The organism is Streptomyces sp. HPF1205 (genome assembly GCF_020400825.1).
Classification (GTDB): domain Bacteria; phylum Actinomycetota; class Actinomycetes; order Streptomycetales; family Streptomycetaceae; genus Actinacidiphila.
In genome coordinates, this window is sequence record NZ_JAINVH010000044.1 from 1 (window position 1) to 57,671 (window position 57,671).

44 protein-coding genes (1 of these 44 running past the window's edge) are annotated in these 57,671 nt (G+C 73.4%); 18 read left to right on the forward strand and 26 right to left on the reverse strand.

Translation table 11 applies throughout. The features are described 5' to 3' along the window. A partial coding sequence (locus tag K7G61_RS32315; RefSeq protein WP_225850677.1) for a lipase maturation factor family protein occupies positions 1 to 918 on the reverse strand: 918 nt, incomplete at its 3' end. A 136-nt stretch (positions 919 to 1,054) separates the two neighbouring features. Here K7G61_RS32315 and K7G61_RS36705 point away from each other — a divergent pair. The 4 genes from K7G61_RS36705 (at position 1,055) to K7G61_RS32330 (ending at position 5,802) form a co-directional block, all read left to right on the forward strand. Further along, positions 1,055 to 1,183 carry a hypothetical protein gene (locus tag K7G61_RS36705; protein ID WP_263985131.1) on the forward strand — a complete coding sequence of 43 codons (129 nt, stop codon included), beginning with the start codon at positions 1,055 to 1,057 and terminating at the stop codon, positions 1,181 to 1,183. A gap of 206 nt (positions 1,184 to 1,389) precedes the next feature. Next, entirely contained in the window at positions 1,390 to 3,465 is a 2,076-nt protein-coding gene (locus tag K7G61_RS32320; RefSeq protein ID WP_225850678.1) for a hypothetical protein, read from the forward strand. Positions 3,466 to 3,571: 106 nt separating this feature from the next. Beyond that, a complete protein-coding gene (locus K7G61_RS32325; RefSeq protein WP_225850679.1) occupies positions 3,572 to 5,083 on the forward strand; it encodes an ABC transporter substrate-binding protein in 1,512 nt (503 codons plus the stop codon). 140 nt (positions 5,084 to 5,223) lie between these two features. Then, complete coding sequence (locus K7G61_RS32330; protein ID WP_225850680.1) at positions 5,224 to 5,802, forward strand: RNA polymerase sigma factor; 579 nt, start codon at positions 5,224 to 5,226, stop codon at positions 5,800 to 5,802. Between the two features lie 25 nt (positions 5,803 to 5,827). On the opposite strand, the gene K7G61_RS32335 is transcribed toward K7G61_RS32330, so the two are convergent. Both K7G61_RS32335 and K7G61_RS32340 read right to left on the reverse strand, forming a co-directional pair. Beyond that, positions 5,828 to 6,793 (reverse strand): acetylxylan esterase, encoded by a 966-nt coding sequence (locus K7G61_RS32335; protein WP_225850682.1) that lies wholly within the window; start codon positions 6,791 to 6,793, stop codon positions 5,828 to 5,830. A 106-nt stretch (positions 6,794 to 6,899) separates the two neighbouring features. Continuing rightward, the gene (locus K7G61_RS32340) at positions 6,900 to 8,987 is read right to left on the reverse strand and encodes a transglycosylase domain-containing protein (protein WP_225850684.1); all 2,088 of its coding nucleotides are present in this window, start codon (positions 8,985 to 8,987) and stop codon (positions 6,900 to 6,902) included. 329 nt (positions 8,988 to 9,316) lie between these two features. Between K7G61_RS32340 and K7G61_RS32345 the strand changes: the two genes are divergently transcribed. From K7G61_RS32345 to K7G61_RS32355, 3 genes are all read left to right on the forward strand, one after another. Next, positions 9,317 to 10,708, forward strand: a complete 1,392-nt coding sequence (locus K7G61_RS32345; protein ID WP_225850685.1) for a hypothetical protein — start codon at positions 9,317 to 9,319, stop codon at positions 10,706 to 10,708. Between the two features lie 134 nt (positions 10,709 to 10,842). Then, on the forward strand, positions 10,843 to 11,571 hold the full coding sequence (locus tag K7G61_RS32350) for a GntR family transcriptional regulator (RefSeq protein ID WP_225850686.1): 729 nt from the start codon (positions 10,843 to 10,845) through the stop codon (positions 11,569 to 11,571). Further along, entirely contained in the window at positions 11,568 to 12,509 is a 942-nt protein-coding gene (locus K7G61_RS32355) for a PmoA family protein (protein WP_225850687.1), read from the forward strand. The genes K7G61_RS32350 and K7G61_RS32355 overlap by 4 nt, the downstream gene beginning before the upstream one ends. A 48-nt stretch (positions 12,510 to 12,557) precedes the next feature. Here K7G61_RS32355 and K7G61_RS32360 read toward each other — a convergent pair whose 3' ends face one another. From K7G61_RS32360 to K7G61_RS32385, 6 genes are all read right to left on the reverse strand, one after another. Next, on the reverse strand, positions 12,558 to 13,772 hold the full coding sequence (locus K7G61_RS32360) for a Gfo/Idh/MocA family protein (RefSeq protein ID WP_225850688.1): 1,215 nt from the start codon (positions 13,770 to 13,772) through the stop codon (positions 12,558 to 12,560). After that, positions 13,769 to 14,671: a carbohydrate ABC transporter permease gene (locus K7G61_RS32365; protein ID WP_225850689.1), complete on the reverse strand. Its 903-nt coding sequence runs from the start codon at positions 14,669 to 14,671 to the stop codon at positions 13,769 to 13,771. The genes K7G61_RS32360 and K7G61_RS32365 overlap by 4 nt, the downstream gene beginning before the upstream one ends. Further along, positions 14,668 to 15,615, reverse strand: a complete 948-nt coding sequence (locus K7G61_RS32370) for a carbohydrate ABC transporter permease (RefSeq protein ID WP_225850690.1) — start codon at positions 15,613 to 15,615, stop codon at positions 14,668 to 14,670. The genes K7G61_RS32365 and K7G61_RS32370 overlap by 4 nt, the downstream gene beginning before the upstream one ends. A gap of 139 nt (positions 15,616 to 15,754) precedes the next feature. Further along, the gene (araD, locus tag K7G61_RS32375; RefSeq protein WP_225850691.1) at positions 15,755 to 17,482 is read right to left on the reverse strand and encodes an L-arabinonate dehydratase; all 1,728 of its coding nucleotides are present in this window, start codon (positions 17,480 to 17,482) and stop codon (positions 15,755 to 15,757) included. Beyond that, positions 17,479 to 18,402 carry a dihydrodipicolinate synthase family protein gene (locus K7G61_RS32380; protein ID WP_225850692.1) on the reverse strand — a complete coding sequence of 308 codons (924 nt, stop codon included), beginning with the start codon at positions 18,400 to 18,402 and terminating at the stop codon, positions 17,479 to 17,481. The genes araD and K7G61_RS32380 overlap by 4 nt, the downstream gene beginning before the upstream one ends. Next, positions 18,399 to 19,055, reverse strand: a complete 657-nt coding sequence (locus tag K7G61_RS32385) for a GntR family transcriptional regulator (protein WP_225850693.1) — start codon at positions 19,053 to 19,055, stop codon at positions 18,399 to 18,401. The genes K7G61_RS32380 and K7G61_RS32385 overlap by 4 nt, the downstream gene beginning before the upstream one ends. Before the next feature lie 446 nt (positions 19,056 to 19,501). Here K7G61_RS32385 and K7G61_RS32390 point away from each other — a divergent pair, with 446 nt between their 5' ends. After that, positions 19,502 to 20,866 carry a sugar ABC transporter substrate-binding protein gene (locus K7G61_RS32390; RefSeq protein ID WP_225850694.1) on the forward strand — a complete coding sequence of 455 codons (1,365 nt, stop codon included), beginning with the start codon at positions 19,502 to 19,504 and terminating at the stop codon, positions 20,864 to 20,866. Positions 20,867 to 21,051: 185 nt separating this feature from the next. Here the strand turns inward: K7G61_RS32390 and K7G61_RS32395 are convergent, their stop codons facing one another. Next, entirely contained in the window at positions 21,052 to 21,570 is a 519-nt protein-coding gene (locus tag K7G61_RS32395) for a hypothetical protein (RefSeq protein WP_225850696.1), read from the reverse strand. Between the two features lie 220 nt (positions 21,571 to 21,790). Between K7G61_RS32395 and K7G61_RS32400 the strand changes: the two genes are divergently transcribed. Beyond that, positions 21,791 to 26,479, forward strand: coding sequence for a cation-translocating P-type ATPase (locus K7G61_RS32400; RefSeq protein WP_225850698.1), 4,689 nt, complete (start codon positions 21,791 to 21,793; stop codon positions 26,477 to 26,479). Positions 26,480 to 26,548: 69 nt separating this feature from the next. Here the strand turns inward: K7G61_RS32400 and K7G61_RS32405 are convergent, their stop codons facing one another. Next, a complete protein-coding gene (locus K7G61_RS32405; protein ID WP_225850700.1) occupies positions 26,549 to 28,477 on the reverse strand; it encodes a cellulase family glycosylhydrolase in 1,929 nt (642 codons plus the stop codon). Positions 28,478 to 29,353: 876 nt separating this feature from the next. Between K7G61_RS32405 and K7G61_RS32410 the strand changes: the two genes are divergently transcribed. Genes K7G61_RS32410 through K7G61_RS32430 form a run of 5 tightly spaced genes read left to right on the forward strand, consistent with a single transcriptional unit; the run spans position 29,354 to position 35,285 of the window. Beyond that, entirely contained in the window at positions 29,354 to 31,027 is a 1,674-nt protein-coding gene (locus tag K7G61_RS32410; RefSeq protein WP_225850702.1) for an ABC transporter substrate-binding protein, read from the forward strand. Positions 31,028 to 31,079: 52 nt separating this feature from the next. After that, positions 31,080 to 32,063 carry an ABC transporter permease gene (locus K7G61_RS32415; protein WP_225850704.1) on the forward strand — a complete coding sequence of 328 codons (984 nt, stop codon included), beginning with the start codon at positions 31,080 to 31,082 and terminating at the stop codon, positions 32,061 to 32,063. After that, the gene (locus tag K7G61_RS32420; protein WP_225850705.1) at positions 32,060 to 33,037 is read left to right on the forward strand and encodes an ABC transporter permease; all 978 of its coding nucleotides are present in this window, start codon (positions 32,060 to 32,062) and stop codon (positions 33,035 to 33,037) included. The genes K7G61_RS32415 and K7G61_RS32420 overlap by 4 nt, the downstream gene beginning before the upstream one ends. Further along, positions 33,034 to 34,212 carry an ABC transporter ATP-binding protein gene (locus K7G61_RS32425; protein WP_225850707.1) on the forward strand — a complete coding sequence of 393 codons (1,179 nt, stop codon included), beginning with the start codon at positions 33,034 to 33,036 and terminating at the stop codon, positions 34,210 to 34,212. Before K7G61_RS32420 ends, K7G61_RS32425 begins: the two co-directional genes overlap by 4 nt. Next, positions 34,209 to 35,285, forward strand: coding sequence for an ABC transporter ATP-binding protein (locus K7G61_RS32430; protein ID WP_225850709.1), 1,077 nt, complete (start codon positions 34,209 to 34,211; stop codon positions 35,283 to 35,285). The genes K7G61_RS32425 and K7G61_RS32430 overlap by 4 nt, the downstream gene beginning before the upstream one ends. Before the next feature lie 133 nt (positions 35,286 to 35,418). Here the strand turns inward: K7G61_RS32430 and K7G61_RS32435 are convergent, their stop codons facing one another. The 8 genes from K7G61_RS32435 to K7G61_RS32470 form a co-directional block, all read right to left on the reverse strand. Beyond that, positions 35,419 to 36,852, reverse strand: coding sequence for a chitinase (locus tag K7G61_RS32435; protein WP_225850711.1), 1,434 nt, complete (start codon positions 36,850 to 36,852; stop codon positions 35,419 to 35,421). 184 nt (positions 36,853 to 37,036) lie between these two features. Beyond that, positions 37,037 to 38,179: an SGNH/GDSL hydrolase family protein gene (locus K7G61_RS32440; protein WP_225850713.1), complete on the reverse strand. Its 1,143-nt coding sequence runs from the start codon at positions 38,177 to 38,179 to the stop codon at positions 37,037 to 37,039. Positions 38,180 to 38,216: 37 nt separating this feature from the next. Beyond that, on the reverse strand, positions 38,217 to 39,644 hold the full coding sequence (locus tag K7G61_RS32445; protein WP_225850714.1) for a glycoside hydrolase family 28 protein: 1,428 nt from the start codon (positions 39,642 to 39,644) through the stop codon (positions 38,217 to 38,219). Positions 39,645 to 39,658: 14 nt separating this feature from the next. Further along, positions 39,659 to 40,516, reverse strand: coding sequence for an ABC transporter permease (locus K7G61_RS32450; RefSeq protein ID WP_225850716.1), 858 nt, complete (start codon positions 40,514 to 40,516; stop codon positions 39,659 to 39,661). Next, positions 40,513 to 41,436 carry an ABC transporter permease gene (locus tag K7G61_RS32455; protein WP_225850718.1) on the reverse strand — a complete coding sequence of 308 codons (924 nt, stop codon included), beginning with the start codon at positions 41,434 to 41,436 and terminating at the stop codon, positions 40,513 to 40,515. The genes K7G61_RS32450 and K7G61_RS32455 overlap by 4 nt, the downstream gene beginning before the upstream one ends. Further along, positions 41,436 to 42,635, reverse strand: a complete 1,200-nt coding sequence (locus K7G61_RS32460; protein WP_225850720.1) for an ABC transporter ATP-binding protein — start codon at positions 42,633 to 42,635, stop codon at positions 41,436 to 41,438. The genes K7G61_RS32455 and K7G61_RS32460 overlap by 1 nt, the downstream gene beginning before the upstream one ends. A gap of 14 nt (positions 42,636 to 42,649) precedes the next feature. Beyond that, entirely contained in the window at positions 42,650 to 43,948 is a 1,299-nt protein-coding gene (locus K7G61_RS32465; RefSeq protein WP_263985132.1) for an extracellular solute-binding protein, read from the reverse strand. Positions 43,949 to 44,069: 121 nt separating this feature from the next. Further along, a complete protein-coding gene (locus tag K7G61_RS32470; protein WP_225850722.1) occupies positions 44,070 to 45,011 on the reverse strand; it encodes a dihydrodipicolinate synthase family protein in 942 nt (313 codons plus the stop codon). Positions 45,012 to 45,432: 421 nt separating this feature from the next. Between K7G61_RS32470 and K7G61_RS32475 the strand changes: the two genes are divergently transcribed. Then, positions 45,433 to 47,868, forward strand: coding sequence for a pectinesterase family protein (locus K7G61_RS32475; RefSeq protein ID WP_225850723.1), 2,436 nt, complete (start codon positions 45,433 to 45,435; stop codon positions 47,866 to 47,868). A 99-nt stretch (positions 47,869 to 47,967) separates the two neighbouring features. Here the strand turns inward: K7G61_RS32475 and K7G61_RS36710 are convergent, their stop codons facing one another. From K7G61_RS36710 to K7G61_RS32500, 4 genes are all read right to left on the reverse strand, one after another. Further along, positions 47,968 to 50,250: an ABC transporter permease gene (locus tag K7G61_RS36710; RefSeq protein ID WP_263985133.1), complete on the reverse strand. Its 2,283-nt coding sequence runs from the start codon at positions 50,248 to 50,250 to the stop codon at positions 47,968 to 47,970. Beyond that, positions 50,247 to 50,969: an ABC transporter ATP-binding protein gene (locus K7G61_RS32490; protein ID WP_225850725.1), complete on the reverse strand. Its 723-nt coding sequence runs from the start codon at positions 50,967 to 50,969 to the stop codon at positions 50,247 to 50,249. Before K7G61_RS32490 ends, K7G61_RS36710 begins: the two co-directional genes overlap by 4 nt. Then, a complete protein-coding gene (locus tag K7G61_RS32495) occupies positions 50,966 to 51,490 on the reverse strand; it encodes a PadR family transcriptional regulator (RefSeq protein ID WP_225850726.1) in 525 nt (174 codons plus the stop codon). The genes K7G61_RS32490 and K7G61_RS32495 overlap by 4 nt, the downstream gene beginning before the upstream one ends. Positions 51,491 to 51,571: 81 nt before the next feature. Next, positions 51,572 to 53,260, reverse strand: coding sequence for a hypothetical protein (locus K7G61_RS32500; protein ID WP_225850727.1), 1,689 nt, complete (start codon positions 53,258 to 53,260; stop codon positions 51,572 to 51,574). Positions 53,261 to 53,469: 209 nt separating this feature from the next. Between K7G61_RS32500 and K7G61_RS32505 the strand changes: the two genes are divergently transcribed. After that, positions 53,470 to 53,802 (forward strand): cupin domain-containing protein, encoded by a 333-nt coding sequence (locus K7G61_RS32505; RefSeq protein ID WP_225850728.1) that lies wholly within the window; start codon positions 53,470 to 53,472, stop codon positions 53,800 to 53,802. Between the two features lie 167 nt (positions 53,803 to 53,969). Here the strand turns inward: K7G61_RS32505 and K7G61_RS32510 are convergent, their stop codons facing one another. After that, positions 53,970 to 54,407 carry a universal stress protein gene (locus K7G61_RS32510; protein WP_225850729.1) on the reverse strand — a complete coding sequence of 146 codons (438 nt, stop codon included), beginning with the start codon at positions 54,405 to 54,407 and terminating at the stop codon, positions 53,970 to 53,972. Positions 54,408 to 54,754: 347 nt separating this feature from the next. Beyond that, complete coding sequence (locus K7G61_RS32515) at positions 54,755 to 55,117, reverse strand: winged helix-turn-helix transcriptional regulator (RefSeq protein WP_374204317.1); 363 nt, start codon at positions 55,115 to 55,117, stop codon at positions 54,755 to 54,757. Between the two features lie 125 nt (positions 55,118 to 55,242). On the opposite strand from K7G61_RS32515, the gene K7G61_RS32520 reads away from it, so the two are divergent. Both K7G61_RS32520 and K7G61_RS32525 read left to right on the forward strand, forming a co-directional pair. Further along, positions 55,243 to 56,274: a zinc-binding alcohol dehydrogenase family protein gene (locus tag K7G61_RS32520; protein ID WP_225850730.1), complete on the forward strand. Its 1,032-nt coding sequence runs from the start codon at positions 55,243 to 55,245 to the stop codon at positions 56,272 to 56,274. 229 nt (positions 56,275 to 56,503) lie between these two features. After that, complete coding sequence (locus K7G61_RS32525) at positions 56,504 to 57,448, forward strand: DUF5996 family protein (RefSeq protein ID WP_225850731.1); 945 nt, start codon at positions 56,504 to 56,506, stop codon at positions 57,446 to 57,448. Positions 57,449 to 57,530: 82 nt separating this feature from the next. On the opposite strand, the gene K7G61_RS32530 is transcribed toward K7G61_RS32525, so the two are convergent. Beyond that, positions 57,531 to 57,671, reverse strand: partial view of an RNA polymerase sigma-70 factor gene (locus tag K7G61_RS32530; protein WP_225850732.1) — the 3' portion only. 756 nt of this gene lie beyond the right edge of the window; 141 of the gene's 897 nt are visible here — the last part of the coding sequence; the start codon falls outside the window, past its right edge — the gene reads right to left on this strand; it ends in the stop codon at positions 57,531 to 57,533.

Below are 57,671 nucleotides of genomic sequence, written 5' to 3' on the forward strand. Positions count from 1 at the left end.
ACTGACCCACCCGCCACCCCCGGAGGTGAGGCGGGGACAGCGCCCGCCGGTCCGCGAGACGGCGCCGAGGCGCGCGGGCCCGGAGACGTCCAGCAGGCCGGTGCCGGCCGGCCCGCCCACCACGGACAGTGCCGGCACGACGGTCAGCCAGTTCAGCCAGGCGAAGTTGCCCGAGGCCACCAGCCACAACTGGGTGAGGACCATGAAGGCGGCGGCCACGCCCGCGGCGGGCCCCGGGACGAACAGCGCGAGGGGCGCGACGAGCTGCGCCACATGGTTCGCGGCGGTCTCCACCCGGTGCGCCGGCTTCGGCAGGTGGTGGAAGAACCAGCTCAGCGGGCCCGGCATGGGCTGCGTCTCGTGGTGGTGGTACAGGCAGGTCAGGTCCCGCCAGCACCGGTCGCCGCGCATCTTGATCAGCCCCGCGCCGAACTCCAGCCGGAACAGCAGCCAGCGCAGCAGCCACAGCACCGGGACCGGCGGGCCGACGGAGCCGTTGCCCAGGAAGACCGCGAGGAACCCGGCCTCCAGCAGCAGCGACTCCCACCCGAAGGAGAACCACGTCTGGCCGACGTTGACGATCGACAGGTACAGCGCCCACAGCGCCGCCCACATCGTCATCGCCGCCCACAGCGGGACCCGGTCGGCGGCACCGGCCGCCACGGCGGCCGACAGCAGCGCACCCGCCCACGCGACCGCGGCGAAGCAGCGGTCGCAGTAGTGCAGGTGGAAGACGCTGGGCGCGTCCCGGAACCGTACGGACGCCAGGTAGCGCGGCACCGGCATCAGGCCCCGCTCCCCCAGCAGCGGGCGGAACTGAAGGGCGGCGCACAGGAACGCCAGCAGGTAGATCCCGGCCAGGCCGCGCTGGAACAGCAGCCTGCCCAGCCAGTAGTCGGCATCCGTGAACCATTCCACGACGCTCTCCCCGCGGGCGGCCCTGTCGGCCCCAGGCTATCGGCTCGTCGCGGCCGGTCCCCGCAGCTCGCGCGGCGGGGCGTTTGCGCGCCGGCTGAGCGGGAACCCGCTGGGAGCCGATGGACGGAGGTGCGCCATGACCGAGCCGACCCCTTCCCAGGCCGAGGGCGAACGCGACGACGAGCCGGAGCACGCCGACATTCCGCACACGGTCCCGTCGCAGGCCGAGGGCGAGCGCGAGGAGGACTCCGAGGACGACGACTGAGACGACCCAGGCGCGTGGATCCCGCGCGGGCCCGCGGTCGGCGCAGGGGTCGGCCCTGCCCGCGGGACGCGGGCCTGCCCGTGGTGCGGCCCCGCGTCCCGCCGTGACCGCGGCCACCGGCTATCTGCCCCGACCCCCGTGCGCCCGCCACCCGTTCGTGGCACCATGTGGGCCCGCGTACACGGCGCTGAGGGGGGATCAGCAGCATGCCCGGCGCACCGGCCCGGCCACTGGGCATCGAGTCCATCGAGGATCTGGTACGGGACTGCTGGATACGTCCCGGAGGCGGCCACCGCGGCCGGCGGGGCCGGGACCTGCCGGTGGTGGTGCTGCTCGGGCGGCACGGCAGCGGCAAGACGAGCGTGCTGGAGTACCTCGCGTACCGTGCCTCGACCGCGCCGGTGGCGGGCCACGACTTCGCCTCCTACGCCCTGCGCCCCCACGAGGTGGCGGCCCGGCTGGCCTTCCGGCTGTCGATGAGGACCACGCACCAGCCGCGCCTGGCCTTCCCCCGCCTGGCGCACGGGCTGGTGGCCGCCGATCCCGAGTTACGGCTGGACACCAGCCGTCCCGGCCAGGCCCGCCGGCAGCTCGCCAAAGCGACGAAGGAGGCACGCCGGCACGACGTGGGGCGGCCGCTGGAGGCCCTGTCGGAGGGCGTGGGGCTGCTCAACGACTTCAACATCGTCCCGATCCCCGGCGTCGGCCTGCTGGCCACACTGCTGCTGCGCGGCCTGGGCCCGCGCGTGCTGGGCGCGGCCTCGCAGGCCGGCCTCGACTGGTACGCGCAGGTGGGCGGGCACGACCCGCTCGACACCCTGGCCGAGCTGAACCAGCGCGCCAGGAGCGAGGACCCGGCGGACATGGAATGGGTGGACCGGCTGCTGTGCGAGGCGTTCCTGTCCGACCTGCGCGCCGCGTACGACAGCAGGACCGGCGGTGCCCGCGACCGCAATTGCCTGGTGGTCCTGGACAACATCGACCACGGCGGCGGCACCCGTTTCCTGCGGCTGGTGCTGAGCGTCCGCGAGGCGCTGGCCGTCGCGGACGGCGGCTGCGATCCGCTGCTGGTGGTGGCGACCGCGTCGACCGCGCGTGCCGTGCCCGGCCCGTTCGACCCCGGGCCGGCCGGGCTGCGCATCCGTGAGGCCGGCCGGGCGGGCTACGCGGACTGGCGCGCGGGCGTCCCGCAGTCCCCGGCGGACGCGTCCTGGTGGTGGTACTCGGTGCGGCTGCCGGACCTGACGGCCGGTCAGGTCTCCCAGCTGGGCGTGGCGGTCGCGCCCCGGCTGCCGGAGGCGACCCCGCTGGTGCACCGGCTGACGTACGGGCATCCGTGGAGCGTGGTGCGGATGCAGCGGGCGGTGGCCCGGATGATCGACCGGCCGGACGCGGACACGGCGCTGCGCGGCATCCTGGACTCCGGTCCGGTCGACCGGGACGCCCCGGACCGGACCACCCTGCGCCAGGAGGCGCTGCACTACCTGTTCCAGAGCACCCAGCCGGAGCACCTGCAGGGGCTGGTGACGTGCGCCGCCGCCCGGGACATGGACGCGGCGGTCAACTCGCCCCTGCTGGACGGCTTTCCCGGCCGGGTGCGGGAGAAGCTGCTGGAGGAGGCCGCGGAGCGGCTGTGCCTGGTGCCGCCGTTGTCGGAGGACGCGGGCACCCGGGGCGGCCGCGGCTCGGGCTACCTGCCGGTCACCGGCCCGGCCGCCCATCCGCACCCGCTCCCCGACTCCCCCGTCCTGCAGCCGTGGCTGTGGCAGCTCCTGCTGCGGGAGCTGGCCGGGCGCGGACCCCAGGACCCGTACCCCGACTGGGACACCGCCCACGAGCGGCTGTACGACTGGCACAAGGGCCGGGACGGGCACCTGCTCGACACGCACTACCACCAACTGGCGCTCGGGCGCCTGGAGGAGGTGGTCTCCCGGCTGGACGCCTCGCTGCGCGCCCTGCCCACGACGGCGTGGCTGTACGAGCTGTACGCGATCACCGCGGCGCCGATGCGCGAGCCGGTGGACGTGGCGGTCACCGCCTCGCAGCGCGCGGACCGCCTGGCCGGGGAGCTCGCGCCCGACGGCTTTCGCCGCAATCGCGCGCTGACGCTGCTGGTCACCGCGCTGTGGCTGGCCGCCGATCCGCGCAACCGGCTGCCGAGCGCCCAGCCGGAGCTCAACTTCACGATCAGCGCCACCTTCCGGGACCTGGCGCTGCACGCGGACGCCAACGGGGCCGTGCTGCGGTCGGAGGCGGCGCGGTACGAGGCGCGCACGGCGTGACCAGGACTGCAGGGACTGCAGGGACGGCAGGGACCACCAGGACCACCGGAACCGCTGTCGTCAGCGGGACCGCCGGAACGACCGGGACACCGCAGGAGGTATCGCGATGAGCGCGCACGCCCCGTCCTCACCCGGCACCTGGGATCCGCCGCGCCCCTGGTGGCGGGGCTGGCGCGGGATCACCGTGCTGGCGGCCGTCCTGGCGCTGCTCGGGTCCGGCGTGTACTGGCTGACCCGGCCGGCCGGCACCCGGTGCGCGGACGGTGTCGCCAAGGTGGGCGCGGACCACGCGTGCGTGGGCCTGACCGACGGCTCGTTCTCCTTCTCCCCCGACCTCGACGGCGTCTTCGGCCGGATCCACGCGGAGAACCGGCGGGTCGCCGCGGCGGCGGCCGCGCCGGGCGGCACCCCGTGGGTCGGCGTGGTCTACCTGATGCCGATGGTGGCGACGGGAGCGGGCAGCACGTACAGCACCGACTCCATCAGGCACGAGCTGGAAGGGGCCTACCTGGCCCAGCAGTTGGCCAATCGCGGCTCCACGCTGCACATCCGGCTCTTCCTCGCGCACACCGGTTCCGACACCGCGCAGCGCGACTACACGCTCCGTCAGCTCGCCAAGCACCGGGACGCGGACCGCATCGTGGCGGCCGCGGGCCTGGGCACCAGCATCACCGCCACCCGGGACACGATCACGCGGATCACCGGTGACCTGCACATCGCCGCCTTCGGCTCGGTGCTCACGGCCGACAACCTGGCGGGCATACCGGGTCTGGTACGGGTGGCCCCGCCCAACGCCGACGAGGCGGCGGCGGCCGCCCAGTACCTGGCCAAGGGACGGCCGAGGGTCCTGGTGATCCAGGACACCCGCTCCGACGACCTGTACACCAGGACCCTCGGCCAGCAGTTCCTCGCCCACTACCCCAAGGAGCTGCTGGCCGGCCCGACCATGACGTACGACTCGACGAAGCGCGCGGTGGCCACCTACTTCAGCCAGCAGATGGCCACCTTGTGCCTGGAGAACCCGGACGTCATCTACTACGCGGGGCGCGGGGTCGACCTGGCCTCGCTGCTCACGCCGCTGGCCTCCCGCATCTGCGACAACCGCACCCTGCGCGTCCTGTCCGGGGACGACGTCTCCCAGGTCGCCCAGTCCCCGAGCGCCGACCAGGTCAGAAAGGCGCTGCAGCGCGGGCGGATCGAGCTGGTCTACACCGGGCTGGCCCACCCGGGCGCCTGGCAGGTGCGGCCGAAGGCGTACCTGCCCGCCGCCGTCGCGCCGTTCCAGCCCAAGGGCGAGTTCCGCGCCGACTTCCCCGGCGAGAGGCTCGACGACGGCCAGGCGATCATGGGGTACGACGCGATGGAGACCGCCAAGGCGGCCATCACGTACGCGGCCGCCGGCGGTTCCCAGGTGACGGGCGACGAGGTGATGCAGATGCAGTCGCTGCTGTACGGGGCCAAGGCGGTGCCCGGCGCCAGTGGCATGATCTATCTGGACAACCCCGCCAGCCCCGGCGCGCCGCGCGACAAGGCCATCCCGATGGTGAGGTTCGGGCCGGACGGATCGATCACCACCCTCGCGGTCTCCTCCAGCACGGGCGCGCCGCCGGACGCGTGAGGGGGGCTCCTTTCGTTCCGCGGGCCCATAGGCTGGGCCTATCGGTTCGATGACGGATCGGTGTTGGACATCGCGCCGATACGGCGGGAAGATCTGATCGATCATCGATCGGTGCTGAGCCACGGGACGGGGAGATCAGCATGAGCACGGCGGTCCAGCCTTTCCACGACGTCACCGCGCGGGGCGGGGAGCGCTTCGAGCACGAGGTGCTGCCCCATCTCGACCGCGTCTACGCCGGAGCGCTCCGGCTGACCGGCGGCGACCGGCCCGCGGCCGAGGCGCTGGTCCAGCGCGCGTTCGAGCGCGCCTTCCGGGACTTCCACTGGGCCCGTCCCGCGACCGGGGTGCCGGCCTGGCTCTACCAGCACCTGGTCGGCGCATGGTTCGAGCGGGAGCCCTACGGGCGCGCGCCGCGCGGGGCCACCGCTTCCGTCCCCGGGGCCACCGCCGCCGGCCTCCCCCGGGCCGGCGGCGTCCGGGCGGACGGCGGGCTCCCCTGCGGTCCCGGCGTCCGCGACGCGGTGGACGAGGTGGTGCGCGAGGCGATGGACGCCCTCGCCCCGATCGTCCGGTTCACCCTCTACCTCGCCGACGCCGAGGGCTACTCCAAGCACGACATGGCCCGCATCACCGAGGTGCCGCCCGGCATCGTGGAGGCCCGGGTCCACCGCGCCCACGCTCAGCTGGCGGACCGGCTGACGCGGTGGCTCGGCCGGTGAACGGCGGGGCCGCGCCGGCCGCCGGTCACAGGTAGGCGGGCAGCCGGCGCAGCTGGACCGCTTCCTGGAACGCGCCGCCGCCCTCGTGGTCGTTGAAGTCGTAGACCTCGATCGTCTTGTCCTCGTGCGCCCAGGCGTTGAAGGCCGCGAAGACCGTCGACGGCGGGCAGGTCTGGTCCTCCAGCGCCACGGAGAACACGGCCGGGGCCCGGCCGCGGGCCGCGAAGTGGACGCCGTCGAAGTAGGACAGCGTGCGCATCACCTGGCCGGTGCGGCCGCGGTGCGCCTTGAGGTACCGGCCCACCTCCCGGTACGGATCGCGGTCCGTGATCGTCGTCGCGCGCGGGAAGTCGCACAGGAAGGGCACGTCGGGCGCGATCACGGCCAGATCGGGCACCAGCCCGCCCACCGCTATGGTGATGCCGCCGCCCTGGCTGCCGCCGAGCACGGCGGTGCGCGCGGCGTCGGTCAGCGGGTGGGCGCGCGCCGCCTCCACCGCCCGTACCGCGTCGGTGAACACCCGCCGGTAGTAGTAGGTTTCGGGGTCCTCTATCCCCCTGGTCATGAAGCCGGGGTGGGCGGGCGCGCTGCCGACCGGGTCCGCGGTGTCGCCCGGAGCCCACCCGCTGCCCTGGCCACGGGTGTCCATCACGAAGTGCGCCCGGCCCGTCGACGCCCACAGCAGGTGGGTGTGCGGCAGGCTCCGCCCGCCGCCGTACCCGATGAACTCCACCACCACGGGCAGCGGGGCGGTGGTCGCGGCGGGCAGCACCAGCCAGCCCTTGACCGGGTGGCCGCCGAACCCGGCGAAGGTCACGTCGTACACCTCGACCGTCGACAGCCCGGTCTCGACCGGTTCGAAGCGTGCGTCCAGGTCGAAGGCGCGGGCCTCCTTGAGCGTCGTGCTCCAGAACGCGTCGAAGTCCCCGGGCTCGGTGCCCGCGCTGCGGTAATCGCGCAGCTCGTCGAGGGAAAGGTCGAACAGGGCCATCTGGGACCACCTTGTCGTGAGACGTTTCGCGTGGTCACACGGTAAGCGACCGGCGCCGGCGCCCGGAACGGGCGCCGGCCGGGCCGGCCCCACGGCCGGCCGGTGCTCAGCGCGCGCCGGCCATGTAGCGGGTCCAGATCGCGGTCGGCATGTCGCTGCCGGGGCGCGAGGCGGGCCGGCCCTGCGTCCCGGTCAGCGGCAGCAGCCGCTGGGTCGGGGGGTCGATGCGGAAGACGGTCACGACCGTGGCCATGCGCGCGTCGTAGCCGGCGAAGGACGCGGAGGTGTTGCCGGGCGCCGTACCCGGGACCCCGGCCGGGCCCGGTCCGGCCGCCGCGGCCTTCCGGCCGGCGCCGGAGGTGACGCTGTCGCGCAGTGCGTCCGTCACCTCGGCGGCGACCTGCGAGGAGAACGGGTGGGTGACGGCGGGGGCGGGCAACGGGATCCGGTCGCCCCCGTGGGTGACGCGCAGCACCGAGTACGGTTCGGTGTGCGTGCCGCCCGCCGCGAAGGTCGAGTACGCGGCGGCCATGCGGATCGGGCTCGGGGTGGCGGTGCCGAGCGAGAACAGCGGGACCTGTTCGCCGAACCCGCTGTGGGGGAGCAGACCGGCGTCCACGGACGCCTGCCGCACCCGGTCGATGCCGACGTCCATGCCCAGTTGCATGACGGGGCCGCCCACGCCCTGGGCGATCGCCTGCCGCAGCGTGATCTCGCCGTAGGAGCGCTTGCCCTCGTTGGCCGTGCGGACGATCCTGCCGTCGCGGCTCCAGTAGGGCCCTTCGGGGGTCCGTATCGGCACGTGGTCGTCGCCGTCGTAGAGCGAGTCCGGGGTGACCGGCGCCCTGGGGGCGTCGCGGGCGCGCACGACGCCGTCGCGCAGGGCGGCCGCGTACACCAGGGGGGCGTAGGTGGTGCCGGCCGGGACGACGGAGATGTTGGCGTCGTCGAAGCCCTGGGTGACGTAGTCCGGGCCGCCGTAGAGGGCCAGGATGCGGCCGTCGGTGGCGACGCAGGCGGCGCCGACGCGGACGTCGCGGTCGGCGCGGCGCGTCGCGGGGCGCAGGTCCGCCATGCCCTGCTCGACCGCGCTCGCCAGCCCGTCGACGTCGGGTTTCCGGAAGGTCGTGTAGATCTGGTAGCCGCCGAGGTCGAACCGGGCGTCGGAGATGCCGCTGTGCTCGGACAGGTACGTGCGCGCGGTGTCCACCAGGTAGCCGGTCTGCCCGCTGAGGCCGGGCGGCCGCGGCGGCGGCTCGGGTTCGGGGAAGACCGTGTACCTGGCGCGTTCGGCGGGTGAGAGCCGGCCGATGGCGACCATGCGGTCCAGCACCCACTTCCAGCGGGCCACCGCCCGGCGGTGGTTGGCCGGGCTGATCGCCGGGTCGTAGAGTCCGGCGCCCTTGAGCAGCGAGGCGAGGAAGGCGGCCTCACTGGGGTTCAATTGCGAGACGTCCTTGCCGTAGTAGGCCTTGGCCGCCCGCTGGACGCCGTAGGCACCGCGGCCGAACCAGCTGGTGTTGAGGTAGCCGTCGAGGATCTGCTGTTTGCTCACCTTGTTGTCGAGCTTGATCGAGATGAAGATCTCGTTCATCTTGCGGGAGAGCGTCTGGGCCTGGTCGAGGTAGACGTTCTTGACGTACTGCTGGGTGATGGTGGAGCCGCCCTGCACGTCGCCGCCGGTGGCCATGGCGCTCAGGGCGCGCAGCAGGCCCCTGGGCGAGACCCCGTGGTCGTGGTAGAAGCCGGCGTTCTCCGCGGCCAGCACCGCCCACTGGACGGACGAGGGGATGCGGTCCAGCGGCATCGCCTGCCGGTCGACCGGGCCGACCCGGGCCATCTCGGTGCCGTCGGCCCAGTAGTAGACGTTGTCCTGCTGGGTGGCGAAGGCGTTGAGGTCGGACGGGATCGCGGTGCGCTCGTACGCGTAGCCGATCAGGCCGGCCAGGGCGAGGACGAACCACACGCACGTCAGGAGGATCTGGCGCGGGGAGGGCAGCCAGCGCCGTATCCCGGTGCGGTCCGGTCGGGGGTAGCGCGGCCGCAGCCGGCGCAGGCCGCGCCGGACCGCTCGCGGCAGGCGGCCGGCCGGTAACCGGATCGCCCCCCGTTCCCGCGCCGTCCGTCCTGTCCGACCCGCCGGGCGCGCCTGCCGTATCCGCCGCGCCGCGGCCTTGAGCCGCCGTGTGAGCATCCGCATCCTCGCTGCAACCGCCGTGCCGCAGCCGCGGGCCGCGGCTGCCGTGCCTGAGCCGGGAACCCGCCCGGGCTCCCGCGCGGCTCAAGCTAGGCAGGGTTTTGGGCGGTTGCTGGACCGGATCGTCACGGTCCTGCAACAGGCGGGGCCGCGGTGTTGACGGCGGTGGGTCCCGACGGAGCCGGGCAGCCGGGCGCCACGGCCGTTACGCATCCGTGATCCTTTGGGCCAAGGACCATCATGCGCGGACCGCAGAGTGGGCGGCCGGCGCCGGCGCGGTTCCTCCCGTCGGCGCCTTCGCCCCGTCGTCCGACCAGGAGACCTGCATGCGTTCATTACGGCAGCGGATATGGCAGCCGATACTGCAGCGAATACGGCAGCCGATGACCGCGTCCGGGACCGGCGCCCGCCCGCGCCTGCGCCTCTACGTGCTGTGCGGTCTGCTGTGCGCCGGTCTGCTCGGCGCGATCGCCGCGGTCTCGGGCGCGGCGGGGTCCTCGGGCGGCGGGGACGACTCGGCGGCCGGGGGCGGGCGGCACGGGACCGGGCCGGCCCCGTCGGGCGGCACCGCGGCCGGGGGGAGGCGGCCGGCGCCCGAGGGGGCGGCCCGGGCGACGGCGCCGACGCCCACCGGGGACGGCAGGAACAAGGTGATCGGGGACGGCTCGACCTCCTACACGGGGCCGCAGCCGCACCAGTTGAAGCCGCAGAAGCTCAAGCCCGGTGAGAGGCCGCCCCAGTTCGTGGTCTTCTCGTGGGACGGCGCCCTGGAGAACGACGACCACCTCTTCTCCCGCTTCCGCGAGGTGGCGAAACGGAACAACGCCCATATGACGTTCTTCCTCAGCGGCATGTACCTGCTGCCGAAGGCCAAGCGCACCCTGTACCACCCGCCGATGCACTCACCGGGCTCCGCGGCGATCGACTTCCCCACCGACCGGCACATCCGCTGGACCCTGCAGCAGTTGCGGCTGGCCTGGGAGGACGGCGACGAGATCGGCACCCACTTCAACGGCCACTTCTGCGCCCCCGACCCCGGGGGCGGCGGCAACTGGACCACCGAGGACTGGCTGAGCGAGATCGCGCAGGCCAAGTCGTTCGTCCGCGACTGGAGGACGAACACCGGCTTCACCGACATCGCGCCGCTGCCCTTCGACTACGACCAGGAGCTCGTCGGCGGCCGCGCCCCGTGCCTGGAGGGGCAGAAGAACCTGCTGCCGGCCGAGAAGTCGCTCGGCTGGCGCTACGACGCGAGCTCGCCAGGCGACTTCCAGCAGTGGCCGGCCAAGAAGGACGGGGTCTGGGACTTCCCGCTGGAGCTGGTGCCGTACCCCGGCAAGGACTTCCAGGTGCTGTCCATGGACTTCAACTTCCTGTACCACCAGTCCGGCGGCGACGTCACCCAGGGCGACCCGGCGAAGTACGGGCAGTGGGAGCAGCTCACCCGGGAGGGCTACCTCAACGGCTTCGAGCGCGCGTACCACGGCAGCCGCGCCCCGCTGTTCATCGGCAATCACTTCGAGACGTGGAACGGCGGCATCTACATGCAGGCCGTCGAGGACGTCGTCAAGGACGTGTGCACCCGCCCCGGGGTGCGCTGCGTGTCCTTCAAGGAGCTGTGCGACTGGCTCGACGCCCAGGACCCGGCGGTCCTGGCCGCGCTGCGCGGCCTCGACCCGGGCGAGTCACCGGACTGGTCGACGTTCCTGCGGAAGTGACGGCCCGGGGCGAAGCGCCGTCTCGGGGAAATACTTGGCCAAGGACGTTGACGGGGGGCGAAAGACGCGCCTACGTTCATCGCGTACTCTTCGTACGTCATATATGAGACGCGACACCGGAAGATCTGGATCCCTTGACACAGGCAGCGGCCCCGAGCCCGATCCCCTCGCGCACCCAGTACGTCCTGGAGGCCATCAAGCACCGCATCCTCACCGGCCAGTTGCGCCCCGGGCTGGCGCTCGTGGAGGCCGAACTGGCCCAGCAGTTCGGCGTGTCCAAGACGCCGGTGCGCGAGGCGCTGAAGACGCTGGCCGGTTCGGGGCTGGTGGTGATGAACCAGTACAAGGGTGTCGCGGTGCGCACCGTGGACGCCGCGATGGCGCACGAGGTGTACGACGTCCGGCTGCTGCTGGAACCGGAGGCGCTGCGGCGGACGGTGAGCCGGGGCGCGTCCCTGGACGCCGCGCGCGAGGCCCTGGCGCGGGCCGCGGATGCCGGTGACCGGGCCGAACGCAGCCTGGCCAACCGGGACTTCCACCGGGCGCTGTACCAGGGCTGCGGCAATCCGCTGCTCGCCCGCATGCTGGACGACCTGCGCGACCAGGCGGCCCTCGTGTCCAGCGTCGCCTGGGCCGCCGTACCCTCCTGGGAGGGCGAGGCGCTGGAGCACCACCAGATCCTCACGCACGCGCTCGACGGCGACGCGGAGGGCGCGGCCCGTCTGCTGCACGACCACATAGCGGACTTCGTGGCGCGGGCCTTCCCCGACCCGCGGGAGGCGGCGCCGCCGCCGGCCCGCACCGGGCAGGACGCCGGGCCGCCGCCCGCGAGCGGGGACCGGCCGGAAACCGCGGAGCGATGAGCGCGGCACCCGAGCCGGGCCGGCCCGCCGCCGCCCGGTCCTCGGGCCCGCTCGCGGCCGACCTGGAACTGCGGGCCGACGGACGGGTGGTGTGCGGTTACGCCGTGGCGCCCGCGCTCGCGCAGCGGTTGTCACCGCGGCCTTTCCTGCACCCGGTGTTCACACCCGGCGGCACATGTGTCACCGAGGTGATGCCGGACGACCACCTGCACCACCTCGGGGCAGGCGTGGCGGTGCCCGACGTCGAGGGCGCGAACTTCTGGGGCGGGCGCACCTTCGTGCAGGGCCGCGGCCCGGTGGAGCTCGGCAATCACGGCGTCCAGCGGCACCTGAGGTTCCCGCGCTGCGGCGCCGAGGGATTCGAGGAGGAGCTGAGCTGGCGGGCCGGCCAGGGCGGACCGGGCGGACCGGGCGGACCGGGCGGACCGGGCGCCGAGGGTACGGAGCTGCTGCGGGAGCGCAGGACGGTCGCGGTCGGCGGGCTCACGACCGGCGCGTGGGCGGTGGACCTCACGTTCGCGCTCACCAACACCTGCGGGCGGCCGCTGTCGATCGGCAGTCCGGCGACCAACGGCCGCCCCGGCGCCGGCTACGGCGGCTTCTTCTGGCGGGCGCCCAAGGAGGCGTCGGCGCCCGCCGTCTTCACCGCCGACACCGAGGGCGAGGAGGCGGCGCACGGCCGGCCGGCCGACTGGCTGGCGCTCGTGGGCGCCTCGTGGACGCTGGTGTTCGCCGGGGGCACGCCGCCGACCCGCCTCGACCCGTGGTTCGTCCGCGCGGCCGAGTACCCGGGCGTCGGGTCCTCGCTGGCCGCGGCGCGCCGCCTGCCCGTCGCCCCCGGCGAGACGCTGGTACGCAGGGTCGTCACCGTCGTCGCCGACGGACGCCTCGACCGGGCCGCGGCCGCCGCCCTGGCGGCGGACGCGCTCGCGCGGTGACGGGGCGGCCGGTCACGCGCCGGCGCGGCCCGGCGCGCCCCCGGCCGATCAGCCGCCGGTGGCCGAACGCGCCCGGCCGGTGAGCGCCCAGGACACACCGAGTTCGGAGTACAGCCGCAGGTGCTCGGCCGCCGCCTCCACCGCCGCGTCGATGCCGGGCACGACCCTGCGCGGCGTGCCGTCCTCGCCCGTCGCGGGGCGCCAGGCGCCCTCGGGCAGCGCGAGGGGGTCAGGGGCCCGCCGGACGGCCTCGGCGACCTTCATGAACGCGCCGGCCGCCTCGGGCGGGACCAGCAGCGGGGCGCGCCGGGTCAGATGCGCCACGAGGTTCTCCAGCAGGTCGGTACGGCCGTGCACGACCTCGCCGGGACCGTGCCCGGCTCGCTGGAGCAGGACGCGGTCCTGCTTGTACCACAGCGTGATACGGCCGCGGCTGCCGTGGACGAGGACGTACGGTTCGCCGGGGGCCTGCGCGCACAGGGTCGCCGCGACGACGACGGTGCTCCCGCGCGTGGTGGTGATCCGTACGCAGGAGGTGTCGTCGGCCTCGATGTCGTTGGCGCGGAAGAGTTCCGTCTCCACCGCGGCCACGTCGCCGCCGCCGGTGCCGCCGTCGAGTGCCAGGGCGGTGGCGACGGCGTGCGCGAGGGGGTTGGTGAGGGCTCCGTCCGTCACGTCCGCGCCGTCGAGACGGCGGCGGCCCGCCCAGGGGGCGCGGCGGTAGTAGGCCTCGTCGCGCGCCCACGCGCCCGCCGCGCCGATGCCCGTGACCTCCCCGATCGCGCCGTCGGCCAGGAGTCGCCGGATCGCGGGGAGCGCGGCGGACCCGAGCGACTGGAAGCCGATCTGGCAGGCCACGCCGGCCGCCGCCACGCCGTCGGCGATCCGCCGGAACTGCGCCCAGGAGGGTGCGGGCGGCTTCTCCAGCAGCAGGTGCACTCCGCGCCGGGCCGCGGTCAGCGCGAGCTCGGTGTGGGTGGCGATGGGTGTGCAGACGACGGCGACGGCGGCGCCGGTGTCCTCCAGCAGCGCCGCGAGGTCGGCCGACTGCGCCACCGGACCGAAGCCGTCGAGTTCCCGCTCGTCCAGCGGCTGAAGCTCGCACACGCCGGCGAGCCGCACGAGGCCTTTCGCCTGCAGGCGGCGGATGTTGGCCAGGTGCCGGCGGCCGTGGCCCCGCGCGCCGGCGAGGACGAGGGGAACGGGGAGGCGGGGCGAGGGGCCGCGGACGGCGGCGGCAGGGGTGTCCACCGAATCGCTCATCCCTTCACCGCCCCCGCGCTGAACCCGCTGATCAGCCATTTCTGGATGAAGGCGAAGACGAGGACGACGGGGACGGCCGCGATCACACCGCCGGCCGCCAGGGCGCCGAGGTCGACGCTGTCGCCGCCCATGAGGGTGTTCAGGCCGACCGGGATGGTCTGCTTGTCCGGGTCGCTGAGGAACATCAGGGCGAACAGGAAGGCGTTCCAGCTGTGCACGAACGCGAAGGAACCGACCGCGACAAGGCCGGGGCGCAGCATCGGCAGCACCACGATCCGGAAGGCGCGCATCCGGCCGCAGCCGTCGACCCAGGCGGCCTCCTCGAGGGAGTAGGGGACGTTCCTGACGAAGCCGCTGATCAGGATGAGCGACAGCGGCAGTTGGAAGACGGTCTCCGCGATGACCACGCTGCCCAGCGAGTTGATCATCCGCAGCTTGGCGAAGATCTCGAACAGCGGTACGAGCATCAGCGCGCCCGGGATGAACTGCGAGCACAGCAGTGCCAGCATGAAGGCGCGCTTGAGGCGGAAGGTGAAGCGTGCGAGCGCGTAGCCGCCGGCCAGGGCCACCACGGTGGTCATCACCAAGGTGGCCACACCGACGATCACGCTGTTCTCGAAGTAGATCCCGAAGCTGCGGTCGGTCCACACCTTCCGGAAGTGGTCGAAGGTGACCGGCCAGGGCAGCAGCGAGGTGGAGCCGTCCGGCCGCAGGGCGAACAGCAGCAGCCAGTAGAACGGGACGAGCGTGAAGAGCAGGTACAGGCCCAGCGGGAGGTAGATCTGCCAGCGGGGGACCTCGTCCCAGGCACGGCGGCGGCGCGCGGGCGGTACGGGGGCGGCGGGCGGGGCCGCGGAAGCGGCGGCGGACGCGGGGGCGGGGGCGTTCCCGGTGATCACCGCTCGTCACCCCCGAACTTGCTGAGCCGCAGATAGACCATCGAGCAGAACAGCAGGATCACGAAAGCGACGGACGTCAGCGCGCTGGCGTAGCCGAAGTCGTGGGAGTTCACCGCGATGTTCGCGATGCGCAGGGGCAGCGTGGTCGTCTCGCCTGCCGGGCCGCCGCCGGTGAGTGTGTAGAGCAGGTCGACGTTGTTGAACTCCCACACCGCGCGCAGCAGCGTGGCCAGCACGATCGCGTCCCTCAGATGCGGCAGTGTGATGTGCAGGAATTGCCGCACCCGGCCCGCCCCGTCGACCTCGGCGGCCTCGTACAGGTCCTTGGGCACGGACTGCAGGTCGGCGAGGACGAGGATCGCGAAGAAGGGGACGCCGCGCCACAGTTCCGCGACGACGGCGGCCAGGAAGACGGTACCGGTGTCGGACAGCCAGGACGTGCCGTACGAGCCGGCGCCCATGTCGGCGAGATAACGGGTGATGCCGGTCTGGGAGTTGTACAGCAGCAGCCACACGGTCGAGGTGACGACGCCGGAGACCGCCCACGGGGAGAAGACCATGGCGCGGGCCACGGCTCGGCCGAGGAAGGTCTGGTTGATCAGCAGGGCCAGCGCGAGCCCCAGCAGCAGTTGCAGCGCGACCTCGACGGCCACCCATTTGAAGGTGAAGCCGAGCGAGGACCAGAACTGGGGGTCGTCGGTGAGTGCCGTCCTGAAGTTCCCCAGGCCCGCGAAGCCGTTGCGCCACGGCTTGGTGGGGTTGTAGTGCCGCAGGCTGTAGTAGAAGACGTCGGCCACCGGGTAGGCGATGAAGCCCAGCATCAGCAGGGCGGCCGGCGCGATCAGCAGGTACGGCAGCCGGCGCGGCGTCGTGCCCGCGCGGCGCCGCCGGGGCGCCCGGGCCTGCCGCGGCGGTGGTTCCGCCACGGCTGCTGTGTGGGCCATGACCTTGCTCCGTTCTGGGTTCCGGGCGGGTGGGGGGACGAGCGGGCCGCAAGCGCTTTCTGCACGGGTGCGGGCGGGCGTCCCGGCCGGATGCCGCGGTCGGACGGGACGGCCGGCGCGGGGGCGGCCCGCGCGGGGGTCAGCCGGCGTAGGGGTCGGGCACGTGACCCGGCCGTGCCAGGAAGCCGAAGTCGCAGCCGGTGTCCGCCTGGGTGATCTGCTCGTTGTAGAGCGCGCCGTAGCCCCGCTCGTACCGCACCGGCGGCGGGGTCCAGCCCGCCCTGCGCCGCTCCAGTTCGTCGTCGTCCACTTCCAGGCGCAGGCTGCGGGCCGCGACGTCGAGGGTGATCAGGTCGCCGGTGCGCACCAGGGCCAGCGGTCCGCCGATGTACGACTCCGGCGCCACGTGCAGCACGCACGCGCCGTAACTGGTCCCGCTCATGCGCGCGTCGGAGATCCGCACCATGTCGCGCACGCCCTGCTTGAGCAGGTGGTCCGGGATGGGCAGCATCCCGTACTCGGGCATGCCGGGGCCGCCCTTGGGGCCGGCGTTGCGCAGCACCAGCACGCTGTCCGCGGTGATGCCGAGCTCCGGGTCGTTGATGGTCCGCTGCATCTGCCGGTAGTCGTCGAAGACGACCGCGGGTCCGGTGTGCTTGAGCAGGTGCGGCTCGGCGGCGATGTGCTTGATGACGGCGCCGTCGGGGCACAGGTTGCCGCGCAGGACGGCGACGCCGCCCTCGGGGGCGACGGGGTTGCCGCGGGGGCGGATGACGTCGTCGTCGTGCACGCGCGCGGACGCCAGCTGCTCGCGCAGCGTGTCGTGCGCGACGGTGGGCCGGTCCAGGTGCAGCAGGTCGGGGATCCGGGACAGGAAGCCGGGCAGGCCCCCGGCGAAGTGGAAGTCCTCCATCAGGTACTTCCGGCCGCCCGGGCGGACGTTGGCGAGCACCGGCACGGTCCGCGCGACGCGGTCGAAGTCGTCGAGGGTGAGACGGATGCCGGCGCGGCCGGCCATGGCGATCAGGTGGATCACGGCGTTCGTCGAGCCGCCGAGGCCGAGGACCGTGGTCACCGCGTCCTCGAACGCCTCGGGGGTGAGGATCGCGGACAGCCTGCGGTCCTTGTTCACCAGGTCGACGGCGGTCCGCCCGGCCGCGGCCGCCATCCGCTCGTGTCCGGAGTCGACCGCGGGGATGCTGGACGCGCCGGGCACGGTGACCCCCAGCGCCTCGGCCGCGGCGGTCATGGTGGACGCGGTCCCCATGGTCATGCAGTGCCCGGGCGAGCGCGCGAGGCCGCTTTCCAGCTCGGCGATCTCGCAGTCGCCGATCAGGCCGGCCCGCCGGTCGTCCCAGTACTTCCACATGTCGGTGCCGGAGCCGAGGACCTCGCCCCGCCAGTGTCCCGGCAGCATCGGGCCGGCCGGCACGAACACCGCCGGCAGGTCGACGCTCGCCGCGCCCATCAGCAGCGCGGGCGTGGACTTGTCGCAGCCGCCCATCAGCACGGCGCCGTCCACGGGGTACGAGCGCAGCAGTTCCTCGGTCTCCATCGCGAGCATGTTGCGGTAGAGCATCGGGGTCGGCTTCTGGAAGGTCTCGCTCAGCGTGGCGACCGGGAACTCCAGCGGGAAGCCGCCCGCCTGCCACACCCCGCGCTTGACCGCCTGGGCCCGCTCGCGCAGGTGCACATGGCAGGGGTTGATGTCCGACCAGGTGTTGAGGACCGCGATGACGGGCTTGCCCAGGTGCTCCTCGGGCAGGTAGCCGAGCTGGCGGGTGCGGGCCCGGTGGCTGAAGGAGCGCACTCCCCCGGCGCCGTACCACTGGTGGCTGCGCAGGTCCTCGGGGCGGCGGGCGGTCATATGGACCACCCGGCCACGATCGCCGCGACCTCGGCGCGCTCGGCCGGCGGCAGCACCTTGCTGGGCACGCGCACGTCGCGGCGGCACAGTCCCAGGCAGGCCAGGGCCTCTTTCACCACGGTCACGTTGTTGGCGGAGCCGTGCGCGGCGCGCAGTTCCTCGAAGCGGCGGATGCGCTCCCACACTCTCATCGCCGCCGGGTAGTCGCCGGCCCGCAGCGCCCTGAGCATGTCGAGCGGCAGCGACGGGGCGACGTTGACCAGCCCGGAGGTGAAGCCGGTGGCGCCGGCGGAGAAGTACGAGGGGGCGTACGGCTCGGCGAGGCCTGCCACCCACACGAAGCGGTCCAGGCCGGCGTCGCGGGCGAAGGCGGCGAAGTGGGCCGCGTCGGGTACCGCGTACTTCACGCCGACGACGTTGGGGCACGCCTGCCCGAGCTCGGCCAGGCGCGCGCCGGTCAGCCGGGCGTTGCGGACGTACGGTACGACGCCCAGGTCGGGGACGGCCTCGGCGACGGCCCGGTGGTAGTCGACCCACCCGGCCTCGGAGACGTAGGGGTGCACCGGCTGATGGACCATCACCATCTGCGCGCCCGCGTCGCGCGCGTGCCGGGCCGCGGCGACGGCGGTCGACACGTCGTGGCCGACGCCGACGACCACGGTGGCGCGGCCGGCGCCCTCCTCGACGGTCAGCTCGGTGACGGTACGCCGCTCGCCGGGGGTCAGGGCGTAGAACTCGCCGGTGTTGCCGTTCGCGGTCAGGACCCGTACGCCGCCGTCGAGCAGGCGGCGCAGCAGGATCCGGTGGGCGTCGCGGTCGACGGTGCCGTCCTCGGCGAACGGCGTCACCGGGATCGCCACCACGTCGGCCAGCGCCGCCCGCTGCGCCTGGTAGGTCCGGGTCGGATACGTCGCTGTCATGCCTGATCGTCCTCTTCCTGGGTCTCGGGGAAGGCCCGTCGCACGAACGACGCCATGTGCGCGCGCAGCGCGCCGGCCGCGCCGTCCGCGTCGCCGTCCAGGCACAGCCGGAGGATCACCCGGTGCTCGTCGGCCTCCCGCTCCCACGACGGTTCGGCCGCCCAGGCGACCGTCGAGACCAGTGCCGCCTGGTCCCTCAGCTCGTCGAGCATCCGGCCGAGCAGCGGGTTGCCGCACGGCAGGTACAGGGCGCCGTGGAACTCCCGGTTGGCCAGGGAGCGTTCGGCGGGGTCGGTGGCCCGGTCCGCTCGGCGCAGGGCCTCGGCGGCCGCGTCGAGCGGTGCGCCCCGCCGCACCGCCCGGCGCACCGCCTCGGGTTCCAGCAGCAGCCGCACGTCGTACACGTCCCGGGCCATCCCCGCGTCCACCAGGCGGACGGTGACGCCCTTGTACTGGCTCATGACCACCAGGCCCGTGCCGGCCAGTGTCTTGAGCGCCTCGCGTACGGGCGTCTTGGACATCCCGAAGCGCGCGGCCAGCTCGGTCTCGACCAATGCCTGCCCCGGCCGGAGTCGACCGGTGAGGATGCCGTGCTTGATGCCTTCGAGCACATACTGCGTACGGGAGGGCACCGGGGCGGGGACGGAGGTCATGAGGGCCTCAGATATCGCGTATGGCGTCTCATATATGACGCGCCGACTAATGGGTCGACGGTAAGAGCCGCCTCCCTGATCGGTCAACAGCCCGGACGAAATCCGCCCGGGAACCGCCTCCCCGCGTCAACACCCGTCCGCGGGGCTCGCGTCGCGGCGGCCACCCCCCAATTTCGCAACCGCCGTTGACGAATGCGAGCGCCCCCTCCTACCTTCGTCGGTGACCCGCTTCGTACGTCATATATGAAGTACGTTCCAGCCCGGGGTCGGCCGCCGCGTGCGCCGCGGCGCCCACCCGGCGCACCCGCACCGCACCCGTACCGGCTCCGCGACAGCGTGCCCGACCCCGGTCGGGCGGCCGGCCCCGGGGTGCACCCGTGTCCGCACGCCGGCGACCGGCCCCCGCAAGGGCCGGTCGGGCGCCGTTCGTCCTTTTGGGAGCCACCATGACGCGCCTTCGGAGCAAGCGCTTTCTATCCTCGGCGGGCAGGGGCCGCCCTCGCGCGGCGGCGGCTCTCGCCCTGACCGCGGCCCTCGCGCTGACCGCCACGGCCTGCGGGGACAGCGGCGGCTCCTCGGGCGGCAAGGGCGACGAGGGGTCGGGCAAGGGCCGGATCACGTTCTGGGACAGCAACGGCGGGGTCCGCACCGAGGTGTGGAAGCAGATCATCGGGGACTTCGAGAAGAAGTACCCCGACATCGAGGTGAAGTACGTCGGCATCCCCCAGACCGAGGCCCAGTCCAAGTTCGACACGGCCATCCAGGCCGGGGGGCTGCCGGACGTCGGCGTCGTGGGGACGGCGATGCTCGCCGGGATCGCCGCGCAGGGGGCACTGGACCCGCTCGACCGGCGCTACGCCAAGAGCTCGCTGAGCGGCAGGATCAACCCGCTGCTGATCAAGAGCGTCGAGTCGGCGGCCGGCGGCGACACGATGTACACCGTCCCGACCTCCGTCAACAACGGCGTGCTGTACTACCGGACCGACCTGTTCAAGGCCGCGGGGCTCGACGCGCCCACCACCTGGCCGAAGTTCTTCGAGGCCGCCGACAAGCTCACCGACAGCAGCCGCAACAGGTTCGGCTACACCATCCGCGGCGGCGCCGGCTCCATCGCGCAGGCGCTGGACGCGATGTACGGGCAGTCCGGCATCACGCAGTTCTGGAACGGGGACAGGACGACCGTCAACGACCCGAGGAACGTCGCCGCGCTGGAGAAGTACGCCGGCCTGTACAAGAAGGACACCCCGGCGGCCGACCTCAACAACGACTTCACCAAGATGGTCGCCCAGTGGGACTCCGGGCAGATCGGCATGCTCAACCACAACCTCGGCTCGTACCAGAACCACGTGAAGGCGCTCGGCGCGGGCAGGTTCCGCGGCCTGCCCGATCCGACGCTGCCCGACGGCAGCCGGGTGATGGTCTCCAACCCGGTCGACGGCCTGGCCCTGTTCAAGCCGAGCAAGAACAAGGCCGCGGCCTGGAAGTTCATCGAGTTCGCGGCCTCGCACGAGTCCAACAGCAAGTGGAACGAGTCGGCCGGACAGATCCCGGCCAATACGGAGGCCGCCAAGGACGCCTGGGTCCAAAGCTCCGAGCCGACCCGGCTGGCCGCCGACGCGCTGTTCGGCGGCAGGACCACGATCGTGCAGCTTCCGTACTACCTGCCCGACTGGAACACCATCAGCAAGTCGGACAACGAGCCCGCCTTCCAGAAGGTGCTGCTGGGCCGCACGAGCGCCAAGGACTTCCTCGACACGCTCGCCGGCCAGCTGAACAAGGCCCAGTCGGAGTGGCGGTCCCGCGCCAAGTGACGACCCGTGCCCGTACGGGGTGACGGTCCGCCGCCACTGTTATGGGCGCGGCGGACCGGGAACGCGTAGCGCCGTCGCCGGACCGGCGACGGCGGTACGGGTGGCGGTACGGGTGGCGGGCCGGGCGAGCCCTCGGCCCGGGCGGCCCGCCGGCGGGCGCAACCGCCCGGGGCGGGCGCGGGGACCTACTTCGCGGCGCGGCCGGAGTGGCCGTCGGCGGCACCGTCGGCGGGGCCGACCGCGCCCCCGCGGCGCAGCACCGCGTAGCCGACGCCGATGCCGACAGCCACCGGCCACTCCAGGACCCCTGCCACGCCGAGGGCGCCGAGCCCCAGGTAGAGGGGCAGTCCGCCCTTGGCCGGCAGCACCTTCTGCGCGGTGACGACCGGTACGGCGACCGCCTTCTTGGCGGCTTCGGTGGCGCGTTCGACCGGCAGGGTGATGGTGACGTCGTGCGGGTGCGGCGGATGCAGGTGCGCGTGTCCGCCGCCGCCCGCGCGCCGGGCGCGGGCCTTCGTGTCCGGCGCCTTGGTGTCCGATGCGGTCGACGCCTTGGACGCGGACGACGCCTTCGCGCCGGACGGCGCCTTGGTGGCCCGCGCCTTGGTGGTCGACGCCTTCGTGGCCGGTGCCTTGCCGCGCGGCGTCCGCTTGCCGGGTGCCTTGCCGGCCTTGCCCGTCGTCCGCTTGGTGGGGGTCGTCATGGCGATTCCTTCCTCTGGCCCTCTTCGACGCGAATCCCGCCCCGCTTCCCAGGATTATCCCTTTTATGGCTTAGATTCTCTTTGTCGCCGCAGATGTCCGCGCAGGCGTCACCGATGCCGCCGTCGACCGCCGTGCCGGTCCGGCGCGGGCGCCGGTGTCGGCTTCGGAGGCTGGAACGGGGGTTGCCCGGTGCTGTCGTCCTTGAGTGCGCTGACGTCCTTGAGTGCGTTCCGCAACGCCGGCGTGCCGGCGGTGCCGGCCCTGGTGGACGCGGGCGGCGTGCTGCTGCGCCGCGGCGGACACGCGATGGGCCGCGCGGGCCGCGCCCTGGGGAGCGTGCCCGGGGACCTGGCGGAAGCCGCGGCGGTCCTGGCGGACGCGGGGCGGCGGCGCGAGCGGCGCCGGGTGTGGACCCGTACCGGCAGGGCGCACATCGAGGTGCGCGGCATGACCGGTCACGGCGAGGGGCACGAGCGGCTGAGCCGCGATCTGACCCGGGCGGTGCGCGCCGTGGAGGGGGTGCGGTGGGCCGAGGTCAACGCGGTGCTCGGGCACGTGGTGGTCGAACTGGACGAGGACCAGGTCGCGCTGGACGACGTACTCGACCTGGTGGAGCAGGTGGAGGAGGCGCACGGCAGCGGTGACGAGGGGTTCGCGGGGACGCGGCCGCCGCTTCCGTTCGAGTCCGGTCCCGCGGCTCTGGCCAAGGCGTCGCTCGTCGCCGACTGCCTGGGGCTCGCGGTGGCCGCGGCCCGGCAGATCACCCCGCTGCCCTCCTTCCCGGTCGCGCTGCGCGTGCCGGTCGTGCTCGCGCAGACCCAGCCGCGGGTGCGGCACCTGCTGCGGGAGCGGCTCGGCGCGCCGAACGCGGAAGCGGTGCTGGCGCTGTCGGGCGCCTTGGTGCACGCGCTGACCGACGGCGTGGCGCCGGTCGCCCTCGACGCGCTCCAGCGGATCTGGCACCTGGCCGAGATCCAGGAGCGGCGCACGGTCTGGGACCGCCGGGAGCACGAGCTGGTGCTCGGCGGCGCCGGCCTGCGCCCTCGCGTCGGCGAACGGCCGCCCCGGCCGGCGCCGCTGCCCGACGGGCCGGTGGAAAAGTGCGGGAACCTGACGTCGCTGGCCGCGCTGGTGGGTGCGGGCGGGCTGCTGGCGGCGACGGGAAGCGCCGACGCCGCCGCGCACGCGATCCTGGCCACCGCGCCCAAGGCGGCGGCCATGGGGCGTGAGGCGTTCTGCGCGTGGCTGGGCCGCGACCTGGCCCGCGGCGGTGTGGTGCCGCTGGACTCGGGCGCCCTGCGGGTGCTGGACCGGGTGACGACGGTCGTCATCGACTCGGCCGCGCTGTGCACCGACCGCCCCCGGCTGCTGTCGGCCACCGCGGCCGGCGACCTGGACGAGGCCGGTGTGTGGAGCGCCGCGCACGACGCCCTGGCCGGCCGCCGCCTGGCGGACCTCGCGGGCCGCGGGCCGTGGGGCGGGAACGGCTGGCGGCTGGTGCGCGCCCCGGGGGCCGACACGCGGCCGCCCGACGACCCGGCGGGGCTGCCACTGGACCTGTACGGCGCGGACGGCCGCCGCCAGGGGTTCGTTCTGGTGGGCTGCGACCTGGACCCGCTCTGCGACGCCCTCGTGGGCGCGGCCCGCTCGGGCGGCAGCCGTCTGCTGCTCACCGAGCACACGGGAGTCGCCGAACTGCTGCCCTGGGCCGACCGGGTGGTCCCGGCAGGCACGGACGTGGCCGAGGAGGTGCGGCGGCTGCAGGAGGGCGGCGAGGTCGTCCTGGTGGTGACTCCCGCCGACGACCACGCCCTGGCCGCGGCGGACGTCGGTGTGGGGCTGCTGCCGCGGCCCGGGACCGTACGACCGGTGTGCTGGTCGGCGGATCTGCTGTGCGGGCCCGGCCTGGCGCAGGCCTGGCGGGTGCTGACCGCGGTCGAGGCCGCGCGCCGGGTCAGCGGGAAGTCGGCGCACCTGTCGATGGGCGGTTCCGCGCTCGGCGGCCTGATCGCCGCCACGGGCCGCCGCCGCACCCGCCCCGGCCTCACCAACTCGCCGGTGTACGGGGCCGCGCTGCTGGCCCAGCTCGGCGGGGTGGGTACGGCCCGCGGCCTGGCCGGGCAGCCGCTGCCGCCGGCTCGGGTACGCGGTGCCTGGCACGCGCTGGGCGCGCGGGAGACGCTCGGCGTCCTGAGCACGGTGAGCGGCCGCGACGAGGGCGAAGGCCGCGTTCACGACGGCGGGGGCCGGCCCGAGACGACCGGGGACGGCTCCCGCCTGCCGCTCGGCCCGCTGCCCGCCGTCGTCGCCCCCCTGGTCGGCGGCATCGGCCGCGCGGCCGAGATCACCGGGCTGGCCTCCGCCGTCCGGGTGGGCGCGCGCCTTCCGGGAGCGGTGCGCGAGGAGCTGCGCGACCCGCTGACCCCGGTGCTGGCGCTCGGCGCCGCGGCCTCCGCGACCGTCGGCTCCACCGTCGATTCCGCCCTGGTCGCCGGGGTCATGGCCGGCAACGCGCTGATCAGTGGCGCCCAGCGGGTGCGGGCGGAACAGGCGCTGCGCGGCCTGCTGCTGACGCAGGAGCACACCGCCCGCCGGGTGCGCTGGACGCCGCCTTCCGCCGCGTCGGTCCCGGACCGGGAGCGGTTCTTCGCCGGGCTGGACGGCGCGCCTCAGGAGAAGATGGGGGCCGACGAGCTGCGGCCCGGGGACGTCGTGGCGCTGGGCCCGTCGGACATCGTGCCCGCCGACGCGCGGATCCTGGTGTGCGACCGCCTGGAGGTGGACGAGGCGAGCCTGACCGGTGAGGCCGCGCCGGTGACGAAGGACCCGCGGGCGACGCCCGGCGCCGAACTCGCCGACCGCTCCTGCATGGTGTACCAGGGCTGCACGGTCCTGGCCGGGACCGGTTACGCCGTCGTGGTCGCCACCGGCGCGCAGAGCGAGGGCGGCCGGGCCGCCGAGCTGGCGGGGGCGGCGACCGTGCCGGCCGGCATCGAACGGCACCTGGCCGCCCTGTCCAAGGCGGCGCTGCCGTCCGTCGGCGTCGGCGGGGCCGCGGTCACCCTGCTGGGGTTGCTGCGCGGGGTGCCGGTCCGCGAGGCGCTGGCCTCCGGCGTGGCGGTCGCGGTGGCCGCCGTTCCCGAGGGGCTGCCGCTGGTCGCCACCGTGGCCCAGTCCGCGGCCGCCCGCAGGCTGTCGCGGCACGGCATCCTCACCCGCTCCTCGCGGGTGCTGGAGGCCCTGGGCCGGGTGGACACCGTGTGCTTCGACAAGACCGGCACCCTCACCGAGGGGCGGCTGGCCGTGACCCGCCTGGCCGCCGTCGACCACGAACTGGACCCGGACACGCCGGCGGGGCGGCACTTGCTGCGCACGGCGGCGCGGGCCTGCCCGCAGGACACGGGGGGCCGCGCCTTCACCCACGCCACCGACCGGACGGTCACCGACGCCGCGGCCGCCCACTGCCCGCCCGACGACGGCTGGCGGCTGACCGCCGAGCTGCCCTTCGAGACCAGCCGCGGCTACTCCGCCTCCGCGGGCACCGAGGACGGCCGCCCCCGCCTGGCGGTCAAGGGCGCCCCGGAGACCGTGCTGGACCGCTGCGCGTCGGTGGTCTCCGGGACCGGCGGGGCGAACGGCGAGGCGGCCGGCGGCGGTACGGGCCCGGGCTCCGTCGTACCGCTGTCCCCCGCCCGGCTGCGCGCGGCGCACCGCCTGGTGCGGCGGCTGGCCGACGACGGGCTGCGGGTGCTGGCCGTCGCGCAGGCCGAACCGCGCCGGGCGGTACGGTCGGCGGACGACGTGCCGCCCCTGGTGCGGGACCTGACCCTGCTCGGCTTCCTGGCCATCGCCGACACCGCGCGGCCCGGCGCGGCGGAGGCGGTGAAGAACCTGGCGAACGCCGGCGTGCGCCTGACCATGATCACCGGCGACCATCCGGCGACCGCCGCCGCCATCGCCCGCGACCTGGGCATCCCGCAGTCCGGAAGCGTGCTGACCGGGCCGGAACTGGACGGGCTGCCCGAGCGCGCCCGGGTGGAGAAGGTGGCCCGCACCACCGTGTTCGCGCGCGTGTCGCCCGAGCACAAGGTGCGTATCGTGCAGGACCTGCGGCGGGCCGGGCACGTGGTGGCCATGGTGGGCGACGGCGTGAACGACGCGGCGGCCATCCGGCTGGCCGACGTCGGCATCGGCCTGTCGGCGCACGGCTCGGCGTCCGCCCGCGCCGCCGCGGACCTGGTGCTGACCGATCCCGATCCGGCTCGCCTGCTGGACGCCCTGCGCGAGGGCCGGGCCCTGTGGCGCAGCGTCCGCGACGCCGTCGGCATCCTGGTCGGCGGCAACGCCGGGGAGGTGGCGTTCACGGTGCTCGGCACGGCGCTGTCGGGCCGGGCCCCGCTTGGCACCCGCCAGTTCCTGCTGGTCAACATGCTCACCGACATGCTGCCCGCGCTGGCCGTGGCGCTCGCCCCGGCGCGTGGCACGCGCTCGGGCGAGGAGCCTCCCGCCGCCGGTCCCGCGCCCTCGCTGCTGGGCCGGGACATCGCCCGCGTGCTGGCCGTGCGCGGCACCGCCACCGCCCTCGGCGCGACCGGCGCGTGGCAGATCGGCCGGATGACCGGCCGCGGCCGGCGGGCCTCCACGATGGGGCTGGCCGCGCTGGTGGGCACGCAGCTGGGCCAGACCCTCATCACGGACTGGCACAGCCCGCTCGTCCTGGCCACCGCCGGTGCCTCCACGGCCGCGCTCGTCGGCATCGTGCAGACCCCCGGGGTGAGCCACTTCTTCGGCTGCACCCCGCTCGGCCCGGTCGCGTGGACCACCGTCGGCGCCTGCTCGGCGACGGCGACGCTCGCGGCCGCCGTGGCCCCGCGCGTCCTGCCGCGCCCGGAGCCCGCCGGCGCCTGACCCGGCACGCGGGGCCCGCCCAGGCCGACACGGCCTTCGGCGCCGGCGGCGGGGCAGGGCCGCCCGCGCTCAGGCGGGGCGCAGTTCCAGCACGCGCACCCCGTACGGCGGCAGCGCGACCGCGTCGGCCGGTGCGCCGTCCAGCTCGTGCAGCGAGCCCGCGGTGACGACCGGCTTGACGGACAGGTCGGAGCGCGACTGGCTGACCAGCCACACGAACGTCCGCCCGTCCTCGTGGACCAGGCGGTCCACGCTCACCCGGGAGTCGGCGACGGTGACGGGCCTGCGCACCCCGGCGTGCACCGCCAGGGCGTCGTACAGCGTGCTGGTGTCCTCCGGGTTGGCCCGGGGCGTGACCGCCGCCATGTGCTCGATCGGGTAGGTGCACAGCACGACCGCGCCCTCGCCCACCCGGCGCAGCAGCAGGGCCGGGCGGCCGTGGGCGTCCTTGGCGAGCACCTGCGCGCCGTCGGGCACCACCGGCAGGAACACCTTGCTGCTCGCGGTGCCCGCGGCGGGGAACACCAGCCGGGCCCCCTCGGGGAGGTCGCCGAAGGCCCGGGTGAAGGTGAGGACGACCTCGTCGTCCTCGATCGGGTTCACCAGGCCGTACTCCAACTGGTGCCGGACGCCGAACAGTTCGTCCAGGTTCGCGTACCAGGGCCCGCGCTGTTCGTCGTGGCTGCCGGGGCAGTACGAGACGTAGACCGTGGCGCCCTCGCGGGCGCGGTCCTCCAGTTCGTACCAGGTCGGCGCGAGCAGTTGCTTGGTGGCGGGCAGCAGGTACAGGCGCGCGTCGCGGGTGAGCCCGTCGCTCTCCCGGGTGACCGCCGGGGCGAGGTCGGCGAGCCGTCCGGCCACCCAGGACTGGCGGGCGGCCGAGTAGACGTGCGCCCGGTCCTCGGGGCGGGTGAAGGGGTACTCGGTGTCCAGGAAGGAGGAGACCACCAGCGCGGTGTCGCTGTCCGGGCGGTGGGTGCGCCCGAAGTCGACCCGCTCCAGGACCGCGGCGAAGTCCTTGACCTCCAGCAGTTGCGGCTTGGGCCGGCCGTGCCTGTCGACGAGACCGAAGTGCATCTCGAAGGGGTGGTGCAGGTACGGCGGCTGGCGCAGCAGGTCGTCGTAGTCGGTATTGTTCCAGGCCACCCAGCCGGTGGCGCCGGCCAGCAGGCTGTTGTGCAGCACCTGCCGGTAGTAGTGGGCGGCGTTCGGGCCGGAGACGAAGTCGGAGGTGACGCCGAACTCCTCCAGCACCACCGGGCGGCCGAAGGTGCCGCTGAGTTCGCAGACCCAGGCGGCCGCGTAGTGCTGGCGGACCGGGTCGTCCTCCATCCGGTACACGTGCGGCCCGAGGAAGTCGCAGATCTGCGCGCTGTGGCGGACCGAGAAGCCGTTCTCGTGGCCGGTGTTCTCCAGGCCCCAGGCGCCGTCGCCGAGCGAGACCGGCTGGGTGCCGCCCGCCGCGTGCACGGCGTCCACGACGATCTGGGCCCAGGAGGAGACGGCGTCCCGGTCCCGGGTGGCGTCGCCGTAGATCGGCATCTCGTTGGACACCAGCCAGCCCGCGACCGCCGGGTGGTCCTTGTAGCGGCGGACCATCTCGCCGGCGAACCACGCCTGGCGGGCCACCAGCCACACGTCGGAGTACAGGTCGCGCCCGCCCCGCCAGGCGGGATCCCAGTTCTCGCCGGACATGTGGCCGACGATGAAGGTCGGGATGGTGCTCATGCCCAGCGCCCGGTGGCGGTCGAGGAAGTCGGCGAAGCGCGCGCACATGTCCTCGGCCACGGTGTAGGGGGTGGGCATGAAGTCCGGCCAGTAGTAGAAGGACCGGGTGACGTTCATGCCGTGGGCGCGCAGGGCCCGCAGTTCCTCCTCCACGACCGCCGGGTCGTAGGAGCGCCACATCAGCGGGCCGCCGGTACGGGACCAGTAGTTGGCCCCGAGCCAGGTGACCGGCTTTCCGTCGGCGGTGAGCCGGGCGGAGTTGCGAAGCATGGGCGGTGATCCCTTCGACGGATACGGGTGGCGGGTCGGCGTGCGCGCGGCACTCGCAAGGGGTGCCCGCGCGGCCCGGCGGTACGGCCGGTATTGCACGCGGATGCGCCGAGGCCGCCCGCCCAATCGCTGACCGGCACCGTGCGCGGGCGGGGGCTGCTTCGGTGCGCGGCTTCCGAACGGGTGGTTGAGGACGGCTCCACGGACCGGTTTTCGTGGTCGGCACAGGGATGCAATCACTCGACCGGTTCAGCGTCAAGGCTGCGATACCCGCCAGGACGTCGCCGTTGACCCGCGGACCGGGCACTGGGCCGCGATCAGTGGCCTGGACCTGTCGCTCAGCGGGTTCGCGAGGGCAGCCGGGGTACCGGTGGGACCGCGCCGCGGTGCGGTGAAGTCGGGCCATATGCGGTTGTTCGGAAAACCGGTTCAGGTCGCGGAGCGCTTGACCGGCAGCGGGTGTGCGAGCCCGCGCCGGAGAATGGTGCGCAGTATTGACACCGTGTTTCCGAGGGCTCTAATTTTTCGGCACGGCACAGGCCACGGCGGGGAAGCCAACCGACTCCGGCCGGAACCGGAGCCGTGAACGTTCCGACCGAGCCCGGGAGGAGGGTGGCAACCGTCGTCCCGCGCACGGCGGAAGACCATCGACCGGCGGAACCGCCCCCGGGCGTGACCGATCGGCGGCGCCGGCGGTGTCCCAGGTGTGCGGACATCGTTGTCGGCCTGCCCGGGCCGCCCCGTGCCCGGTCGCCGGCGCCCGCCCGGCGCCACCACCGGCGCCGCGGTCGGCGCCGCCCTCGTAACTCCCGCGCAGGACCGGCCGCCCGGCCGTGCCCGCCGCCGTCCGCCTCGCCCACCGAACAAGGGGATCCGATGAACGTCAGCAGAGCGGCCCGCGTCCGCCTCGTCGCAGCATGCGCCGTCATGGCCCTCGGCGCCACGGCCGCGTGCAGCAGCAGCAGTTCGGGCAAAGGGGCGGCCGACGGTGTCATCACCGTGACCGGCACGACCGGCAATCTGGTGGCGAACTTCAACCCCTTCTCACCGAGCGCGCTCATCCCCACCCACGGTCTGCTGTACGAGCCGCTGTTCCACTACAACCAGGCCAAGGCAGGCGACGTCCAGCCGTGGCTGGGCACCTCGTACACCTGGTCCGACGGCGGGAAGACGCTGACCATCAAGATCCGCCCCGACGCCAAGTGGAACGACGGCAAGCCGTTCACCAACAAGGACGTGGCGTACACCTTCGAACTGCCGATGAAGAACAAGGACTTCGACCAGTTCGCGCTGGGCCTGACGGACGTGTCGACCTCCGGCACCGACACCGTCGTGCTGAAGTTCGCACAGTCGGCGTACACCAAGGAGTACTTCGTCCTGGGCAAGGTGGACATGCTGCCGGAGCATGTCTGGTCCGCGATCCCCGACGCCCAGAAGAAGACGATCGTCAACAAGAACCCGGTCGCCACGGGGGCGTGGACGGTGCAGTCCGTGCAGCCGATGTCGATGACCCTGCAGGCGCGCACGGACTACTACTTCAAGGGCCTGCCGAAGTTCAAGCAGGTGCGCTACCTGTCGTTCTCGGGCAACAACGGCTCGAACGCGGCGACCGAGGCCGGCAAGATCGACTGGGGCGGCGGTTTCATCCCCGACATCGACAAGAACTACCTCGCCAAGAACCCCAAGTTCGACCTGGTCAACCTGCCGCTGGCGACCACCATGCTGATACCGAACGCCAGGTCCGGCCCGACGGCGGACCCCAATGTGCGCAAGGCGATCAGCGCCGCGATCGACCGGGACTTCATCAGCAAGGCCGTCTACAGCGGGCAGGCCGGGCCGAGCAACCCGATGGGGCTGCTGCTGCCCAACTTCCAGTCGGTGCTGGACCCGTCGCTGAAGGACGCCGCGTTCGACACCCCTGACAAGGTGGCCGGATACCTCACCGCGGCCGGCTACACCAAGGGCGGTGACGGCTCCTGGTCCAAGGACGGCAAGAAGCTGTCGCTCACCCTGGAGACGGTCGCCGGCTGGACCGACTACATCAGCACCGGGCAGATGCTCAAGCAGCAGCTGGCCAAGTCCGGCATCGGCCTGACCGTGACCGCGGTGGCGTACAACCAGTTCACCGCCGACCAGTACGGCGGCAAGTTCCAGATGCTGATCAGCAGCCAGGGCTTCACGCCGGTGCCGTACTCCTACTACGACCAGATGCTGGACAGCCGGGTCGCCCCGAAGGACGGCAGGCCCAGCACGGTCGGCAACTTCGGCGGCTACTCCAACCCGCAGGTCGACGCGGCCCTGGACGCCATCGCGGCCACGCCCGACGTGTCGAAGCAGCAGCCGTACTTCAACCGGATCGAGCAGGCCTTCAAGGCCGACATGCCGGTGATACCGCTGTTCAACGCGCAGGACGAGCAGGAGTTCAACGGCAACCACGTCACGGGCTACCCGACCAAGGACAACCCGTACGCCGGCGCCGCGATCTGGCTCGCGATGGACTCCGGCTGGGTCGCGGCGCGGATCGCGCCCGTCACCGGCGGCAAGCAGTAGCGCCCGGCTCCCGGTCCACCGCCGATCGTCCAGGGCAAGGAGCACCCCCGGCATGCGGTTCATCTTTCGAAAACTCGGCTTCTACCTGATCGCCGCGTGGGTGGCGGTCACCCTCAACTTCGTCCTGCCGCGCCTGATCCCCGGGAACCCGGTGGACATGATCCTGGCCCGGCAGGCGCAGCAGGGACAGGTGCCGCCGAGCGAGAAGCAGACGCTGGAGAAGATGCTGGGGCTCAGCCACGGCAGCATCCTCAGCCAGTACTGGGACTACCTGTCCTCGGTCGCGCACCTGAGGTTCGGGCTGTCGATCACGTACTTCCCGACGCCCGTCTCGCACATCCTGCGGTCGTCGATGCTGTGGACGCTGGGCCTGGTCGGCACGGCCACCGTGATCAGCGCGGTGCTCGGCATCGGTCTGGGCACGGTGGCCGGCTGGAAGCGCGGCACCTGGCTGGACTCACTGGTGCCCGCCACCACCTTCCTGGCGGCGATCCCGTACTTCTGGGTGGCGCTGCTGCTGATCTACCTGTTCACGCAGGTGTGGACGGTCTTCCCGGACCAGTTCTCCTACGATCCCGCGCTGTCGATCGGCTGGTCGGGCCAGTTCGTGTCCTCCGTGCTGCGGCACGCGCTGCTGCCCGCGATCACCATCGTGCTCAGCTCGGTGGGCGGCTGGCTGCTCGGGATGCGCAACATGATGGTCTCCACGCTGTCCGAGGACTACGTCTCGGCGGCCGAGGCCAAGGGGCTGCGCCCGCGCACCATCATGCTCGGCTACGCGGCGCGCAACGCCGTCCTGCCCTCGGTGGCCGGCTTCGCGATCTCCCTGGGGTTCGTGATCAGCGGCAGCCTGGTGATGGAGATGGTGTTCTCCTACCAGGGCATCGGCTACCAACTCCTGCAGGCGGTCGGCAACAACGACTATCCGCTGATGCAGGCCATCTTCCTCGTCATCACCTTCGCCGTACTGGCCGCCAACTTCCTGGTGGACGTGCTGTACGGCTTCATCGACCCGCGAACGAGGCCGGCCCGATGACCACCGCAGACATCACTTCCGCAGCTCCGGTCGGGACGCCGCCGCCGCTGCCCGCCCGCTCGGGGCGCGGCCCGGCCGCGGCCCTGAGCCGGACCTGGCGCACCGTACGCCGCTCACCGCGGCTGATGATCGGGCTGATCGTGATCGGCCTGTTCGTCCTGACCGCGCTCGTCGGCCCGTTCTTCGCCGGCGATCCCAACGGCCTGAGCCTGGACCTGGCGCAGCCGCCGTCCGGCGCCCACTGGCTGGGCACCACGGAGACCGGTCAGGACGTCTTCGACCAGCTCATCGTCGCCACCCGGGCCTCGCTGCTGATCGGCGTCGCCGCGGCGGCGCTGTCCACCGCGGTGTCGGTGGTGATCGGCATCGGCGGCGGCTTCCTGGGCGGCTGGGCCGACGAGACACTGTCCATGATCAGCAATGTCTTCCTGGTCATCCCGGGCCTGCCGCTGGTCATCGTGATCTCCTCGTACACCAAGGGGGGCAGCGTGATGGCCACCATCGGGGTCATCGCGATCACCTCCTGGGCCGCGCCCGCCCGGGTGCTGCGCGCGCAGACGCTGTCGCTGCGCACCCGCGACTACGTGCTGGCGGCCCGGTTGTACGGGGAGCGGCGCTGGCGGGTGGTCCTGGTGGAGATCCTGCCGAACGAGGCGGCCATCATCGTCTCGCAGTTCATCTTCGCGGTGATCTTCGCCATCCTCACCCAGGCGGGCCTGGCGTTCCTCGGTCTGCAGGACCCCAGCAGGCTGACCTGGGGCAGCATGCTGTACTTCGCGCAGAACGCCGAGGCGCTGTCCAGCGGTTCGTGGTGGTGGTTCGTGCCGCCGGGGCTGTGCATCGCGGTGTTCGGCGCTGCCATGTCCCTGATCAGTTTCGGGCTCGACGAGGTGCTCGATCCCAAGTTGCGGGTTTACCGCCCCGCCAAGCTCCCCCGCCGGGGGCTGTCCGAGCGACAGGAGGCCGCCCGATGAGCGCCACCGCCACCGGTACGACGGACCCGGCCGGCGCCGCCGCGCCGCGCGAGGCCCCCGTGGTGCTGCGGGCCGATGACATCCACGTCGAGTACGACGGCGAACAGGCCACCCGGGCGGTGCGTGGCGTCAGCCTGCGCCTGCACCGCGGCGAGGTACTGGGCATCGCGGGCGAGAGCGGCTGCGGCAAGTCGACACTCGCGTACGCGATCACCCGGATGCTCAAACCGCCCGCGCGGATGACCGGCGGCACCGTCGTCTTCGGTGAGGGCGACGGCGGCGCAGGGAGCGGAGGAGGGGGTGACGCGGGGGGCGGCGGCGGTGAGGGCGGCGGGATCAACCTGCTCGGCCTGGACGACGAGCAGTTGCGGGCCTTTCGCTGGAGCCGGCTGTCCATGGTGTTCCAGAGCGCGATGAACGCGCTCAACCCGGTCACCACGGTGGGCCGCCAGTTCGACGACATCTTCCGGGCCCACCTGCCGGACCTGCCGAAGGAGGACCGCGCGCGGCGCACCCGCGAGCTGCTGGAGATGGTCGGCATCGACGCGGACCGGGCCCGCAGCTTCCCGCACGAGCTGTCCGGCGGCATGCGCCAGCGTGTCGTCATCGCGATGGCGCTGGCCCTGAAGCCGGACGTCGTCATCATGGACGAGCCGACCACCGCCCTGGACGTCGTCGTGCAGCGCGAGATCCTCGACGAGATCGAGCGGCTGCGCGAGGAACTGGGCTTCAGCGTCATCTTCATCACCCACGACCTGAACCTGCTGATGGAGATCAGCGACCGGCTCGCGGTGATGTACGCGGGGCGCGTCGTGGAGTACGCCCCCGCCGAGCACCTGGCCGGCCGGGCCGCCCATCCGTACACCCAGGGCCTGCTGCGTTCCTTCCCGGACCTGACCGGGCAGCGGCGCGAACTGCGCGGCATCCCCGGCTCGCCGCCCGACCTGCGCGGCGAACTGCCCGGCTGCGCCTTCGCCGACCGCTGCCCGGACGCCTTCGAGCCCTGCCGTACGGTGGCGCCGCGCCTGCTGGAGGTGTCCGACCGGCCGGGGCCGTGGACCGCGGCCTGCCACCTGCACGACCCGGACCACCGCCCGCGGGAGGCCGGGCCCGACACCGACGCCACCCCTTCGCCCTCGCCCTCGCCCTCGCCCGACGAAGGAACCGCACCGTGAGCGCACTCGAAGTCCGCGATCTGACCGTCGAGTACGCGGCGGCGCGCGGCAAGCCGTTTCGCGCGGTGGACAGCCTGTCGTTCTCGCTGGACGCGGGGCGGACGCTGGCCCTGGTGGGCGAGAGCGGCAGCGGCAAGTCCAGCGTGCTCAGGGCGCTGTCCCGGCTGGTGCGGCCGGCCGCGGGCAGCATCCTGCTCGACGGCCGGGAGCAGGTGCGGGCCCGGGAGTACCGCAGGGCGGTGCAGATGGTCTTCCAGGACCCCTTCGCCTCCCTGAACCCCTCGCACACCGTGGACCACCACCTGCGCCGCCCGCTGCTGGCGACCGGGCGGGCCCGGCGCGGCGAGCAGGCCGACGAGGCGGTCGCCGAACTGCTGCGGCAGGTCAACCTCACACCGGCCGCCGACGTGGCCCGCAAGCGTCCGCACGAGCTGTCCGGCGGTCAGCGCCAGCGCGTGGCCATCGCGCGGGCGCTGGCCCCGGAGCCGAGCGTGCTGCTGGCCGACGAGCCGGTCTCCATGCTGGACGTGTCGATCCGGCTGGAGATCCTCAACCTGCTGGACCGCCTCAAGCGCGACCGCCGGCTGGCGCTGCTGTACGTCACCCACGACCTGGCCACGGCACGGCACTTCTCGGCGGACATCATGGTGATGTACCGCGGTCAGGTCGTCGAGCGAGGGCCCAGCGACCAGGTGATCCTGGACCCGCGGCACCCGTACACCCGGCTGCTGGCCGCCGCGGCCCCCAGCACGGCGGCCACCCGCGAGCAGATCCGCGAGGCCCGCCGGGTGCGCCAGGCCGCCCGGGCGCGGCGCGACGCCGAACGGCGGGAGATCGTCGTCGGCGACGGCTGCCGCTTCCGGCCGCGCTGCCCCTTCGCGATGGACGTGTGCGCCCAGCGGCCCCCGGAGGTGCCCGTCCCCGCGCCGTCCGGCGGCGACGGCGGCCACCGCGCGCTGTGCTGGCTGTACGCGGAGGGCGCCCCGGCGGCTCCGGAGGCTCCGGCAACCGAGGCAGCCGGGACGGCCGCGTCCCGTGCGGGCGACGGCGACCGGGGCGGGGCGCCGGCCTGACACCCGCCCGGCCCCGGACGGGCCCGCCCCCGGCCGTGGGTCCGGCCGGGGGCGGGCGCTTTCGCGTGCGCACGACGTGTCGTGGTGTGTGACGTGCCGTGGTGTGTCACGTGTGGTGAGGTGTCGTACGGTGTCAGGACGGCAGGGTCCACTGCTGGTTGGTGCCGCCGAAGCAGTCCCAGATCTGCAGCCGGGTGCCGTTGGCCGAGCTGGGTCCCGTGGCGTCGAGGCAGCGTCCGGAGGCGGGGTTGACCAGGGTGTTGCCGCTGCCCTTCTGCCAGACCTGGGCGCCGGTGCCGTTGCAGTCGTAGAGCTGAACCTGGGTGCCGTTGGCGGTGCCGGCCGCGGTGACGTCCATGCATTTGCCGAGCGCCCGCAGCGTGCCGTCGGCGCCGACCGTCCAGGACTGGGCGGCGGTGCCGTTGCAGTCGTAGAGCTGAACCGCGGTGCCGTTGGCGCTGTTGGCGCCGGCGACGTCCACGCACTTGCCGCTGTAGCCCGACCCGATGGGCCCGGTGGCGCCGGTGGGCGGCGGGGTGGCGCCGCCGGTGATCTGCTGGAAGACGCCGGTGAACTGGTACGGCGACTGGGAGACGCCGCTGCAGTCGCTCTGCGCGGCGCCGCCGTTGGTGGCGCACGCCTTGTCGCGGCCGAGCGACCAGAAGGACAGCTCCTGGATGCCGTTGGACTGGGCGAAGCTCTCCAGGGTCCGGGCGTTGGAGAGGGAGAAGACCTCGTTGCTGGAGTCGTTGACGCCGATCATCGGCGTGTTGCCCTCCATCGCCCACAGCTGGGCCGGGGACTTGCCGGTCCAGATCTGCCCGAGCTGGTCGTGCAGGGCCTGGGCGGCGCTGACGGCGGCCTGGCCCATGTCCATGGAGGGGCCGTAGTCCATGGTCATGATGTTGACGAGGTTGACGTTCACGCCGTGGCTCTTGGCGTTGTTCAGCAGGCTCAGCGAGTCCGACAGCAGGCCGGTGGTGTCGACCGGCAGGGTGTAGTCCACGTCGAGCCGCCTGCCCTGGGCCGCGTACTGCTGCTGCAGGTCGGCCAGGGCCTGGTTGCGCCGGTCGTTGGCGGCGGTGTCGTCCAGCGCGGCGCCCTCGATGTCGAAGTCGAGCCGGGTGAGGTTCAGCCCGTCGACGACCCGCTTGTACTGGGTTTCGAGCGCGGACACCGAACCGCAGGCCAGCGCCTCCTCGGTGCCGCTGGCGCCGCCGAATGAGGCGATGACGTCGCCGCCGGAGGCCCGCAGGCTGTTGATGGCCGAGGTCCAGCTCGCGTCGGTGACGGAGGTGTCGCCGTTGAAGGTGGCGTTGCAGCCGCCGCCGTCGATGACGAACGCCAGGGTGAAGTACTTGTCGCCGGTGGCGTTCATCGCGCTCGCCATCGCCGAGGGCGAGTTCCACACCTCGGTGTAGGGCGCCGAGTACTGGGCGGGGAAGCCCGGGCCCGGGTTGGCGGCGGCGTGCGCCTGACCACCCGCGGCAAACAGCAGGCCGGCCGCGAGGGTTGGTGCGGCGGCCAGGGCGCCGATCGCCTTGGTCCGCAGACGGGGTCTGATCATGGGGGGTTGCCTTCCGGTCGGTCCGGTAGCGGACAGCCGGGACCCCGGTTCACAGGAGTGAACCGCGGACACCGACGTGACGTGGGGGCGCTCCGAAGACGGTAGGACTAGACCAATACCGCGTCAAGCTCCCGCGTCCGCCAACTCTCGCCGTCAGCAGGACGGTTGACGGTCGGCGGCAGGGCTACCAGCGCAGGTGGAGAGAGGCGAGGTAGGTGTCGAGCAGGCCGGAGATGACCTGGTCGTCGTGGGCGGAGGGGTGCCAGTCGCAGCCGAGGTGGTCCAGGGTGGGGTCGTCGTAATACCAGTAGCCGACCCGGCTGTCGCCGCGGGCGTTGCGGTCGCGTACGACCTGCTGGGCCGCCTCGGCGAAGGCGGTCGTGCCGTACACCGCGGTGGCGCTGACCACGATCTGCGTGCGCGGTCCGTACCGGGCCCGCAGTTTGTCGAGGAAGCCCTGGTACGCGGACTCGTAGGCACTGACCAGGTCGTCGGTGCTGGTCCAGCGCTCGCCGGGGTGGAGGGCGGTCGAGAAGTCGTTGATGCCCAGGCCCACCACCACGACCTGGGGCCGCCAGTCGCGCGGCACCTTCCAGACGTCGCCGGGGACGTCGATGAGGGCCCGGTCGTAGTAGGTGCGGAAGTCGGTCCCGGGGTCGCCGCCGTTGTAGTTGCGGACCATGCCGCGGCCGGAGTAGGCGTTGAGCTGGTAGTCGGCGCCGAGGCTCTTGGCGGTGAGCGCGCCGAAGGACAGGTCGGCGTCGGAGTTGCGCTCCACTCCCCCGTTGGTGGAGCAGTCGCGCGTGCCGGAGACGTTGCCGTACCCCGCGGTGTAGGAGTCGCCGATGAACTCGATCCGGCGGTGCCGGGCGCGCGGCGCGGGGAGGATCGCCCCTCCGGGCGCCGCCGTGAACCCGCCGAACCGGCCGACGGCCCCGGTGCTTTCGGTGCGCTTGACCAGCCGCACGCTGTGCACGCCGTCGGCCAGGCCCTTGACCCAGTACGTGGTCGTCCCGGGGGTCAGCAGCGTGGCCGACGTGGCGCCGTCGATCTGGACGTCGTAGTCGTTGGCCGAGTCGTCGAGGACGATGCCGACGCCCGTGCCGCGGAACCGGCCCTCGAAGTAGACGCCCGGCCAGGAGTAGGACACGTACCCGCCGGAGGACGCCTCGACGCGGCCCGCGGTGTGGAACCGCGCGACCGCGCTTGCCGGCGCCGTACCCGCCGGCGCCGGGACTGCGCCGGCGGGTACGGCGCAGCCGAGTGCGGCGGCCGTGGCGGCCACCGTGACCAGTGCCCGGCGGGTCGGGCGGCGTCGGAATCTCATGCGGCTCTCCGTGGGTCGGGAGCGCCCCGGCGGGCGCTCACTGCGGTTGTCCGTCGATCACCACGTCCGTCAGCTCCAGGTCGCTGACGTTCAGGGCGACGTTCGGCCGGCTCGTCGCCCCCGCGACGGTGATGCCGGCGAGCCGTACCGTGCCGACGGGGTCGGCGGCGTATCCCTGGATGTTCCAGCCCTGGACGGCCGAGGCGACGTTCCAGTGGCTGAGGTTGACGCCGGTCACCGTCGGCGGGAAGGTGCCCGTGTCGCCCTCGCCGTAGTTGTAGTCGATCAGCAGCAGCGGTCCTCCGACGGCGCTGACGTCGACCCGGTGCACGTGGGTGTTCTCGATGAAGCCCCCGCGTACCGAGTTGGTCTTCAGGCGGTGGCCCGACTGCAGGCCGGCGCTGGTCATGGTCAGGTCGCGCGCGTACACGTCGCGCACTCCGCCGGTCATCTCGCTGCCGATGGTGACGCCGCCGTGGCCATTGGCGAAGGTGCAGTTCTGGATGACGATGTTCCGGCTGGGGACATTGACCCGGCGCCCGTCGGCGTTGCGGCCCGACTTGATCGCGACGCAGTCGTCCCCGCAGTCGAAGGAGACCCGGTCCACCAGCACGCCGTCGCAGCACTCGGGGTCGCAGCCGTCGGTGTTCGGTCCGGTGGAGCTGACGGTGACGCCGCGCACCACGACGTCCCGGCACAGCGTCGGGTGCAGGTGCCAGAACGGCGAGTTGGTGAAGGTGACGCCCTCGATGAGGACCCGCTCGCAGGCGTAGGGCTCCACGAAGGCGGGGCGGAAGTGGTAGGCGGTCCCGTCGCGCTGCTCGACCGGCAGGCCGGCGTTCACGGTGGCCTCGAAGGCGGTGAAGTCGGTGGAGTCGACGCCTTTCCAGGCCCACCAGTTGGCGGCGGACGCCTGCCCGTCGAGCACGCCCTCACCGGTGATCGCGATGTCGTGCTGCCCGTAGGCGTGGATCAGCGGTGAGTAGTTCATCAGCTCGATGCCCTGCCAGCGGCTGTGGACCGTGGGCAGGTAGGCCGCCGGGTCCGTGCTGAAGGCGAGCGTGGCACCGGCCTCGACGTGCAGCCCCACCCGCGAGAGCAGGTGGATCGGGCCGGTGGCCCAGCGGCCTGCGGGGACCACGACGCGGCCCCCGCCGCGCCGGGCGGCCTCCTCGACGGCGGCGGCGATGGCAGCGGTGTTGTCGGTGGCGCCGTCGGCGACCGCCCCGAAGCGGGTGATCGGGACGTCGCGCCGCGGGATGCGGGGGCGGCGGATGCTCGCGACGATGCGGTCGGCCGCGCGGTCCGCGAGCCGGTCCGGGGCGAGGGCCACCGGCGGGCCGGCCGTCGGCGGGACGCCGGCGGCGAGGGCGCTGCCGCGGGGGATCGCGCCCGCCGCGACGGCGCCGCTCACGGCGACGGCCGAGCGCAGCAGGGCGCGCCGGCTCGGGGCGGTGTCCGACATGGCCGTGCCTCCTGTCAGTCGGACTGCCGGGCGACGAGCTGGGTGGGGTTGACGAAGCGCAGCGCGACGAGCAGCAGGACCGCCATCGTGGCCGTGTAGAGCACCGCCATGGCGTCGACGGACTGGGTGCTGCGGATGCCGGCGGAGTTCACCGCGGAGAACAGCACCACGATCAGCGTCTGGCTGGTCGGGCCCGAGGTGAGGAAGGTGAGCTCGAACATGCCGAAGGTGCGCACCAGGACCAGGATCCCCGCGGCGAGCATGCCCGGCAGCAGCAGCGGCGACAGGATGCGCGTGAACACCGTCCACGTGGACGCTCCGCACATCCGGGCCGCCGCCTCGATCTTCGGGTCGATCTGCTCGATGAACGGCGTCATCGTGAAGACCACGAAGGGGATCGACGGCACCAGGTTGGCCAGCACCACGCCGGTGATCGACCCGGCCAGGTGGAACTTGTACAGCACGGTCGCCAGCGGGATCCCGTAGGCGATCGGCGGCACCAGGATGGGCAGGACGAACAGGGTGGTGAGCAGCCTCTTGCCGGGGAAGTCCCGCCGGGCCAGCGCGTAGGACGCCGGGACGGCGAGCACCAGTGACAGCGCCACCACCAGGAAGGTGACCTCGACGGTGGTCCACAGCACCCGGCCGAGGTCGAACTCGTTCCACGCGTCGCCGTACCAGTGGCGGGTCCAGCCGCTCGGCAGCCAGTGGTTGAACCAGCTGCGGCCGAAGGAGTTGACCAGCACGGTCGCGATGACGCCGAGCAGGTTGACGAAGAAGAACGTCAGCGCGGCCCAGGTCAGCCAGGTGCCGGGGCGCAGCACCAGTCCGCGCCGCCGTACGGGAGCGGCAGCCGCCGCTTGTGCGCTCATCCCTTGCCTCCGGTGGATCCGCGGTACAGCCGGGAGCGCAGCGCGGTGACGGCGCCGAGGACGGCGAACATCAGCACGGTCATGATCATCGCGTCCGCGCAGCCCTGGGAGTAGTCGAAGCGCTCCAGGGCGGCCTGGTAGGCCTCGATGGAGATCACGTGGGTGCTGCCGTTGGGGTCGCCGACCATCATCGCGGAGGGGAAGACGGCGAAGGCCATCACGAAGCTCAGGCAGAAGGTGGTCATCAGCCCGGGCAGCAGCAGCGGGAAGGTGACGTAGCGGAAGCGCTGCCACCAGTCCGCGCCCAGCGTGGCGGCGGCCTTCTCCAGGCTGGGGTGGATACCGGACAGGTAGGAGTGGGTCAGCAGGTAGGCGAACGGGAAGCCGCTGATGAGCAGCGACAGCAGCACCCCGGTGTAGTTCATGGTCAGCCGGACCGGTGAGTCGGTGAGTCCCAGCAGGTGCAGCGTGCGGTTGAACCAGCCGGCCGGGCCGTAGAACTCGAGGATGCCCTCGGCGGTGAGCACGGTGCCCAGCGTGATCGGGACGACGAGCAGCGCCAGCAGCAGCCGCTTGCCGCGGAACTCGCGGCGCATGCGGTACGAGATCGGCACCGACACGCCGACGTTGATCACCGAGGCCGGGATGGCCAGCGAGAAGGTGGCCCAGATCGACTTGCGGGCGAAGGGCTCGGAGAAGAACTGCCGGTACGCGCCGAGCGTCCCGCCCTTGGCCGGCTGGAAGGAGAGCTGGAGGCCGTACAGGAAGGGGTAGCAGAACAGCGCGATCACGGCCAGCGCGCCGGGCACGGCCAGCAGCAGCGTCCGGTCGACGCCCCGCTCGGCGAGCCGGTGCCGCAGGGCCGCCTTCGGCCGCGTGTCCGGCAGGGCGGCCTGGGAGGTCATGGGCAGGCCCGCCATCAGGACACCGCCTCGCCGAGACCGCCGCCGGCGCCGGGGGCCTGCGTCGCGGGACCGCCGTCCGGCTGCGTTGCCTCGCCCACCGGTGGGAAGAACAGCGCCCGGTCGGGGTCGACCGCCAGGGACAGCGCGTCGCCCGGACGGACCTGGCCGCGGGCCTTGAGGTGGATCCGGTCGCCGTGCGGGGTGATCGCCTCGACGTGCAGGACGCGGCCGTGGTACTCCACGACCTCGGCCACCGCCTCGCCGATCGGCGGCTCGTCCGCCTCCGCGACGCGCAGGTCCTCGGGGCGGATGGCGACCGTCACCTGCCGGCCGGCCGCCACCTGGGCCCGCGGGCCGACGACGGTCCCGGTCAGCCGCAGGCCCGGCCGCTGCGCGACCGTACCGCCGGCGTCGGTGGCGACCACGTCCATCGGCAGCAGGTTGCGGTAGCCCATGAACGCGGCGACGTGCGGATCGGCCGGGTGCTCGTAGAGCTCGGCGGGGGTGCCGATCTGGCTGACCCGCCCGGCGTGCAGCACCACGAGGCGGTCCGCGAGCGACAGCGCCTCCTCCTGGTCGTGCGTCACGTAGATGGTGGTGAGCCCGAACTCCTGGTGGATGCGCCGGATCTCGCTGCGCATCTCCAGCCGCAGCGCCGCGTCCAGGTTGGACAGCGGCTCGTCCATCAGCACCAGGGCCGGCTCCATCACGATCGCGCGGGCGATCGCCACCCGCTGCTGCTGGCCGCCGGAGAGCTGCCCGGGGTGCTTGTGCGCCTGCTCGCCCAGCCGTACCAGGCGCAGGACCTCCTCGACCCGCCGGTTGGTCTCGGCCTTGGCGACACCGCGCATCTTCAGCCCGAAGGCCACGTTGGCGCGCACGGTCAGGTGCGGGAACAGGGCGTAGTTCTGGAACACCATGCCGAATCCGCGCTTCTCGGGCGGCACGGTGTCGATCCGCCTGCCGTCCAGGACGATCTCGCCCGCGGTCAGCGGGAGGAGGCCGGCCAGGCAGTTCAGGGCGGTGGTCTTGCCGCACCCGGAGGGGCCGAGCAGGGCGACGAACTCGCCGCCACTGATGGTCAGGTCGAGCGGGTGCAGCGCCAGGTGGGAGCCGTAGGCGCGGCTGATGCCGCGCAGCGACAGCTCGCCGAGCTGGGAGGCGGGGTGCGCCTTGGCGCCCGCCGCGGCGGGCGCCTTCTGACTGGAGGTCATGTCGGTCCCGGTGCTCACTTGGACGAGCCGATCTTCTTGTCCCACAGGTCGAAGGCGGTGACCTGGGCGGTGGCGGGCAGCGAGTTCTTGATGGTGCTGCCGGAGATCCAGGAGTCGAACTCGGTGTCGCCGTACCTCTGCAGGGCCGATTGCGAGGACGCGGGCGCCTTGCTCAGCGGCACGTCCTTCACGGCCGGGCCGGGGTAGAAGTAGCCCTCGTCGTAGGTGACGGCCTGCTGCTCGGGGGCGAGCAGGAAGGCGAGCAACTGGAGCGCCGCGATCAGCTCGTCGTCCGAGACGCCCTTGGGTATGACGCCGAACTGGGCGTCGCTGACCCAGGTGGGGTTGTCGAACTTGGCGGCCTTCATGGCGGCCGGCACGGTGCCCAGCGCCCGCGGGTTGATGTACCAGCCCATGGTGCTGGCGATCATGTGCACGGTGCCCTGGGCGAGGTTCGTCATGGTCGCCGATGTCTTGGACGGGTAGGTGTCCACGTACTTGCTGAGTTCGGTCAGGTAGGCCCAGGTCTTGGACCAGCCGGTGGCAGGGTTCGTCGGGTCGGAGTCGCCGAGCAGGTACGGAAGGCCCATCAGGAAGGTGCGGCCCGGCCCGGAGTTGCGGGGCTGGGCGTACTGGAACTTGCCGGGGTTGGCCTTGGCCCAGTCCAGCAGGGCGTCGGTGGTCGTGGGCGGGTGGGCGACCTTGGCGGGGTCGTACTCCACCAGCGGCCCGCTCGGGGTCCAGACCAGCTCGATGCCCTGGTCCTGCGCGAGGGCGGCCATGGAGGCGGCCCCGGGCTGGTAGTTGTCCATCAGGCCGGGGAAGAAGGTGGTGTAGTACGGCTTGAGGTCGTACCACAGGCCCTTCTGGATCCCGGCGGCGAGTCCGTCGGTGCCGGTGAGCACGAGTTGGATCTGGACGTTGCCCGCCTGCTGCTGGGCCTGCACCTTGGGGGCGAGTTCGGGCGCGGTGCCGGTGGTCGTGGTGATCTTGGACACCGAGCCGGGGTGCGCGGCCTTGAACGCCTCGATGGCCGGCTTGGTCAGGGCGAGGTTGCCGGCGACGTCCAGGATGTTGAGGGTGACCGGCTTGGACGGGGCGGTCGCCAGGGTGCTGGGGGCCGGCTTGGAGCTGGTGCCGCTGCTGGGCGCGCCGCAGGCGGCGAGTACGGGGCCGGCGGCGGCCGCGCCGGCGAGCGAGCCGAGCACCCGGCGGCGGGACAGGGCTCTGGCGGGGCCCGCGGGGGTTGCGGCGGTGACGGGGGCGGGGTCGGTCGCGTGGCTGCTGGTACGGGGGGTGCCGGCGTCGGACATGTCTGTGGGGGCCCTTCGTCGAGGTGGTGGGGGTGGTCGGTGGTTCGGGTCCGGTGGCGGGCGCTGGTCGGCGGCGCCGCGGGCCGGGCCGGGGCCCTGGGCTGGGATGCGGCCCGGCCGGTCACAGCCGGCCCTCCGCGCGCCACCGCTCGATCAGCCCGGCGACGCGTTCGCGCAGGTCGGGCGGGAGCACCCGGGACGGCGGGCGCACGGTCCTGCCGGCGAGCCCCAGTTGCGCCAGCGCCTCCTTGACGACGCTGACGTTGTCCGCGGAGGCGTCCGCGGCCCGTAGTTCCTCGAAGGCGCGCGCGGACTGCCACACCTCCATCGCCCCGGTGTAGTTCCCGTCGCGCAGCGCCCGCAGCAGGGCGGTCGACAGGGCCGGCGCCACGTTGACCAGGCCCGAGGTGAACCCGGTCGCGCCGACCGCCCAGTAGCCGGGGGTGGACAGTTCGGCCAGTCCGGCGATCCAGGTGAACCGGTCAAGACCCGCGTCGCGCGCGACGGAGGCGAACCGCACGGTGTCCGGCACCGCGTACTTCACGCCGATGACGTTGGGACTGTGCTCGCCGAGGGCGCGGATCTGCCCGCCGCTGATCCGCGGGTCGCGTACGTAGAGGACGACGCCGAGTTCCGGCACCGCGTCGGCGATGTGCCGGTGGTAGTCGATCCAGCCCTCGGCGGAGCGGTACGGGTGCACCGGCTGGTGCACCATCAGCATGGCCGAGCCGGCCTCGGCCGCGTGCCGCGCGGCGAGCACGGCGCCGGCGACGTCCAAGCCGACCCCGGCCATGACCTCGGCCCGGCCGTCGGCGGCCGCGACCGCCGACTCCACCGCGCGCCTGGTCTCCGCCTCGGTGAGCGTGTAGAACTCGCCGGTGTTGCCGTTGGGGGTGACGACCTCGACACCGTGCCGGACCAGCCGGCCGATCAGCTCGGCGTGGTTGTCCCAGTCCACGCTGCCGTCCTCACGGAAAGGCGTGACCGGTATCGCGACGACGGTCGCCAGTCGGGCGCGCAGTTCTTCCAGCCGGGCGGCCGGAGTCCGCGTCTCCAAGGTCATGGGCTTGCCCCTTACTCCGCTTCGCGCCGCCGGGCGCGTGCCCGGCGGCGGCGTGCTCGCAAGTCTGCTGGTCGGGGATGGTCGGGCGAAGGTCTCGTACTCGGGGAAGTGGCGTGCCACGAGGGAAGCGTGCGGTCGATCCCGACGGCAATAAGATCTCATATATGAGACGCCATGACGCTAGGCCCCCGGGCAGGAATGGTCAAGGGGTCGCGCAACGGCTGAGCAGGGCGGAGTCCCGACCGGCCAACGCCGGTCGCGCCGAGAGCCGTTGACGGGTGTTCCCGGTGCCCGTACTCTCGCCTGCGCCTCATATATGAGACATGCTGCACGATGCTGTGAACGTCAACACCTGTTCCGGATCGCGGCGTTCCGGCCCCGGAGCGCCGGCTCCCCCCACACCGACACCATGAGGGGCCTCATGAAACTCCGCCGGTTCACGGCGGGTCTGCTCGGCGTGCCCGCACTCCTGCTGTGCGGCCCCGTCGGCCATGCCTCCGCCGTCACCCCCACCCGGGACGCCACCGCACCCGTGGTCCTCACCGTCGCCAAGAGCGGCGCCCAGTACCGCACCGTCCAGGCCGCGGTGAACGCCGTACCCGACCGCTCGGCCACGCCGTACGTGATCTCCATCGCCGCGGGCACGTACACCGAGCGGGTCGACATCCCCGCGACCAAGCTGCACCTGACCCTGCGCGGCGCCACGAGCAACCCCGCCGATGTGGTGATCACCTCCGCCGACTACCACGACGAGACCAATCCGAGCACCGGCAAGCCCTACGGCACCGAGGGCTCGGCGACCGTCCACGCGAAGGCGAACGACTTCACGGCCGAGTACCTCACGTTCGCCAACACCTTCGACAAGAGGGCCCACCCGGGCGTCAGCGGCACCCAGGCCGTGGCCCTGGCGATGGAGGGCGACCGCCAGCAGTACCTGCACGACGTCTTCTACGGCCACCAGGACACGCTGCTCACCTGGGGCTCCAGCGCGAGCGTGGACCTGCGGCAGTACGTCTACGACTCGCGGATCGAGGGGGACGTCGACTTCATCTTCGGCAACGGCACCCTGGTGGTGGACCGTTCGACCATCGACGCCCTCAACGACGGGATCTACAGCAGCGCGTACCTGACCGCGCCGGCCACTCCCGCCGCGCACCGGTACGGCATCCTCGTCACCGGCTCCACGGTCAACACCACACTCGCCAACAACGCGCTGTACCTGGGCCGGGCCTGGAAGCCCAGCTCCGACTCCGACCCGCAGGTGGTCATCCGCAACACGGTGCTGCCGCAGGCGGTCAACACCGGCGGCCCGTGGCTGGGCATCTCCGGAGCGACCTGGACCAGCGGCCGGTACGGCGAGTACGCGAACACCGGACCCGGTTCCGTGACCAGGACCTCCGCGGCGCGGCCGGTCCTGGACGCCGCCACCGCCGCCGGGTACACCGCCGGCAGCTACCTGGCCGGCCCGGACGGCTGGAACCCGGTCGCCCTGTCCGCGGCGCGCGCCGTGCGGACCGCCGGCGACCCGCGGCAGGTGAGCGAGCCGCGCCTGCCGGCCGTCTGCCTAAGGCTCACCGCGGCTCTGCCCGGCGGCACCCGCGTGTTCGGCGACGCGGCCGAGACCGCTCCCCCGGACACCGCCCGGATCCAGGCGGCACTGGACGCCTGCGCGGGGTCGGGCCGGAGCGTGCTGCTCAGCGCGGCCGGGGCCGACGCCTCCTTCCTGTCCGACCCGCTGACCGTGCGCGCCGGGGAGTTCCTGGTGGTCGACGCGGGCGCCACCCTCTTCGCCACCCGTGACGCCGCCGCGTACCAGCAGCCGGGCAAGGCCGTGTGCGGCTCGATCGGCGCCAGCGGCACCGGCTGCAACCCCTTCATCACCGTCACGGGCCGCGACTCGGGCGTCGAGGGGGTGCGGCGGGCCGGCCGCGAGGGGACAGTCGACGGCCGCGGCGACCAGACCATCCTCGGCACCACGACGTCGTGGTACGACCAGGCGAACACCGCCAAGCAGGAGGGACTGGCGCAGGTCAACCCCCGGCTGATCCAGTCCAACCAGGCCGACGACGTGACTTTTTACCACCTCACGCTGACCCACGCGGCCAAGATGCACCTGTTCATCAGCCAGAGCATCGGCGCCACCGTGTGGGGCATCAAGGTCGCCACCCCGGCGGACACCCTCAACACCGACGGCGTCAACATCGACTCCAGCACCGATGTCACGGTCACCAACTCCTCGATCATGACCGGTGACGACTGCGTGGCGATGACCACCAACAACGCGGCCGAGTCCGCCGTCACCGTGGAGCACATGCACTGCTACGGCACGCACGGGCTGTCCATCGGCAGCGGCACCACCTACGGCCTGGACTCGATGCTCATCGAGCACAACACCCTTGACGGCAAGGACATCTGGGGCAACGTCAGCAGCTTCAACAACGGGATCCGCATCAAGAGCTACCCGGGCAAGGGCGGCACGGTCACCAACACCACGTACCTGGACACCTGCATGACCGGGGTCCAGAACCTGATCGTCATCACCCCGAACTACGCCGCGCCGACCGGGACGACCATCCCCTGGTTCAAGTCCGTCACCATCGACCGCGCCAAGGCCGTCCGGTCCGTGCCCGGCGCCTCCTCGGACCTGGAGGGCTACAGCCCCGACCAGCCGTCCGGGATCACCCTGCGCGACGTCGACCTCGACGCCACCGCGGTGACGGCCAAGTACGCGAACATCACACTGAGCCGCACCGACCTGTCCCCCTCGGGCACCGGTGTCACGGTCACCACCACCCCCGGTGACCCGGGCCCGCCGCCCATCCACTGCGTCTTCCCGCGCTTCCCGGCGTCCTCCTGACGGGATCTCTCCCGACGGGGCGTTGGTCGCACCGGGGCGAGGGGTCCGTACCGGTCGCCGGTACGGACCCCTCGCGCGACGATCGGCCCCGGGGGCCGGTCACTCGTTGCGGACGGTCTCCGGGGCGGTGATCCGGCGCAGCAGCGGCAGGGTGGAGGCGATCACCGCGAGGGCCGCGGCGAGCCCGCCGCCGACGATGAGGTAGTACTCGCCGCCCGGCGCCCGCAGCGAATACCCCAGCTGCGCCTTGAGGAAGAGGTGCGCGGCCAGGAAGCCGGTGGCGATGGCCACCGCGGAGACCACCACGAGCGGGACCGCGCTCTCCAGCAGCACCACCCGCCGCAGCACCCCGAGCCGCACCCCGGTCAGCCGCAGCAGGCTGAAGGGGCGCCTGCGGTCGCTGAGACCGCCGGCCACGCTCACCGCGAGGCTGCAGCCGGCGACGGGGAAGCTGACCGCGACGACCACGTCGGCCAGTTGCTTGTAGCCGTCGAGTTCCTGGGACGCGCGGGCCCGGTCCTCGGCGAGGGTGTACGGGACCCGCTGGTCGGGATAGGCGGTGGCCAGGAGGGTACGGGCCTGCTCCTCCGCCCGTGTCGACCCGTCCGTGACGACGACCACCTGCAGGGCCGGGAGCCGCTGGAGCCCGTCGGGGCCCGCGGCGGCGGCGTGCCACACCGTGGGCCAGGGACGGTCCGGGTCCTGGAAGCCGATGCCGGCGAAGTCGGCGGCGACCGCGGCGGTTTCGGCCCCGGGCGGGCAGGCGCCGAAGACGGGCGTGGTGGCCAGTTGCACGCACGAGGCCAGGCCGCCGCCGAAACCGTCGCCGCCCTGGCGGCGGGTGAAGTGCGGGTCCTCGTGGACCACGGTCACCCCCAGCACACCCGGTACGGAGCGCAGGCGGCCCAGCAGGGCGTCGGACGGCGAGGCGGCGGTGCCGGTGAGCCGGTCGTCGTAGTGGCTGTAGTCGATGTAGTCGCCGACGACGGTGTGGCGGACCTGCGGGCCGCCCTGCGGTATGCCGCGCTCGGCGACCATGGAGGTGATGATCCCGACCGCGCCGCTGGTGACGCACAGGGCGAGGACCAGCCCGCTGACGGCCCGGAAGCCCGCCTTCGGGTCGTCCGAGAGCCGGCGTCCGGCGACGAGTGGGGCGGGCCGGCCGGTGCGGCGCGCCATGAAGGCGGCTCCCACCATGGTCAGCCACGGCCCGGCGAGCACGATACCGCCCATGACCAGCAGCATGCCCGGCAGGAACGCGCGGACCTGGCCGCCGCTCGTGCTCGGGTCCCGGCCGATGAACCAGGCGATCTCCAGGAGCCCCGCGACGAGCGGGACGAGCCGGTAGGCGCGCGGCGGGCGCGGGGTGACGCGCCGGGTCACGCCGAGCGGTGAGATCCGCACCCGCCGCAGCGCGATCCACGCCGAGACCGCGGCCGCGACCGGGACGCCGAGGCCGACCAGCAGCACGTCCGCCGGGGTCAGCGACAGGTCGCCGAGGAAGAACGGCGTGCGGGTGAAGTTCACCTGCCGCAGCAGCGGGCGGATCGGGAAGAACAGCGCGAAGTTCGCGGCGACGCCGGCGGTCGCGGCCAGGGTCGACTCGACGGCCGAGATCACCGAGATCTGCCGGGGTGTGGCGCCGATCAGGCGCATGGCGGCGTAGCGCTGTTCGCGCCGCGTCGCCGAGAGCCGGGTGGCGGTCGCGATGAGGACGAGGACCGGGAAGATCAGGGCGCCGGACACCACCGACAGGATGAGGTCCATGCCGCTGCTGTCGGTGCCGGCCACCTCGCAGTTGCTGCCGTCGCATCGGCTCGGCGAAGTGGTCGTGATCGACGTGACCCGCTGGGCCATGCGGTTGCCGGACAGTTCGTCCGGGCGGTGGCCGATGACGATGATCAGGGAGTCCGGTCCGGGCAGCGCCACGTCGCCGATGGTTCCGACCCGGTGGCCGGGGTAGCGGTCGGCGAGCTGGGCGGCCGGGGTGGTGGCCAGCAGCCGGGCCAGGGCGGGCGAGGCGTAGAACTCGCCGGGTCCCGGCAGCCGGGGGATGCCGGGCGGCACCGGCGAGCGCGGGCCGGTCGCGGCCACGTCGAGGCGGCCGATGAGCTTGCCGCGGAAGCCGTCGGCCCGCAGCATCCACCACAGCGGGTCGGCGTCCGGCCGGGCGGTGGCGGCCGGACGGGGGTCGTCGCCCACCGCGGTGTTCAGCCAGGCGTAGCGGTCGTTCTGGGTGCCGGTGGCGTTCAGGGCCGCGAGGGTGCTCAGCAGCATCCCGACGCCCAGCGCCACGGCGGCGGTGATGACGGCCAGCCGGGCGGCGGCCTCCTTGCCGCCGCCGAGCGTGAGCCGCAGCCCGAGGCGTACGAGACGGTTCACGAGGCGGTCCGTCCCGCCGACAGCGACATGGCCCTGCCATCGCGGACCATGATCTCGCGGTCCGCGCAGGCGGCGACCCGGGCCTCGTGGGTGACGACGACGACGGTGGTGCCCTGTTCACGGGCGGTGGTGACCAGCAGTTCCATCACCTGCTCCCCGGTGAGCGAGTCCAGCGACCCGGTGGGCTCGTCGGCGAACAGCACGTCGGGGCCGGCGACCAGGGCCCGGGCGAGCGCGACCCGCTGGGCCTGGCCGCCGGACAGCTCGCCGGACCTGCGCCGCTCCAGGCCGTCCAGGCCGAGCCTGCCGAACCACTCACGGGCCAAGGCCAGCGCCGCCGCCCTGCGGGAGCCGCGCAGCAGCAGCGGCAGCGCGACGTTCTCCTCCGCGGTGAGTTCGGGTACGAGCTGGCCGAACTGGAACACGAAACCGCAGCGGTCCCGGCGCAGTTCGCTGCGCTCGCTCTCGCGCATGCGGTCCACCCGGCGGCCGTCGAACAGTATCTCCCCCGCGTCGGGCACGAGGATGCCGGCCAGGCAGTGCAGCAGTGTGGACTTGCCGGAGCCGCTCGGGCCCATGACGGCCACGATCTCGCCCGCCGCCACGGCCAGGTCGGCGCCGCGCAGCGCCGGTGTCCGGCCGAAGGACAGGGTGACGCCGCGCGCCTCGACGAGGAACTCCCCCGTACGCGGCGCCCCGGGCGCCTGCGCGGCGGTCATCCGCGCACCTCCTCGGCGAGCGCGCCGAGCCGGGCCGAGGTGACCTCGATCCACCGCAGGTCCGCCTCCAGGCGGAACATGCCGTGGTCGGCCAGGAGTTTGTCGACCAGCGGACCGGTGCGCTTGATCTCGGTGAGCTCCCGCATGCGCCGCACGTGTGCGGCGCGCTGGACGTCGAGGTACGCCTGGGCGTCGCGGCCCAGCATCAGGGCGAGTACGACCTTGGTGAACAGCTCGGTCTGCAGCGGCGCTTCGGACTCCACCGGCTCGGTCAGCCACTGTTCGACCTCGGTGGCCCCGAGGTCGGTGATGACGTACCGCTTGCGGTCCGGGCCCGATCCGGGCTCGGCCGGGCCGACCACGACCTTCCCGTCGCGGGCCAGGCGCGCCAGCGTCGAGTACACCTGCCCGAGCAGGAGGGGTTTGCCGCGGCAGAAGTACGTGTCGTAGTCCCGCTTGAGGTCGTAGCCGTGGCTCGGCTCGCGTTCGAGCAGCCCGAGGAGCGTCATGGGAACGGTCATGACCCCGTGTGTACACTGAGTGTGCACACCGAGTCAATCACCGACCGGGGCGCTCACCGGGCGGCGGCCGGGAGACGCCGTTCAGCGCCTGGGGCAGATCACCAGGTGGTACGCGGGGTCGGCGGCCACCGGCGCGGCGCAGTCGAAGCGCTGCCGCACCCGCGCGGCGACCTCCGGCGCGACCTGGCCCAGCGGGAACCAGAAGGTGTCCAGCACCGCGTACCGGGTGCGCGGGTCGTCCAGGCAGCGCAGGTTCTCGCGGTAGCTGACCTGGCCGGTGACGGCCCGGTCGTAGCGCGTGCGCTGCAGGAAGTCCGGCGTCGGGTAGCGGCAGTGCGTCGGGTTGCCCAGCAGGTACCCGACGTCCCCGAAGGCGAGATAGGTGACGGGCGTGGCGGAGCCGATCCGCTCCCGCACCCCGTCCAGCCACCGCCCCAGCTCGTGCCGGGTCCTAGCGCGTTCGAGCGCGGTGAAGGTGGAGTGCCGGGTGTCGTACGAGTAGGGGGTCGTGGGCCACGCGGGGACGGCCAGCGCCAGGACGAGGGCGGCGGCGGTGGTGTACCGCGGCGGCGTCTTCGACCCGAGGACGGCGGCGGCGCCGGCGGCGGCCGCGGCGACGACCGCGACCAGGGTGAAGGCGAGGCTCGCGTGGGCGCTGCGCCAGGACAGCGACCGGCCGGCCAGCAGCGGGGTGGCAGCGCCCAGGACGGCCGTGGCCGCGACCGTCCACCGGTGCGGGTGGCGGGCCAGCGCCAGCCCCCACAGCGCGGCGCCGAGCACGGGCAGGGCGGCCAGGTGGTACTGGAACCACTGCCCCTGCACGACCAGCGCGACCAGCACCGCCGCGACACCGGCCCCGGTCAGCAGCGGCCACGCCCGGCGCGCCCGCCGGGTCGCCGCGCCGCGGGCGAGCAGGACGACGGCGGCGGGCAGCAGCGCCACCACCGGGTTCATCAGCGCTTCGGTGCCGACCGTGTCGACGAGCAGGCCGAGGTCGCGGGCGTGGAAGCCGTCCTGCAGCGGGGTGCCGGGGTTGAGCGCGGACAGTTCGTTGAACCACCGCCACTCGCGCGGCTGGACGGCGATGGCCAGGGCGAACCCGGCCGGGGTGGCCAGCGCGGCGGCCGCGGCGGTCCACCGGCCGCGGCGGCGGTCCAGAGCGATCAGCGCGCCGAGCGGCAGCAGCGCGGTCGGCGCGGTGGTGTACTTGACCAGCACCACCAGCGCGGTCAGCACACCAGCGGCGGGGACCGCCCACCGCGCCCGGCGCGGCCCGAGTCCCGCGGCCAGGGCGGCGACCGCCAGCCAGATCGCCACCCATTCCGGCTGCAGGAAGTCCCACGGCGGCGCGAACAGCAGGGCGAGACCGGTGGCCGCGGCGACGGCGTCCGCCTCTCGGCGCGGCAGCCGGCGGGCGAGCCCGGAGCGCAGCCACCAGGCGAGGGCCGCGGTGAGGACGACGACCAGCAGGCGTATCCACGCCTCGCGCAACGCGACCGGCCCTGCGGTCAGGTGGTCCAGGCCGGACAGCAGCCATCGGTACGCGAGCGGCCGGTGCACGAAGGTGCCGGAGGCGCCGTAGCCGCCGCGGCCGGCCGCCCGCATGCCGCCGAGGACGTAGCGCACGTCGTGGTTGAGGCCGCTCCAGCACATCGAGGCGGCGCCCGCGACGACGGCGACCGCGGCCGCGGCGCGTGCGGCCGGCGGCGTACGGTGCCGGACGGCGGGGCCGCCCGCGGCGCGGTCTTCCAGGGCAAAGGCAGAGGTCACGGCCGCTGACCCTAGCCGCGCGGCGCGGCCGGCCGCGCCACCGGCGGACCGGGGTCCGCCAATGTTCATCCGGATGTGGCCGGCTGTTCCCGGGGGCGTCCCGCCCGCCGCCCGTACGTCCCCCGGCCCCGTCCGTACCACCCGCCGCACACGCGCCCGTGCGCACGGCGCGCCGCGGTTCGCGGCCCGCGATGCCGGACACTGGTGGTATGCAGAAACTCTCCCTCGACGCACAGGCCCGCGAGCACCTGGAGCGCGCCGCGGCCTCCTCGACCGGGCGCAGTTCCCGGACCGTCTACGGCGGCCACGAGCATGTGCTGCGCCAGACCGTGCTGGCGCTGACCGCCGGCACCGACCTCGCGGAGCACGACAGCCCGGGTGAGGCGACCCTGCTGGTGCTGCGCGGACGGGTCCGGCTCGACGCCGGCGACACCTCGTGGGAGGGCCGCTCCGGCGACCTGCTCGCCCTGCCGTCGGCCCGCCACGGCCTGCACGCCATCGAGGATTCGGCCGTGCTGCTCACCGTCGCCAAACACGGCTGACCCGCCCGCGCCCGGCGGCTGCCGCCCGGTCCGCGCCGGCCGGGCGACGGCGTCCGCGCGCGGGTGTCCGGCGCGGTCGCGACCCGGCGGGCGCGGTCGACGCCGGGCGCTCCCGGTGGCGGGAGGGGTCCGCCGCCCGCGGCCCCCTCCCCCGGCTCACGCCGGGCTCACGCCTCGCTGCGTACCAGCAGGACCGACACGGGCGCCGTCCTGGCCACCCCGTTGCTGACGCTGGTGTGCAGGAGGGCGGAGATGCCGTGGTAGTGGCCGGGGCCGACGGCGATGAGGTCGCTGCCGAGGGCCTGCGCGCGCTCGACGAGGATGCCGGCCAGGTCCTCGCGCAGGCCCTCGTCCACCTCGCCGTCGGCGGTGATTCCCTCCGCCCGCAGCTTGTCGAGGGCGTCGTCCACGACCTTCCGGCCCTCCGCGCTCTCCTCGGCGGTGACGATGGCGCCGCCGGTGAGCCCGCCGGAGACGACCTGGGAGGGGCGGATGTGGATGACGTGGACGGTCCCCGCGGTCTGCTGGGCCAGCGCGGCGGCGGCGTCCAGCACCGCCGCGCCGTGAGCGGTACCGTCGACGGCGGCGAGGATGTTCTTGAACATGGGATCAGCTTCCTTGTGGTCAGGGGCTCTCAGGGATCCACAGCCCTCCGTACCTGGTCAGCGACCGGTGGCGCGCTTCGATTCCCGGTCGGGTGAGTGATCGGCGCCACTTCCGGCCGGCCCCCGCGCACCCGTTCCGCCGTGGCCACTCGGCGTAACGTCCAACGGGGGGAGCGCCGTTCGCCGTCGTGGGTGCCCGGGTCCACGCGGCGGCCGCGGCGCCGTACGAAGGGTCGGGCGTTCGTGCCGTGCCGGCGGTAGGGCCGGCCCGTGCCCGGGGCCGCTCGGGGGACGGGCCGGGGTACGGGGGACGGGGGCGGCAGGCGGCGCGGGGCGCTGAGGGCGCCTCACCCGGCCCCGGGGAAGCGGTCGATGTTCCCCTCGACCCAGGTGCGCAGGTGGGCGAGGGGGACGCAGGCGTCCCGGCCGAGCGCGGTCAGGCTGTACTCGACACGCAGCGGCACCTGCGGGTACACGTGCCGGTCGACCAGGCCGTGGGTCTCCAGCCGGCGCAGGGTCTGCGTGAGCACCTTGGGGCTGATGCCCTGCAGCCGGGTGCGCAGCGCGCCGAAGCGGCACGGCCCGTCCTCCAGCGCGCCCAGTGCGAGGGCGCTCCATTTGTTGGCCAGCAGGTCGAGCATGTCCCGGCAGGGGCAGGCGGCCGCGTAGACGTCCTTGGGATCGTCGCACGACGCGGATATGGTCGTCACGCTGCGATGGTACCCATCGGGTACTCGTGGCCGTTGCGGGTAACCACTACCCGTTGCGTACCGTCGTGGGACGCAACGGGCCGCGCGAGCGCGCCCGAACCGGACGCACGTGAAAGTGACCTGCCATGAGCGAGTACCCCGAGACGATGCCCGCCGTCGCGTACCGCAGGAGCCTGCCGGTCGACGACCCGGAGAGCCTGCTGGACGTGGAGCTGCCGGTGCCCCGGCCCGGCCCCCACGACCTGCTGGTCCAGGTGGAGGCGGTCGCGGTCAACCCGGTGGACCACAAGGTCCGGCAGCGCACCGACCCGGGCGGGGAGCCCAAGGTGCTCGGCTGGGACGCGGCGGGCACGGTGGTCGCCGCCGGTCCGCGCACCGAGCTGTTCCGCCCCGGTGACGAGGTGTACTACGCGGGCGCGATCGACCGGCCGGGCGCCGACTCCCGCTTCCACGTCGTGGACGAGCGGCTGGTGGGCCCCAAGCCGGCGACGCTGTCGTTCACGCAGGCCGCCGCTTTGCCGCTCACCTCGCTGACCGCCTGGGAGGGCCTCTTCGAACGGCTGGGCCTGCGCGACGGCGGGGTGGAGCGGACCGGGACACTGCTGGTGACCGCCGCCGCGGGCGGAGTCGGCTCGATCGTCACGCAGCTCGCCAACGCCCTGACCGGGCTGACGGTGATCGGGACCGCCTCCCGCCCCGAGACGGCCGCCTTCGCCCGCCGGATGGGCGCCCACCACATCGTCGACCACCACCGGCCGCTGGCCCCGCAGCTCGCCGAGGTCGCGCCGGACGGCGTCGACCACGTCTTCAGCACCACCGGCACGGACCGCAACCTCGCGGCGTACGCCGAGGCGCTGACCCCCTTCGGCGGCATCGTCGCCATCGACGACTTCGACTCCCTGGACATCGGCGTCCTCAAGCCGAAGAGCATCTCCTTCCACTGGGAGTTCATGTTCACGCGCTCGCTCTTCAGGACCTCCGACCGGGTCAGGCAGCACCGCATCCTCGCCCGGGTCGCCCACCTCGTGGACGCGGGCGTCATCGGCACCACGGCCACCCAGGACCTCGGCCCGGTGAACGCGGCCAACCTGCGCCGGGCCCATCGCCTCCTGGAGTCGGGCAGGTCGATCGGCAAGACCACGCTCACCGGCTTCTGACGACCGGCGGTGAGCCGGGTCCTGCCGGCGGCGTACGGGAGCGGGCACGCGGCGGGTGGGGGAAGCCGCCGCGCCCCGTGACCCGTTCGGCCCGGCGGCGGTGGCGGGACGGCCGGGGCGCGCCGAGGATGGCGTGGGGCCGCGCCCGGTGCGGCCCGCCCCCCGCCGCCGGGCGCGGCACCAGCCGCATCCGGCCCGCGCGGGCCGCCCGACGACTCGTGGAGGCGCCATGGAGCTGTTCCCGCCCGTGCCGCTGGAGTCCTGGCGGGACACCAAGGAGACGCTGCACCGCTTCCTGCAGATCGTGGGCAAGATCCGGCTGGCGGGCAGTCCTCGCCGCAACCACTGGTGGAACGTGCCGTTCCACCTCACCGGCCGCGGCGTCACCAGCCGGCCGACGGGGCCCGTGCTCGGCGGAGACGCCTTCTGCGTCGACTTCGACTTCGTGGCGCACCGTCTCGTCGTGAGCACGCTGTCCGGCCGGCAGACCTCCTTCCCGCTGACGGACCGCTCGGTCGCGGACTTCTACCGGGACGTGCTCACCGCCCTGGCCGCTCTCGGCATCGAGGCCAAGCCGGAGCACCCCTATCCGTACGACCTGCCCGACGCGGACAGGCCGTTCGCCGCGGACTACGAGCACGGCGCGTACGATCCGGCGGCGGTCGCCGTCTACTGGCGGGTGCTCAGCCAGGTCGCCCTGCTGCTGGAGGAGTACGCGGCGGGCTTCTGGGGCAAGACCAGCCCGGTGCACCACTTCTGGCACACCTTCGACATCGCCGTCAGCCGCTTCTCGGACCGGGAGATCGAGCCGCCGCCGGGCGCCGACCCGGTGACGCGCGAGGCGTACTCGCGGGAGGTGATCAGCGCGGGCTTCTGGTTCGGCGACGACTCCGTGCCCGCCCCCGCCTTCTACTCCTACACCGCTCCCGAACCGCCCGGACTGGCCGAGCGCCCGCTGCGCCCGGCGGCCGCCACGTGGTCGGCCGCCCGCGGCAACCACCTCGCGCTGCTCATGTACGACGACGCCCGCGCCTCGTCCGACCCGTGGGCCACCGCTCTGAAGTTCCTCGACGACGCCTACCGGGCGGGGGCCGGACTCGCGGGCTGGGAGCGGCGCAAGGAGTGCCCCGGCGGGATCACCGATCCGCGGCTGCGCAGGGAACCGGCCCCGTAGCGGGTGGTCCGCCGCGGGCACACCCGGTGACCGGGCCGGGGAGGCGGTGCCCTGTCGGCCGGGCCACGGCGGCGGGGGGACCTCAGTCCTTCAGCGAGGCCACGAAGGGAGCCAGCTTGGCCGGGTTCATCACCCACAGGACGCGTTCGATGCCTCGCGGCGACACGTCGAGGGACAGCAGGGCCACCGCGTTCGCGTCCACCGTGACCAGCACCGCGGGCCG

Coding starts and splice junctions, on each gene's coding strand:
- K7G61_RS36705 (WP_263985131.1), top strand. CDS start 1,055: ATGACCGAGCCGACCCCTTCCCAGGCCGAGGGCGAACGCGACGACGAG.
- K7G61_RS32320 (WP_225850678.1), top strand. CDS start 1,390: ATGCCCGGCGCACCGGCCCGGCCACTGGGCATCGAGTCCATCGAGGAT.
- K7G61_RS32325 (WP_225850679.1), top strand. CDS start 3,572: ATGAGCGCGCACGCCCCGTCCTCACCCGGCACCTGGGATCCGCCGCGC.
- K7G61_RS32330 (WP_225850680.1), top strand. CDS start 5,224: ATGAGCACGGCGGTCCAGCCTTTCCACGACGTCACCGCGCGGGGCGGG.
- K7G61_RS32335 (WP_225850682.1), bottom strand. CDS start 6,793: ATGGCCCTGTTCGACCTTTCCCTCGACGAGCTGCGCGATTACCGCAGC.
- K7G61_RS32340 (WP_225850684.1), bottom strand. CDS start 8,987: ATGCTCACACGGCGGCTCAAGGCCGCGGCGCGGCGGATACGGCAGGCG.
- K7G61_RS32345 (WP_225850685.1), top strand. CDS start 9,317: ATGCGTTCATTACGGCAGCGGATATGGCAGCCGATACTGCAGCGAATA.
- K7G61_RS32355 (WP_225850687.1), top strand. CDS start 11,568: ATGAGCGCGGCACCCGAGCCGGGCCGGCCCGCCGCCGCCCGGTCCTCG.
- K7G61_RS32360 (WP_225850688.1), bottom strand. CDS start 13,772: ATGAGCGATTCGGTGGACACCCCTGCCGCCGCCGTCCGCGGCCCCTCG.
- K7G61_RS32370 (WP_225850690.1), bottom strand. CDS start 15,615: ATGGCCCACACAGCAGCCGTGGCGGAACCACCGCCGCGGCAGGCCCGG.
- araD (WP_225850691.1), bottom strand. CDS start 17,482: ATGACCGCCCGCCGCCCCGAGGACCTGCGCAGCCACCAGTGGTACGGC.
- K7G61_RS32380 (WP_225850692.1), bottom strand. CDS start 18,402: ATGACAGCGACGTATCCGACCCGGACCTACCAGGCGCAGCGGGCGGCG.
- K7G61_RS32385 (WP_225850693.1), bottom strand. CDS start 19,055: ATGACCTCCGTCCCCGCCCCGGTGCCCTCCCGTACGCAGTATGTGCTC.
- K7G61_RS32390 (WP_225850694.1), top strand. CDS start 19,502: ATGACGCGCCTTCGGAGCAAGCGCTTTCTATCCTCGGCGGGCAGGGGC.
- K7G61_RS32395 (WP_225850696.1), bottom strand. CDS start 21,570: ATGACGACCCCCACCAAGCGGACGACGGGCAAGGCCGGCAAGGCACCC.
- K7G61_RS32405 (WP_225850700.1), bottom strand. CDS start 28,477: ATGCTTCGCAACTCCGCCCGGCTCACCGCCGACGGAAAGCCGGTCACC.
- K7G61_RS32410 (WP_225850702.1), top strand. CDS start 29,354: ATGAACGTCAGCAGAGCGGCCCGCGTCCGCCTCGTCGCAGCATGCGCC.
- K7G61_RS32415 (WP_225850704.1), top strand. CDS start 31,080: ATGCGGTTCATCTTTCGAAAACTCGGCTTCTACCTGATCGCCGCGTGG.
- K7G61_RS32420 (WP_225850705.1), top strand. CDS start 32,060: ATGACCACCGCAGACATCACTTCCGCAGCTCCGGTCGGGACGCCGCCG.
- K7G61_RS32425 (WP_225850707.1), top strand. CDS start 33,034: ATGAGCGCCACCGCCACCGGTACGACGGACCCGGCCGGCGCCGCCGCG.
- K7G61_RS32435 (WP_225850711.1), bottom strand. CDS start 36,852: ATGATCAGACCCCGTCTGCGGACCAAGGCGATCGGCGCCCTGGCCGCC.
- K7G61_RS32440 (WP_225850713.1), bottom strand. CDS start 38,179: ATGAGATTCCGACGCCGCCCGACCCGCCGGGCACTGGTCACGGTGGCC.
- K7G61_RS32445 (WP_225850714.1), bottom strand. CDS start 39,644: ATGTCGGACACCGCCCCGAGCCGGCGCGCCCTGCTGCGCTCGGCCGTC.
- K7G61_RS32450 (WP_225850716.1), bottom strand. CDS start 40,516: ATGAGCGCACAAGCGGCGGCTGCCGCTCCCGTACGGCGGCGCGGACTG.
- K7G61_RS32455 (WP_225850718.1), bottom strand. CDS start 41,436: ATGGCGGGCCTGCCCATGACCTCCCAGGCCGCCCTGCCGGACACGCGG.
- K7G61_RS32460 (WP_225850720.1), bottom strand. CDS start 42,635: ATGACCTCCAGTCAGAAGGCGCCCGCCGCGGCGGGCGCCAAGGCGCAC.
- K7G61_RS32465 (WP_263985132.1), bottom strand. CDS start 43,948: ATGTCCGACGCCGGCACCCCCCGTACCAGCAGCCACGCGACCGACCCC.
- K7G61_RS32470 (WP_225850722.1), bottom strand. CDS start 45,011: ATGACCTTGGAGACGCGGACTCCGGCCGCCCGGCTGGAAGAACTGCGC.
- K7G61_RS32475 (WP_225850723.1), top strand. CDS start 45,433: ATGAAACTCCGCCGGTTCACGGCGGGTCTGCTCGGCGTGCCCGCACTC.
- K7G61_RS32490 (WP_225850725.1), bottom strand. CDS start 50,969: ATGACCGCCGCGCAGGCGCCCGGGGCGCCGCGTACGGGGGAGTTCCTC.
- K7G61_RS32495 (WP_225850726.1), bottom strand. CDS start 51,490: ATGACCGTTCCCATGACGCTCCTCGGGCTGCTCGAACGCGAGCCGAGC.
- K7G61_RS32505 (WP_225850728.1), top strand. CDS start 53,470: ATGCAGAAACTCTCCCTCGACGCACAGGCCCGCGAGCACCTGGAGCGC.
- K7G61_RS32510 (WP_225850729.1), bottom strand. CDS start 54,407: ATGTTCAAGAACATCCTCGCCGCCGTCGACGGTACCGCTCACGGCGCG.
- K7G61_RS32520 (WP_225850730.1), top strand. CDS start 55,243: ATGAGCGAGTACCCCGAGACGATGCCCGCCGTCGCGTACCGCAGGAGC.
- K7G61_RS32525 (WP_225850731.1), top strand. CDS start 56,504: ATGGAGCTGTTCCCGCCCGTGCCGCTGGAGTCCTGGCGGGACACCAAG.